The sequence below is a fragment of the Ruegeria sp. BE3 genome, from assembly GCF_056538865.1.
Genome location: NZ_JBQFTW010000002.1, coordinates 335,429 through 392,132, shown reverse-complemented (window position 1 = coordinate 392,132; position 56,704 = coordinate 335,429). Strand labels below are relative to the sequence as shown.

General features: G+C 58.9%; 55 protein-coding genes (1 of these 55 only partly in view). 34 read left to right on the top strand and 21 right to left on the bottom strand.

Features of this window, described 5'->3' with window-relative positions; all coding sequences use genetic code 11:
* Positions 1–406: the 3' end of an MORN repeat-containing protein gene (locus ACR0AZ_RS09360; protein WP_480667287.1), read on the top strand. 1,085 nt of this gene lie to the left of the window's left edge; 406 of the gene's 1,491 nt are visible here — the last part of the coding sequence; the start codon falls outside the window, past its left edge; its stop codon occupies positions 404–406.
* A gap of 6 nt (positions 407–412) precedes the next feature.
* On the opposite strand, the gene ACR0AZ_RS09355 is transcribed toward ACR0AZ_RS09360, so the two are convergent.
* Positions 413–1,078, bottom strand: coding sequence for an SDR family NAD(P)-dependent oxidoreductase (locus tag ACR0AZ_RS09355; protein WP_480667286.1), 666 nt, complete (start codon positions 1,076–1,078; stop codon positions 413–415).
* A gap of 275 nt (positions 1,079–1,353) precedes the next feature.
* On the opposite strand from ACR0AZ_RS09355, the gene ACR0AZ_RS09350 reads away from it, so the two are divergent.
* Positions 1,354–2,928, top strand: coding sequence for a 2-isopropylmalate synthase (locus ACR0AZ_RS09350; RefSeq protein WP_480470844.1), 1,575 nt, complete (start codon positions 1,354–1,356; stop codon positions 2,926–2,928).
* Between the two features lie 170 nt (positions 2,929–3,098).
* Here the strand turns inward: ACR0AZ_RS09350 and ACR0AZ_RS09345 are convergent, their stop codons facing one another.
* Positions 3,099–3,884 (bottom strand): 23S rRNA (adenine(2030)-N(6))-methyltransferase RlmJ, encoded by a 786-nt coding sequence (locus ACR0AZ_RS09345; RefSeq protein ID WP_480470845.1) that lies wholly within the window; start codon positions 3,882–3,884, stop codon positions 3,099–3,101.
* 155 nt (positions 3,885–4,039) lie between these two features.
* Between ACR0AZ_RS09345 and ACR0AZ_RS09340 the strand changes: the two genes are divergently transcribed.
* The 6 genes from ACR0AZ_RS09340 to ACR0AZ_RS09315 are packed head-to-tail and all read left to right on the top strand — an operon-like array spanning position 4,040 to position 10,598.
* A complete protein-coding gene (locus tag ACR0AZ_RS09340) occupies positions 4,040–5,086 on the top strand; it encodes a rod shape-determining protein (protein WP_480471919.1) in 1,047 nt (348 codons plus the stop codon).
* A gap of 56 nt (positions 5,087–5,142) precedes the next feature.
* Positions 5,143–6,045, top strand: coding sequence for a rod shape-determining protein MreC (gene mreC, locus ACR0AZ_RS09335; RefSeq protein ID WP_480470846.1), 903 nt, complete (start codon positions 5,143–5,145; stop codon positions 6,043–6,045).
* Positions 6,038–6,574, top strand: a complete 537-nt coding sequence (locus ACR0AZ_RS09330) for a rod shape-determining protein MreD (protein ID WP_480667285.1) — start codon at positions 6,038–6,040, stop codon at positions 6,572–6,574. The genes mreC and ACR0AZ_RS09330 overlap by 8 nt, the downstream gene beginning before the upstream one ends.
* Positions 6,571–8,520, top strand: a complete 1,950-nt coding sequence (gene mrdA / locus ACR0AZ_RS09325; RefSeq protein ID WP_480667284.1) for a penicillin-binding protein 2 — start codon at positions 6,571–6,573, stop codon at positions 8,518–8,520. Before ACR0AZ_RS09330 ends, mrdA begins: the two co-directional genes overlap by 4 nt.
* Positions 8,517–9,656 (top strand): rod shape-determining protein RodA, encoded by a 1,140-nt coding sequence (gene rodA, locus ACR0AZ_RS09320; protein ID WP_480667283.1) that lies wholly within the window; start codon positions 8,517–8,519, stop codon positions 9,654–9,656. The genes mrdA and rodA overlap by 4 nt, the downstream gene beginning before the upstream one ends.
* Positions 9,657–9,665: 9 nt before the next feature.
* The gene (locus ACR0AZ_RS09315) at positions 9,666–10,598 is read left to right on the top strand and encodes a 2-hydroxyacid dehydrogenase (RefSeq protein ID WP_480667282.1); all 933 of its coding nucleotides are present in this window, start codon (positions 9,666–9,668) and stop codon (positions 10,596–10,598) included.
* Here the strand turns inward: ACR0AZ_RS09315 and ACR0AZ_RS09310 are convergent.
* On the bottom strand, positions 10,595–12,610 hold the full coding sequence (locus tag ACR0AZ_RS09310) for a M3 family metallopeptidase (protein ID WP_480667281.1): 2,016 nt from the start codon (positions 12,608–12,610) through the stop codon (positions 10,595–10,597). The genes ACR0AZ_RS09315 and ACR0AZ_RS09310 overlap by 4 nt on opposite strands.
* Positions 12,611–12,751: 141 nt before the next feature.
* Here ACR0AZ_RS09310 and ACR0AZ_RS09305 point away from each other — a divergent pair, with 141 nt between their 5' ends.
* The gene (locus ACR0AZ_RS09305; RefSeq protein ID WP_480667280.1) at positions 12,752–13,963 is read left to right on the top strand and encodes a trans-sulfuration enzyme family protein; all 1,212 of its coding nucleotides are present in this window, start codon (positions 12,752–12,754) and stop codon (positions 13,961–13,963) included.
* 83 nt (positions 13,964–14,046) lie between these two features.
* Here the strand turns inward: ACR0AZ_RS09305 and ACR0AZ_RS09300 are convergent, their stop codons facing one another.
* The 5 genes from ACR0AZ_RS09300 to ACR0AZ_RS09280 all read right to left on the bottom strand — a co-directional run bounded on the left by ACR0AZ_RS09300 (position 14,047) and on the right by ACR0AZ_RS09280 (position 18,534).
* Positions 14,047–15,096 (bottom strand): HesA/MoeB/ThiF family protein, encoded by a 1,050-nt coding sequence (locus ACR0AZ_RS09300; RefSeq protein WP_480667279.1) that lies wholly within the window; start codon positions 15,094–15,096, stop codon positions 14,047–14,049.
* The gene (dut, locus tag ACR0AZ_RS09295; RefSeq protein WP_480471920.1) at positions 15,096–15,551 is read right to left on the bottom strand and encodes a dUTP diphosphatase; all 456 of its coding nucleotides are present in this window, start codon (positions 15,549–15,551) and stop codon (positions 15,096–15,098) included. The genes ACR0AZ_RS09300 and dut overlap by 1 nt, the downstream gene beginning before the upstream one ends.
* A 27-nt stretch (positions 15,552–15,578) precedes the next feature.
* Positions 15,579–16,775, bottom strand: coding sequence for a bifunctional phosphopantothenoylcysteine decarboxylase/phosphopantothenate--cysteine ligase CoaBC (coaBC, locus tag ACR0AZ_RS09290; protein WP_480470854.1), 1,197 nt, complete (start codon positions 16,773–16,775; stop codon positions 15,579–15,581).
* 62 nt (positions 16,776–16,837) lie between these two features.
* Complete coding sequence (locus tag ACR0AZ_RS09285; protein WP_480470855.1) at positions 16,838–17,659, bottom strand: ChaN family lipoprotein; 822 nt, start codon at positions 17,657–17,659, stop codon at positions 16,838–16,840.
* Positions 17,656–18,534: an RNA polymerase factor sigma-32 gene (locus ACR0AZ_RS09280; RefSeq protein WP_480470856.1), complete on the bottom strand. Its 879-nt coding sequence runs from the start codon at positions 18,532–18,534 to the stop codon at positions 17,656–17,658. Before ACR0AZ_RS09280 ends, ACR0AZ_RS09285 begins: the two co-directional genes overlap by 4 nt.
* 101 nt (positions 18,535–18,635) lie before the next feature.
* On the opposite strand from ACR0AZ_RS09280, the gene cobU reads away from it, so the two are divergent.
* The 4 genes from cobU to ACR0AZ_RS09260 are packed head-to-tail and all read left to right on the top strand — an operon-like array spanning position 18,636 to position 22,237.
* Positions 18,636–19,157 (top strand): bifunctional adenosylcobinamide kinase/adenosylcobinamide-phosphate guanylyltransferase, encoded by a 522-nt coding sequence (gene cobU, locus ACR0AZ_RS09275; protein ID WP_480470857.1) that lies wholly within the window; start codon positions 18,636–18,638, stop codon positions 19,155–19,157.
* Positions 19,154–19,732 carry a histidine phosphatase family protein gene (locus ACR0AZ_RS09270; protein ID WP_480470858.1) on the top strand — a complete coding sequence of 193 codons (579 nt, stop codon included), beginning with the start codon at positions 19,154–19,156 and terminating at the stop codon, positions 19,730–19,732. Before cobU ends, ACR0AZ_RS09270 begins: the two co-directional genes overlap by 4 nt.
* 58 nt (positions 19,733–19,790) lie before the next feature.
* Positions 19,791–20,675: a glutathione S-transferase N-terminal domain-containing protein gene (locus tag ACR0AZ_RS09265; RefSeq protein ID WP_480470859.1), complete on the top strand. Its 885-nt coding sequence runs from the start codon at positions 19,791–19,793 to the stop codon at positions 20,673–20,675.
* A gap of 47 nt (positions 20,676–20,722) precedes the next feature.
* Positions 20,723–22,237, top strand: coding sequence for a YifB family Mg chelatase-like AAA ATPase (locus ACR0AZ_RS09260; protein WP_480667278.1), 1,515 nt, complete (start codon positions 20,723–20,725; stop codon positions 22,235–22,237).
* On the opposite strand, the gene gshB is transcribed toward ACR0AZ_RS09260, so the two are convergent.
* From gshB to rsmI, 3 genes are all read right to left on the bottom strand, one after another.
* Positions 22,234–23,166: a glutathione synthase gene (gene gshB, locus ACR0AZ_RS09255; RefSeq protein WP_480667277.1), complete on the bottom strand. Its 933-nt coding sequence runs from the start codon at positions 23,164–23,166 to the stop codon at positions 22,234–22,236. The two genes, ACR0AZ_RS09260 and gshB, sit on opposite strands and share 4 nt — an antisense overlap.
* A gap of 62 nt (positions 23,167–23,228) precedes the next feature.
* On the bottom strand, positions 23,229–23,597 hold the full coding sequence (locus ACR0AZ_RS09250) for a YraN family protein (protein WP_480470862.1): 369 nt from the start codon (positions 23,595–23,597) through the stop codon (positions 23,229–23,231).
* 3 nt (positions 23,598–23,600) lie between these two features.
* Entirely contained in the window at positions 23,601–24,458 is an 858-nt protein-coding gene (rsmI, locus tag ACR0AZ_RS09245; protein ID WP_480470863.1) for a 16S rRNA (cytidine(1402)-2'-O)-methyltransferase, read from the bottom strand.
* 87 nt (positions 24,459–24,545) lie between these two features.
* Between rsmI and ACR0AZ_RS09240 the strand changes: the two genes are divergently transcribed.
* From ACR0AZ_RS09240 to murJ, 3 genes are read left to right on the top strand one after another with little or no spacing between them, the layout of a single operon-like run.
* Positions 24,546–25,718, top strand: coding sequence for a penicillin-binding protein activator (locus ACR0AZ_RS09240; protein WP_480470864.1), 1,173 nt, complete (start codon positions 24,546–24,548; stop codon positions 25,716–25,718).
* A gap of 19 nt (positions 25,719–25,737) precedes the next feature.
* A complete protein-coding gene (locus ACR0AZ_RS09235) occupies positions 25,738–28,497 on the top strand; it encodes a [protein-PII] uridylyltransferase (RefSeq protein ID WP_480667276.1) in 2,760 nt (919 codons plus the stop codon).
* The gene (murJ, locus tag ACR0AZ_RS09230) at positions 28,494–30,035 is read left to right on the top strand and encodes a murein biosynthesis integral membrane protein MurJ (protein ID WP_480470866.1); all 1,542 of its coding nucleotides are present in this window, start codon (positions 28,494–28,496) and stop codon (positions 30,033–30,035) included. Before ACR0AZ_RS09235 ends, murJ begins: the two co-directional genes overlap by 4 nt.
* Positions 30,036–30,039: 4 nt before the next feature.
* Here murJ and ACR0AZ_RS09225 read toward each other — a convergent pair whose 3' ends face one another.
* Positions 30,040–30,726, bottom strand: a complete 687-nt coding sequence (locus ACR0AZ_RS09225; RefSeq protein WP_480470867.1) for a rhomboid family intramembrane serine protease — start codon at positions 30,724–30,726, stop codon at positions 30,040–30,042.
* 86 nt (positions 30,727–30,812) lie between these two features.
* Between ACR0AZ_RS09225 and trpS the strand changes: the two genes are divergently transcribed.
* Complete coding sequence (gene trpS, locus ACR0AZ_RS09220) at positions 30,813–31,841, top strand: tryptophan--tRNA ligase (protein WP_480667275.1); 1,029 nt, start codon at positions 30,813–30,815, stop codon at positions 31,839–31,841.
* A 48-nt stretch (positions 31,842–31,889) separates the two neighbouring features.
* On the opposite strand, the gene ACR0AZ_RS09215 is transcribed toward trpS, so the two are convergent.
* Positions 31,890–32,939 (bottom strand): Leu/Phe/Val dehydrogenase, encoded by a 1,050-nt coding sequence (locus ACR0AZ_RS09215; RefSeq protein WP_480667274.1) that lies wholly within the window; start codon positions 32,937–32,939, stop codon positions 31,890–31,892.
* A gap of 129 nt (positions 32,940–33,068) precedes the next feature.
* On the opposite strand from ACR0AZ_RS09215, the gene ACR0AZ_RS09210 reads away from it, so the two are divergent.
* The 13 genes from ACR0AZ_RS09210 (at position 33,069) to ACR0AZ_RS09150 (ending at position 43,971) form a co-directional block, all read left to right on the top strand.
* A complete protein-coding gene (locus ACR0AZ_RS09210) occupies positions 33,069–33,530 on the top strand; it encodes an Lrp/AsnC family transcriptional regulator (RefSeq protein WP_480667273.1) in 462 nt (153 codons plus the stop codon).
* 58 nt (positions 33,531–33,588) lie between these two features.
* Positions 33,589–34,452, top strand: coding sequence for a branched-chain amino acid aminotransferase (locus ACR0AZ_RS09205; RefSeq protein WP_480667272.1), 864 nt, complete (start codon positions 33,589–33,591; stop codon positions 34,450–34,452).
* A gap of 53 nt (positions 34,453–34,505) precedes the next feature.
* Positions 34,506–34,961, top strand: a complete 456-nt coding sequence (locus tag ACR0AZ_RS09200) for a universal stress protein (RefSeq protein WP_480470872.1) — start codon at positions 34,506–34,508, stop codon at positions 34,959–34,961.
* 9 nt (positions 34,962–34,970) lie between these two features.
* Positions 34,971–35,564: a DsbA family protein gene (locus tag ACR0AZ_RS09195; protein WP_480659313.1), complete on the top strand. Its 594-nt coding sequence runs from the start codon at positions 34,971–34,973 to the stop codon at positions 35,562–35,564.
* Positions 35,565–35,633: 69 nt separating this feature from the next.
* The gene (locus tag ACR0AZ_RS09190; RefSeq protein ID WP_480470874.1) at positions 35,634–36,197 is read left to right on the top strand and encodes a NifU family protein; all 564 of its coding nucleotides are present in this window, start codon (positions 35,634–35,636) and stop codon (positions 36,195–36,197) included.
* On the top strand, positions 36,187–36,774 hold the full coding sequence (gene tsaB, locus ACR0AZ_RS09185) for a tRNA (adenosine(37)-N6)-threonylcarbamoyltransferase complex dimerization subunit type 1 TsaB (protein ID WP_480470875.1): 588 nt from the start codon (positions 36,187–36,189) through the stop codon (positions 36,772–36,774). Before ACR0AZ_RS09190 ends, tsaB begins: the two co-directional genes overlap by 11 nt.
* The gene (locus tag ACR0AZ_RS09180) at positions 36,771–37,190 is read left to right on the top strand and encodes a GNAT family N-acetyltransferase (RefSeq protein WP_480470876.1); all 420 of its coding nucleotides are present in this window, start codon (positions 36,771–36,773) and stop codon (positions 37,188–37,190) included. Before tsaB ends, ACR0AZ_RS09180 begins: the two co-directional genes overlap by 4 nt.
* A gap of 149 nt (positions 37,191–37,339) precedes the next feature.
* Positions 37,340–38,338: a BMP family lipoprotein gene (locus ACR0AZ_RS09175; RefSeq protein ID WP_480470877.1), complete on the top strand. Its 999-nt coding sequence runs from the start codon at positions 37,340–37,342 to the stop codon at positions 38,336–38,338.
* An 81-nt stretch (positions 38,339–38,419) separates the two neighbouring features.
* Positions 38,420–39,949: an ABC transporter ATP-binding protein gene (locus ACR0AZ_RS09170; RefSeq protein ID WP_480659309.1), complete on the top strand. Its 1,530-nt coding sequence runs from the start codon at positions 38,420–38,422 to the stop codon at positions 39,947–39,949.
* 3 nt (positions 39,950–39,952) lie between these two features.
* A complete protein-coding gene (locus ACR0AZ_RS09165; RefSeq protein ID WP_480470879.1) occupies positions 39,953–41,047 on the top strand; it encodes an ABC transporter permease in 1,095 nt (364 codons plus the stop codon).
* The gene (locus ACR0AZ_RS09160) at positions 41,047–42,057 is read left to right on the top strand and encodes an ABC transporter permease (protein ID WP_480667271.1); all 1,011 of its coding nucleotides are present in this window, start codon (positions 41,047–41,049) and stop codon (positions 42,055–42,057) included. Before ACR0AZ_RS09165 ends, ACR0AZ_RS09160 begins: the two co-directional genes overlap by 1 nt.
* A gap of 227 nt (positions 42,058–42,284) precedes the next feature.
* Positions 42,285–43,205 carry a sulfite exporter TauE/SafE family protein gene (locus ACR0AZ_RS09155; RefSeq protein WP_480667270.1) on the top strand — a complete coding sequence of 307 codons (921 nt, stop codon included), beginning with the start codon at positions 42,285–42,287 and terminating at the stop codon, positions 43,203–43,205.
* 1 nt (position 43,206) lies between these two features.
* Entirely contained in the window at positions 43,207–43,971 is a 765-nt protein-coding gene (locus ACR0AZ_RS09150; protein WP_480667269.1) for a TIGR02186 family protein, read from the top strand.
* 3 nt (positions 43,972–43,974) lie between these two features.
* Here the strand turns inward: ACR0AZ_RS09150 and ACR0AZ_RS09145 are convergent, their stop codons facing one another.
* The 6 genes from ACR0AZ_RS09145 to ACR0AZ_RS09120 all read right to left on the bottom strand — a co-directional run bounded on the left by ACR0AZ_RS09145 (position 43,975) and on the right by ACR0AZ_RS09120 (position 50,882).
* Positions 43,975–44,703, bottom strand: a complete 729-nt coding sequence (locus ACR0AZ_RS09145) for an SDR family oxidoreductase (RefSeq protein ID WP_480470883.1) — start codon at positions 44,701–44,703, stop codon at positions 43,975–43,977.
* Entirely contained in the window at positions 44,700–46,232 is a 1,533-nt protein-coding gene (locus ACR0AZ_RS09140; protein WP_480470884.1) for an ATP-dependent DNA helicase, read from the bottom strand. The genes ACR0AZ_RS09145 and ACR0AZ_RS09140 overlap by 4 nt, the downstream gene beginning before the upstream one ends.
* A 61-nt stretch (positions 46,233–46,293) precedes the next feature.
* Positions 46,294–46,932 carry an acyl-homoserine-lactone synthase gene (locus ACR0AZ_RS09135; protein WP_480667268.1) on the bottom strand — a complete coding sequence of 213 codons (639 nt, stop codon included), beginning with the start codon at positions 46,930–46,932 and terminating at the stop codon, positions 46,294–46,296.
* Between the two features lie 81 nt (positions 46,933–47,013).
* On the bottom strand, positions 47,014–47,733 hold the full coding sequence (locus tag ACR0AZ_RS09130) for a helix-turn-helix transcriptional regulator (RefSeq protein ID WP_480667267.1): 720 nt from the start codon (positions 47,731–47,733) through the stop codon (positions 47,014–47,016).
* A gap of 367 nt (positions 47,734–48,100) precedes the next feature.
* Entirely contained in the window at positions 48,101–49,387 is a 1,287-nt protein-coding gene (gene ccrA, locus ACR0AZ_RS09125) for a crotonyl-CoA carboxylase/reductase (RefSeq protein WP_480470887.1), read from the bottom strand.
* A gap of 112 nt (positions 49,388–49,499) precedes the next feature.
* Entirely contained in the window at positions 49,500–50,882 is a 1,383-nt protein-coding gene (locus ACR0AZ_RS09120) for a 1-acyl-sn-glycerol-3-phosphate acyltransferase (RefSeq protein ID WP_480659302.1), read from the bottom strand.
* Between the two features lie 145 nt (positions 50,883–51,027).
* Here ACR0AZ_RS09120 and ACR0AZ_RS09115 point away from each other — a divergent pair, with 145 nt between their 5' ends.
* The 3 genes from ACR0AZ_RS09115 (at position 51,028) to deoD (ending at position 54,159) form a co-directional block, all read left to right on the top strand.
* Positions 51,028–52,995, top strand: coding sequence for a methylmalonyl-CoA mutase family protein (locus ACR0AZ_RS09115; protein WP_480470889.1), 1,968 nt, complete (start codon positions 51,028–51,030; stop codon positions 52,993–52,995).
* A gap of 117 nt (positions 52,996–53,112) precedes the next feature.
* Positions 53,113–53,430 carry an H-NS histone family protein gene (locus tag ACR0AZ_RS09110; RefSeq protein ID WP_480470890.1) on the top strand — a complete coding sequence of 106 codons (318 nt, stop codon included), beginning with the start codon at positions 53,113–53,115 and terminating at the stop codon, positions 53,428–53,430.
* An 18-nt stretch (positions 53,431–53,448) separates the two neighbouring features.
* Positions 53,449–54,159, top strand: coding sequence for a purine-nucleoside phosphorylase (gene deoD / locus ACR0AZ_RS09105; RefSeq protein WP_480470891.1), 711 nt, complete (start codon positions 53,449–53,451; stop codon positions 54,157–54,159).
* A 14-nt stretch (positions 54,160–54,173) separates the two neighbouring features.
* Here deoD and ACR0AZ_RS09100 read toward each other — a convergent pair whose 3' ends face one another.
* Complete coding sequence (locus tag ACR0AZ_RS09100; protein WP_480470892.1) at positions 54,174–55,037, bottom strand: urea carboxylase-associated family protein; 864 nt, start codon at positions 55,035–55,037, stop codon at positions 54,174–54,176.
* A 289-nt stretch (positions 55,038–55,326) separates the two neighbouring features.
* On the opposite strand from ACR0AZ_RS09100, the gene ACR0AZ_RS09095 reads away from it, so the two are divergent.
* Positions 55,327–56,235: a DMT family transporter gene (locus ACR0AZ_RS09095; RefSeq protein ID WP_480667266.1), complete on the top strand. Its 909-nt coding sequence runs from the start codon at positions 55,327–55,329 to the stop codon at positions 56,233–56,235.
* Between the two features lie 300 nt (positions 56,236–56,535).
* On the opposite strand, the gene ACR0AZ_RS09090 is transcribed toward ACR0AZ_RS09095, so the two are convergent.
* Positions 56,536–56,676 carry a hypothetical protein gene (locus ACR0AZ_RS09090; RefSeq protein WP_480667265.1) on the bottom strand — a complete coding sequence of 47 codons (141 nt, stop codon included), beginning with the start codon at positions 56,674–56,676 and terminating at the stop codon, positions 56,536–56,538.
* Positions 56,677–56,704 lie beyond the last annotated feature (28 nt).

Sequence of the window (56,704 nt, the reverse complement as noted above, 5' to 3'; positions counted from 1 at the left end):
CGGTGAATGGATTGACGGCGTTCGGCATGGCAAGGGCAAAGCTACATTCCCGGATGGCACCGCCTACAACGGCGATTTCGAGGATGGGAAACGTCAGGGTCAGGGCACGCTCACCCGGCCCGGCGGGTTCAGCTATACCGGCGCTTGGCTCGATGGAAAAATCAGCGGCTTTGGCACGGCCACCTACGAGACCGGCGATATCTATGAGGGCAACTTCCTCGACAACAAACGCCATGGCGACGGCACCATGCGCTATGCCGGTGGTGAGGTTGAAACCGGTGTCTGGGACAATGACACTCTGGCAAGCGAAGCTGAAACGCCACTTGAGCCGGCGACCTCAGCGACCGACGCCGAAGCGTCAGAACCTGAAGCGGATCCGACCAACACGGACGCAAATGACGGCTGATACCGCCTACCAGGGCACGGGTTTCCCGGCCCAATCATAGAACCCGCCCGTTTCGGCCGGTGTAAGACCGTCGATAACGGAAATCAAATTGGCTGCGGCTTCACTGGGTTCAACGACGGGATGGCGGCCCAGGTACTTCTCGGTAAAAGCGGTCTTGACCGTCCCCGGATGCAGAGCGACGCACAAGGCCAGCTTATGCGTCCGTGCGAGTTCGATCGCTGCCGTATGAACGATTTGATTCACCGCCGCCTTGGACGCGCGATAGCTGACCCAGCCACCCAACCGATTGTCGCCGATGGACCCGACGCGCGCAGACAGTACGGCAATTGTCGCCCGGCGATCTCGCGGCAGCAGACGAGGCGCATGGCGCAGAACCAGCGCCGGACCCACCGCATTGAGGGAAAACTGATCCATCATCGCCTGCGCCGTGACTGCCCGAATAGACTTCTCAGGCGGCGTTTCATTGATCTCCAATGCGCCGGACGCAACCAGGATCACGTCGAATGGGCCGGTAAGGTCGGACAACATCTGGTCCGCCACTTCGGGTTGGGTCAGATCAAACCCATCCCCGGATCGCGACAGACGGACCACAGCCGTGCCCTGCGACTGCAGGCATGTACTCAGGGCGCGACCAATTCCGCCGGATGCGCCGATTATCAATGCGTTTTTCATGCTGCACGAGCTAGGTGGAAAGCCCGCCCCATCAACTGTGCATCCAAATTTCACCGCAACTGAATTTCCTTCTTTTCAATCGCGCCCCGCGCTGTATAAGCTCAACCCCATGATCAACCGCGCAGATATCCTTGTTGCCGACACCGCCCTTCGCGGTGCGTCGCTGCGTGGCCTACTGATCCTAATCCGCCTCTGAGCGTGCCATCCGGCGCGCCCGCTCAGAGGAGGACGCCCGCGCGCCATAGGCTTTAGGACAGAAGAAGAAAGAGATTCCCATGACTAACGTGACCGACCAAAACCGCGTCGTGATCTTCGATACCACTTTGCGCGATGGCGAGCAGAGCCCAGGCGCAACCATGACCCATGACGAAAAGCTTGAGATTGCCGAACTGCTGGACGAGATGGGTGTCGACATTATCGAGGCCGGTTTCCCCATCGCCTCCGAAGGTGACTTCAAGGCCGTGTCCGAGATCGCGCAGCGTTCGAGAAACAGCCGCATCTGCGGTCTGGCCCGCGCCAATTTCGCCGACATCGACCGGTGCTGGGAGGCGGTGAAACACGCTGAAAAAAACCGTATTCACACCTTCATCGGTACGTCCCCGCTGCACCGCGCCATTCCAAACCTGACTCAGGACGAGATGGCCGAGAAAATCCATGAGACAGTCAGCCACGCCCGTAATCTGTGTGAGAACGTGCAGTGGTCGCCGATGGACGCGACCCGGACCGAATGGGACTACCTCTGCCGCGTGATCGAAATCGCGATCAAGGCAGGCGCAACCACCATCAACATCCCGGACACCGTGGGCTACACCGCTCCGGTCGAAAGCGCGGACCTGATCAAGCGCCTGATCGAAACGGTACCCGGTGCGGATGAAGTGGTGTTCGCCACCCATTGCCACAACGACCTTGGCATGGCGACCGCGAACTCTCTGGCCGCTGTCGCGGGCGGCGCGCGCCAGATCGAATGCACCATAAACGGATTGGGCGAGCGCGCAGGCAACACGGCGCTGGAAGAGGTGGTGATGGCGCTGCGCACCCGCAACGACATCATGCCATGGCATACCGGTATCGACACCACCAAGATCATGCATATCTCGCGCCGGGTCGCGACCGTGGCGGGTTTCCCGGTACAGTTCAACAAGGCCATCGTCGGTAAGAACGCTTTTGCCCACGAGAGCGGTATCCATCAGGATGGGATGCTGAAGAACCGCGAGAATTTCGAGATCATGCGCCCCGAGGATATCGGCCTCTCCGGCACCTCATTGCCGTTGGGTAAGCACTCAGGTCGCGCAGCGCTGCGCGACAAGCTGGAAACGTTGGGCTATGAGGTTGGGGACAACCAGCTGAAGGATATCTTCGTGCGGTTCAAGGATCTGGCCGATCGCAAGAAAGAGGTCTTTGATGATGACCTCATAGCGCTGATGACGCTGGACGATGATGAGGCCAACGATCACCTGCAACTCGTCTCGATGAAGGTCACCTGCGGCACCGGTGGTCAGGCAGAATCGACCGTGGAGCTGGAGGTTGACGGCAAGGATATCATCGCGACGGAACACGGTGATGGTCCTGTGGACGCGACCTTCAAGGCGGTCCGTGCGATCTACCCGAACGAGGCCCATCTGCAGCTTTATCAAGTTCATGCAGTGACCGAAGGCACCGACGCGCAGGCCACTGTGTCCGTGCGTCTGGAAGAGGACGGCATGATCGCCACCGGTCAATCTGCGAATACGGATACCGTTGTGGCCTCGGCCAAAGCCTATATCCATGCCCTGAACCGTCTGATCATGCGTCGCGAAAAGGCTGGCCCGGGTGCCGATACGCGCGAGATCAGCTACAAAGACCTGACCTGATCAAAGGGGAGGGCTCCCGCACCCGCGGGTGCCCGGCTACGCCGACCCCCCTTGCGGCTTTGGGCCCGGCAGCGCGCCTGCGGCGCGCTGCCGGGCCCAACTCGTTTGACGGCATCTTTGATGCTGGCAAACGAGGCGGGAGCAATTCCGTACTCTTATCATCCAGCTTCTCAGAGTTTTGCGAACAGGTCCGAGAGGCGATCGATCTCATCTTCGATGCCAAAAGGCGCATTCAGCATGAACATACCCGACCCAACCATTCGATGCCCTTCGCGCACCGGCGGGAAATTCACCTCGTGGCAAATCGACTTGGGATAGCCCGCGGCACCCAATGCCGAAACCATGGGTTTGTGGCGTGCATCCGTCAGGATCGGGTACCAAAGCGCGATCACTCCGACATTCCATTTGCGGTGCAGCTTGGCGATCAACCCCGGCAACCGCTCGTAATCCGCCTTCACTTCATAGCTGGGGTCGATCAGCATCATTCCACGTCTTGGCACCGGAGGCAGCAAGGACTGGGCCAATTCGAAACCGTCCTGCCGATAAACCTTTGCCCCGTAGGGCGACAGCGCCAGTGACAGCGCCGCGTACTCCTCCGGATGTAGCTCGGCGAAATGCAGACTATCCTGTTCCCGCAAAAGATTGGCCGCAATCAATGGTGATCCCGGGTAGGCCGCAGCGCCATGACGGGACTGCACCGCCTTCAGCACGCGGGTCATCGGATGTTCTGCACTAAACCACCCCTCCTGTTGCGCGCGCGCGATCCCGGCGACAGCTTCGCCTGTTCGGACAGCTTCGGCCGCATCAAGATGATAAAGACCGCGACCGGAATGCGTCTCGACATAGCTGATCGGCTTGTCCTTTTGCGTCAGATAACGCAGCGTCCATGCCAATAATGCGTGCTTTTGCACATCAGCCAGATTTCCAGCGTGGTAAATGTGTTGATATGAGAGCATTTTGCCTTCTAAAGTCCCTATCAATAAGGCGGAAAGGTGCTGATTGTCGCGGAATCAGCCCTTTAACCGGGCGAGTTGGCACCCTATAAGGCATCCGTCCCGGAACCGTCGAGTCGCGGGCAGTGGAAATTCTGACAAATGGGATCAGTGAAAATATGGGCATCTTTGGCAATCTGGGCGGCCTGTTCTCAGCAGACATGGCAATTGACCTCGGGACGGCGAATACGCTGGTTTATGTCAAAGGGCGTGGCGTGATCCTGTCTGAACCATCCGTCGTGGCCTATCACGTCAAGGATGGAGTGAAAAAGGTTCTGGCCGTCGGTGAAGATGCCAAGCTGATGCTGGGCCGGACCCCCGGCTCTATTGAGGCCATCCGCCCCATGCGCGAAGGTGTCATTGCCGACTTCGACACCGCCGAGGAGATGATCAAGCATTTCATCCGCAAGGTGCACAAGCGCTCGACATTCTCGAAGCCCAAAATCATCGTCTGTGTCCCGCATGGCGCGACACCGGTCGAAAAGCGTGCAATCCGCCAGTCGGTTCTCTCTGCTGGCGCGCGGCGCGCGGGCCTGATTGCCGAGCCGATTGCGGCCGCGATTGGTGCCGGGATGCCGATCACCGACCCAACCGGCAACATGGTTGTCGATATCGGCGGCGGCACCACCGAGGTGGCCGTTCTGTCGCTGGGCGACATCGTGTACGCGCGCTCGGTTCGCGTCGGTGGAGACCGTATGGACGAGGCCATCATCTCGTACCTGCGTCGTCAGCAAAACTTGTTGGTCGGTGAATCCACTGCCGAACGCATCAAGACCACCATCGGCACCGCCCGCATGCCCGACGACGGCCGCGGCCAGTCGATGCATATCCGCGGTCGCGACCTGCTGAACGGTGTACCCAAGGAAATCGAGATCAGCCAGGCACAGGTGGCCGAGGCGCTGTCGGAACCCGTCCAGCAGATCTGCGAGGCCGTGATGACCGCACTGGAAACCACTCCGCCCGATCTGGCAGCCGACATTGTCGACCGGGGTGTGATGCTGACTGGTGGTGGTGCTCTGCTGGGCGATCTGGACCTTGCATTGCGCGAACAGACAGGTCTGGCCGTGTCGATCGCCGATGAAAGCCTGAATTGTGTGGCTTTGGGCACCGGCAAGGCTTTGGAATACGAAAAACAACTGCGCCACGCGATTGACTACGACAGCTAAGGCGCGCACCCTGATAGGGTAAGACCTCGGGCACGAGCAGCACGGGAAGGTAACCTGTGGCAAAGGACCGATCACAGCGCGATGAATACACAACCCCCTTGCGCCGCCTGCTGCTGGGGATCGTGGTTCTGTGCTTGCTGGCGATCTTTCTGGTCTGGCGCATCGATAGCCCGCGTGTCGAGCGGTTCAGGGCGCAGGTGGTGGATACGGTTGTCCCTTCGATGGAATGGGCGATGGTGCCGGTCACTGGTGCCGTCAATCTTGTGCGGGACTTCCAAAGCTATCAGCGCCTGAGCGAACAAAATCAGGAGCTGCGTAGCGAGCTGCGCCTGATGCGCGCCTGGAAAGAGGCCGCGCTGCAGCTGGAGCAGGAGAACGCGCGCCTGTTGGACCTGAACAATGTGCGGCTTGATCCCCGGCTTACATATGTGACCGGCGTGGTGATGGCCGATAGTGGCTCACCTTTCCGGCAATCCGTGCTGCTGAATGTGGGCGAGCGTGATGGGATCGTCGATGGCTGGGCCACGATGGACGGGATCGGCGTGGTCGGACGTATCTCGGGGGTTGGGCCGGATACGGCGCGGGTGATCCTGCTGACGGATGCATCCAGCGCGATACCGGCAACCATTCAGCCCTCGGGTCAAACCGCGCTGATCGCAGGTGACAACAGCGCATCGCCGCTGGTTGAGTTCCTCGAGAATCGCGAGTTCGTCCGCCCCGGAGATCGCGTTGTGACATCCGGAGATGGCGGCGTGTTTCCAGGTGGATTGCTGATCGGTCAGATTGCCGTCGATCCGGGCGGCAGGTTGCGCGTGCGGCTTTCAGCCGATTTTGAACGGCTCGAGTTCCTGCGCGTCCTGCGCTTCCAATCCGCCCAACCCATTCAAGACCCCGGCGGCATCGTCGGACCCCGGCAACCTGCGGCTGCACTCACTCCGCAAGAGGTTACCGATGGATAGGCCAACCTCACATCTCTGGCTGAAACGCGGGCTTTATATCGCGCTTGCGGTGCTGGTGATGTTCCTGCACCTGCTGCCGCTCGACAGCAAGCCGGATCGATGGCCCTTTCCGGATATCCTGATTGCACTGACTTTTGCATGGGTGCTGCGCCGCCCGGAGTATGTGCCGATCCTTGCGATTGCGTTCGTGATGCTGATGGCTGATCTACTGCTACAACGTCCTCCGGGGCTGATGGCTGCGCTGGTCGTTTTGGGTGCAGCCTATCTGCGCAATGCTGCGCCGGGGATGCGGGATGGCGGGTTCGTCAGCGAATGGACCAACGTAGGCGCGGTGATCACGGCAGTTTTTGTGCTCAACCGCGTCATTCTTGCTATTCTGTCTGTGCAACAGGCAACGCTGGGACCGGTGGTGATACAAGTTGTTCTGACAATTGCGGCTTATCCTGTGATCGCCCTGCTCAGTCAGAGCGCGTTTGGCGTGCGTCGCAAGTCTGTCACTGACAGCACAGCCCCGGGGGCACGGGCATGAAGCAGCGCAAACCGAAATCACAAGGCCTCGCCTATAAGCGGCTGCCCCGCCGGGCGCTGGTTTTAGGCGGGTTGCAGGCCGCGTTCATTGGCGGGCTGGCGGCCCGCATGCGGTTTATGCAGGTAGATCAGGCCGATGAATACCGTCTGCTGGCCGAGGAAAACCGCATCAACATCCGTCTGATCCCCCCGACACGCGGGCGGATCTATGATCGCAACGGGCAGATCATCGGTCAGAATTCGCCATCTTATCGCATCGTGATGGTGCGCGAAGATGCAGGCGATATCGACAAGGTCATTACCAAGCTATCTGAACTGATCCCCCTCACCCAAGACGAGATTGAGCGCGCGAAAGCCGAGATGCGCCGCTCTGCTCCATTCCTGCCGGTCACGCTCGCCGATCAGGTCACATGGGAAGATATTTCGAAAGTCGCCGTCAACGCCCCTGCCCTGCCCGGTGTCACGCCCGAGGTGGGATCGACGCGTCAGTACCCTCGGTACGAGGATTTTGCCCATGTGGTGGGCTATGTTGGCCCGGTCAGCGATTATGATCTCAGCCAGATCGACGACCCCGAACCGGTGCTGCGCATCCCTCGGTTCCAGATCGGAAAAGTCGGTCTTGAATCCAAACAGGAAATCGCGTTGCGCGGCAAAGCCGGTGCCAAGCGGGTCGAGGTTAACGCGACGGGCCGCGTGATGCGTGAACTCGACCGGCAGGAAGGCACTGCCGGGGCGGATCTGCAACTCTCGGTCGACGCCGATCTTCAGCAATACGCGCAAGCCCGCCTGGCCGGAGAAAGTGCTGCCGCCGTTGTGATCGACTGCGAAACCGGCGATATCCGCGCCATCAGTTCGGCCCCAAGCTTCGATCCAAACCTGTTTGTTCGCGGTATTTCAGTTGCTGATTACCGCACGCTAACCAATGACAAGTACCGCCCGCTGGCCAACAAGACGGTGCAGGGCACCTATCCGCCCGGTTCGACCTTCAAAATGATCACCGCGCTGGCTGCGCTTGAAGCCGGAGTGATCGGCCCGTCGAACACAGTATACTGCCCCGGTCATCTGAAGGTCGGTAGCCGCCGATTCCACTGCTGGAAACGCGGCGGGCATGGAACTGTTGATCTGGAACTGTCGCTGAAGCGCAGCTGCGATGTCTACTACTATGATGTCGCCCTGCGGGTTGGCATCGACAAGATATCCGAGATGGCGCGCACCTTTGGACTGGGGGTCAAGCACGATATTCCGATGTCCGCCGTGGCGGCTGGCCTAACCCCCAACCAGGATTGGAAAGAGCGGGTGCACGGGCAGGAATGGCTGATTGGTGACACGGCGAACGCCTCGATCGGTCAGGGCTTCATGCTGGCTTCACCGCTGCAGTTGGCGGTGATGACGGCACGGCTGGCGACCGGACGAGCGGTGACACCGCGCCTTGTTCGCTCGATCAACGGGGTAGAACAGCCCTCGGGAGCGGGCGAACCTCTGGCGGTGAACCGAAACAATCTGGAACAGGTGCGCAAAGCCATGTTCTCGGTCTCGAATGACCGGCGCGGCACGGCCTATCGCAGCCGTATCATCGCGGACGAGTTCCGTATGGCAGGCAAGACGGGTACCAGTCAGGTGCGCAACATCACAAAGGCCGAACGCGCCGCCGGCGTGATCCGCAACGAGGATCTTCCATGGGAGCGCCGCGACCACGCACTGTTTGTTAGCTTCGCACCCTACGACAATCCTAAATACGCAGTCGCTGTTGTGGTTGAACATGGCGGCGGCGGCTCAAAGGCCGCGGCCCCAGTGGCGCGCGACATCATGCTGCAAGCGCTTTACGATGGAACGCCCCCGCTTGAGGCGTATCCGACCGGTGATCGTGAGCGCATCAAGGAACAACAAAAACAGCTTGAGGGGGATCGCCGCCCCAAAGCGCGTCCTGACGTGAAGGACCGCGCATGAGCTATCTCGAATACGCCGTCAAATCCACGCCCTCCGGGTTCCGCAAGTTCTTCTATATGAACTGGCCGCTGACCCTGCTGCTGATCAGCGTGGCGAGCGCAGGTTTCCTGATGCTCTATTCGGTAGCCGGTGGGTCATGGACACCATGGGCTGAACCGCAGATAGAACGGTTCGGTCTGGGCCTAACGGTCATGTTCATCATTGCGCTTGTGCCGATCTGGTTTTGGCGAAATATGTCGGTCGTGGCCTATCTGGGCTCAATCGGCTTGCTCATCGTGGTGGAGCTGTTTGGAACGATCGGCATGGGTGCGCAGCGTTGGATTGACCTCGGCTTCATGCGACTCCAACCCTCTGAGGTGATGAAAGTGGCGCTGGTGATGGTGCTGGCTGCCTATTACGACTGGTTGCCTGCCCATAAAACATCGCGACCACTCTGGGTGATCATCCCAGTCATTCTGATCCTGATCCCGACCTTTATGGTCCTACGTCAGCCAGACCTCGGCACTTCGATCCTGCTGCTGGCGGCAGGCGGAGGTTTGATGTTCCTCGCCGGTGTCCACTGGGCCTATTTCGCCGCCGTAATTGCGGCAGGGGTCGGCCTGATCGCCACCGTTTTCAATAGTCGCGGAACAGAATGGCAATTGCTCAAAGATTACCAGTTCCGCCGGATTGATACCTTTCTGGACCCTTCAACCGATCCGTTGGGGGCTGGATATCACATCACCCAATCCAAGATCGCTTTAGGCTCGGGCGGCTGGAACGGGCGCGGGTTCATGCAGGGCACGCAATCACGGCTGAACTTCCTGCCCGAGAAACACACCGATTTCATCTTCACCACATTGGCCGAAGAGTTTGGCTTCGTCGGCGGTATCACCCTGCTGATCCTCTATGCCATGATCCTGATCTTCTGCATGGTCACGGCTCTGGCAACCAAAGATCGGTTCTCGTCCCTGGTGACGCTGGGCATTGCGCTGAACTTCTTCCTGTTCTTTGCCGTTAACATGTCGATGGTCATGGGGCTTGCCCCGGTTGTCGGTGTGCCATTGCCGATGGTCAGCTATGGCGGCTCGGCCATGCTGGTGCTGATGGCCGCCTTCGGCATCGTGCAAAGCGCCCATATCCATCGTCCCCGCTAAGAGGTACCAATGCCCGTTAACGTCCTGTTTTCCGCCCGCCCCGGGTTGTGGCCGGAATATGAACCGCTGCTGCGCAAGGGTCTAACCGAGGCTGGGTTGGATTTTCATCTGGCCACAGACATCCCCGCAGATCAGGTCGATTATGTGGTCTATGCCCCGAACGGGGGGCTGCGGGATTTCACCCCGTTCACCCGCCTCAAGGCGGTGTTCAGTCTTTGGGCCGGGGTAGAAAGCATATCGGGCAATGAGACCCTGACCGTACCGCTGACGCGCATGGTGGACAGCGGGCTGAAACAGGGCATGACGGAATGGGTGGTGGGCCATGTGCTGCGCTATCACCTCGGCATGGACCGCCACATCACCCAACAGGATGCAACATGGGAACCGGATGCACCGCCTTTGTCATCCCAACGCACCGTGGTCGTTTTGGGTTTGGGTGAGCTGGGCGCGGCTGCGGCGCGGGCGCTGGCGGATTTGGGCTTTCACGTCATCGGCTGGAGCCGGACCGCAAAGGACATTCTCGGAGTGACCTGCCTGCACGAGGCGGACGGCCTGCGTGATGCCCTGTCTCAGGCCGAGATCGTGGTTCTGCTACTGCCAGACACGCCGGCGACCGAAAACACGCTGAACGCAGAATCGCTTGCCCTATTGCCAAAAGGGGCCAAGATCATCAACCCGGGCCGCGGACCTCTGATCGATGATGACGCCCTGCTGACCGCACTGAATTCAGAGCAGGTCGGACATGCCACGCTAGACGTCTTCCGCATCGAACCGCTGCCGACCGAGCATCCCTATTGGGCGCATCCGAATGTGACGGTGACGCCCCATATTGCATCTGAGACCCGACCGGTGACCGCCGCTCAGGTGATCTGCGAGAACATTCGCCGAGGTGAAGCGGGCGAGCCCTTTCTCCACCTCGTTGACCGCGAACTGGGGTATTAGGCCGCGATCAGCCCGCGACCCTTCAGCAAGGCCTCGACCCCCGGCAGACGCCCGCGGAATGCCAGGTACAACTCCTCCGCCTCACGCGAACCACCGGTTGAGAGGATATTGTCCTCCAGCGCCTTGGCGCGTTCTGGGTCAAATGCGCCGCCTGCTTCTTCGAACGCCGCAAAAGCATCGGCATCCATAACCTCGGACCACATATAGCTGTAGTAGCCCGAGCTGTATCCGTCGCCTGCAAATACATGGGCGAAATGCGGGGTGGCGTGGCGCATTCCTATGGCGGATGGCATGCCAATATCGGCCAGAACCTCGGCCTGTTTCGCCATCGGATCAGCGGGTGCAGCGCCGTCATGGAATGCCAGATCGACCAGAGCCGAGGCCACATACTCGACCGTCTGGAATCCTTGATCGAAATTGGCCGCCTTCAGCACCTTTTCCAGCATCTCTTGCGGCATCGGTGCGCCCGTCTCGGCATGGGTGGCGAATTCGGCCAGAACCTCGGGCACTTCCAGCCAATGTTCATAAAGCTGGCTGGGCAGTTCAACAAAATCACGCGCAACGGAGGTGCCCGAGATGCTTTCGTAAGTCACATTGGACAGCATCTGATGCAGCGCGTGACCGAATTCATGAAACAGCGTGCGCGCATCGTCATAGGACAACAGCGCCGGGTCACCTTTGGCGAAGTTGCAGACATTGATCACGACCGGGGCCTGCACTTTCGGGAATTTCGCCTGCCCTCGCATCGCGCTGCACCATGCACCCGAGCGTTTTGATCCGCGCGCGAAATAATCCCCGATGAACACCGCGATGTGCTGCCCGTCGCGGGTCACCTCCCATGCACGGCAATCAGGGTGGTAGAGCGGCACATCCAGCGGTGTAAATTCCAGTCCGAACAGGCGATTGGCGCAGGCAAAAGACGCCTCGATCATCCGGTCCAGCTGCAGGTAGGGCTTCAGCGCTGCCTCATCCAGATCATGTTCGGCCTTGCGGCGTTTCTCAGCGTAGTAGCGCCAGTCCCAAGCCGCCAGCGGGCCATTGACGCCATCCTCTTGCATCATTGCAGTCAACACTTCAGCATCCGCGTCTGCGCGGGTTTTGGCGGGCTCCCATACGTCCATCAACAGCTCACGCACACGGTCCGGCGTGCGGGCCATCTCGGTCTCCAGCTTGTACTCGGCGAAGCTGTCATAGCCTAGGAGCTTGGCGCGTTCTTCACGCAAGCGCAGAATTTCCGCCGCAATTTCCCGGTTGTCAGTGTCGCCACCATTCGCGCCGCGCGCAGTCCAAGCGCGGTAGGCTTTTTCGCGCAAGTCCCGGCGCGGCGAGAATTGCAGGAACGGCACAATGATCGACCGCGAGAGCGTAACTACAGGGCCGTCCACGCCCTTCTCCTGCCCTGCAGCGCGTGCGGCATTGACCGCAAATTCAGGCAGGCCCTGCAGATCATCCTCGGTCAGCTCCATGAACCAATCGCGCTCGTCCGCCAATAAGTTCTGGGTAAAGGACGTGCCCAGCGAGGCAAGCCGTGCCTTTATCTCTTGCATGCGCGCATCGGCATCACCTTCCAGCGCAGCACCTGCGCGCACGAAACCACGATGCGACAGCATCAGAACGCGCGCCTGTTCGTCACTCAGACGCAGCTCATCGCGGCGTGCCCACAGATCAGCCACGCGCCGAAACAAAGTCTTGTTGGATGAAATCCCCGAAAAATGCGCCGCCAGTTTCGGTGAGAAATCGCGCTGCAGCTCTTCGCGCTTGGGATTGCTGTCCGCGCCCGCAACCGTGAAGAACACCGACAGGACCTTATCCAATTGCTCGCCTGCGGCCTCTAAGGCTTCGATGGTATTGGCGAATGTTGGGACTTCAGGGTCGGCCGCAATCGCCTCGATCTGCGCGTTATGGGCCTTCAGTGCCTCTTCCAGAGCAGGGGAAAAATCGTCATCCGAGATCTTGGCAAAGGGGGCGAGTTCAAACGGAGTTGTCCAGTCGGACAGGATCGGGTTCGTCATTCTGATCTCCTTTGCTGGTCAAGCTAGGTAGGCCGGGGGCAATGGTCCAGAGGCAGCGGATCGGAAAGATCGGATTCTGTCGCAAACCCGCTTGCGCGAGCGATCTCGCCTGCGCAGTGTCCCTGTCAAAGGAGACAGGACATGACCAGATCGAACCGTTCCGCCGGGATCATGACAACCGCAATCCATGCGGGCGATCCACCCGACACCGCGACCAATGCATCGGCCCCCCCGATCCATATGAGCTCGACCTACCTTGTTGAGGATCTGGCTGGATTCTCTGCGCATGATCTGACGCCGGACAGCCCTTATCTCTATTCCCGCTGGGCGAACCCGACAGTCGCGGGGTTGGAGGCCAAGATTGCGGCCCTGCAGGGAACCGAGGCCTGTTTGGCGACGGCCTCAGGCATGGCGGCAGCATCGGCCATTTTCCTTACTTTCCTGTCGACTGGCGATCATCTGATCGTCTCGGATGTCTCTTACGCTGGCGTCGCTGAACTTGCGCGTGAGACCTTGCCGCGGATGGGTATCGAGATTTCGGCGATCAATATGTCTGATCTGGAAGCGGTCGCAGCCGCGATACGGCCCAACACGCGGCTGATCCATACGGAGACCCCGGTGAACCCGATCAACCGCCTGACCGATCTGGCGGCCGTCTCACAATTGGCGCGCGAGGCTGGTGCGCTGCACAGTTGCGACGCAACCTTTGCCTCGCCCCTGGGCATGGACACTGTCGCATTGGGTGTCGATCTGACGATGCATTCGATCACGAAATATATCGGCGGGCATGGCGATGCCGTCGGTGGGGCCGTCGCCGGATCGGCCGAGCTGATATCCAAGATGCGTGCCGAGGCGAGCATCCATCACGGCGGAATCCTGTCTCCGTTCAATGCCTGGCTGATTGCCCGAGGCGCGTCGACCCTGCCATTGCGTATGAAGGCGCACCAGTCCGGTGCCATGGAGGTCGCAAAGTGGCTTGAAGCGGATCCACGGGTTTCACAAGTGATTTATCCGGGCCTGTCTTCGCACCCGCAGGCAGAGCTGGCTGCACGGCAAATGTCGAACACATCAGGCATGATTTCGTTCCAGGTCGGTATTACTGCTGACGGAGAGCGCATTGCGCAGCAAATGATCGAACGCCTGGAGGTCATCCATTACGCAGTGTCATTGGGACACCATCGCAGTTTGATTTTCTGGATGGAAACCGAAGGCCTGATGGAGACTTCTTTCAAACTGCAGGGAGATCAACTGGAAGATTACCGCAGATATACGGGCGACGGGATTTTCCGCCTGTCTGTTGGTCTGGAAGATGCCGAAGATCTGATTGCCGATCTGGATCGCGCTTTGGGTTAAGGAACGCTCCCGCCCCCGCAGCGTGCATCAAAGATGCACCTTGGCGGGGTTGGACCGCGTGCCTGTGGCACGCGGCGGTTGCTTTAAGCACCTACACCTGCGCAGATCGGACAATCGGCAGCTTTGGAAAGTTTGATTTTGCGGCTTTCGCCATAGAGGGCGTCATAGATCAACATCTCGCCGCGCAGCGCTTGCCCGGCCCCGGTAATGACCTTGATCGCCTCCACTGCCATCATTGACCCGACGGCGCCGGGAAGCGGTCCGATCACGCCCGCCTCGGCGCAAGATGGGGCAAGGCCGGGGGCCGGGGCTTCGGGGAAGATACATTGGTAACAGGGACCGGTCCTGGCGGGGTCGAAGACGCTCAGCTGACCTTCCCATTGCGACAGAGCGCCCGAGATCAGTGGCTTGCCCAGCGCGACTGCGGTTCGGTTGGCCAGATAGCGTGTGTCGAAATTGTCGGTGCCGTCGAGGATCAGATCGAAGTCGGTGAACAGATCTGCAGCGATCTCTTCCGTGAGCCGACGGTGATAGGGCAGAACAGTCACGTTCGGGTTCTGCGCCTGCATCGCGGCCTGAGCCGAGAATACCTTGGGCATCCCGATATCCGCATCGCGATGGATCACTTGCCGCTGAAGATTGGCGTTTTCAACCTCGTCATCATCAATCACACCAATTGTGCCAACGCCCGCCGCAGCCAGATATTGCAAGGCAGGCGCACCCAGACCACCAGCCCCGATCACCAGAACCCGCGACTGTTTCATCTTTTTCTGCCCCGGGCCGCCCAGCTCTCGCAGGACGATGTGGCGTGCATAGCGTTCCAGCTCGGTCTCGGTGAACTGATCTGAGGGCATTTTAGGTTCCTTGGGCTCGGCAGCTTCCGCTCGGTTTCGCAACGCTTTCACGCCTCGCCCATAAAGCAGAACCAGCACCGCAGAGCCAGCAAGGATCAGCCACATCGCAGCAGAGCCGCCGGTTGCCTGACGCAACGGATGTGCCTCGGGCAACACCAGCTGAGCGATGATGACACCGATCAGCAGCGTGCCGACAGATGCCATCCGCGCGGTACGGGACACACCCGCGATATAGCCGATCCCCCATAGGCCTGCCGCAAGGATCAGGACCAGCAGCATCAGCCGCGCCCGGTCGAACCGAAACCGCCCGCGCCCCGGTCGGTTTCAGACAGCGTGTCGGTGGCTTCGAATGTGGCTTGCACCACTGGAGCGACGACAAGCTGGGCGATGCGTTCTCCGTGGGTGATTTCGAACGGGTCCTGACCTGCGTTCAGCACGATCACACCGAGAGGACCACGATAGTCACTATCGATGGTTCCGGGCGTGTTCGGCAATGTGATGCCGTGTTTCAGGGCCAAACCCGAGCGCGGGCGGACCTGCACCTCAAACCCTTGCGGAATCTCGATCCGCAGGCCGGTAGGCACCAAGGCGCGTTGACCGGGGTCCAGTGTAATTGTTGCCTTTCCCGGTAGATTGGCCCGAACATCCGCCCCTGCGGCCCCCGTAGTTTCGTACGAAGGCAACGGGATCGAGGGATCGGCCCCGTCCTCGCGGATCACACGAATTGCAACCATCCCCAAACCTCTCATTTTCTACGGAGTTTACCCTGCCAAAACCGCGGCAATCTTCTGCGCCAATCGTTCGGCCACCGCGTCCTTGCCCATGCGCGGCCATTCCTCAGCCCCTTCGTCCGAGATCAGAATCACCGCATTCTCAGAGCCACCCATGATACCCGTCGCCGGGCTCACATCATTCGCAACGATCCAATCGCAGCCTTTGCGCGCACGTTTCGCGATTGCGTGCTCAATCACGTTATCCGTCTCGGCGGCAAAACCTACAACGAGCGCAGGGCGTCCCGCCTTCATCCGCGCTACACGTTTCAAGATGTCCGGATTCTCGGCGAATTCCAAAGTAGGCAAACCGTCTCGGCTTTTCTTCAGCTTCTTGTCCGTGGCCGTCGCAACGCGCCAATCCGCTACCGCAGCCGCAAAGACCCCTGCATCCACGGGCAAAGCGGCCTCGACCGCATCGGACATCTCTTGCGCCGTCTCGACCGGCACGACCTGAACCCCTTCGGGTGGCGCAACCTCGGCAGGTCCGGTGACAAAAACCACCTCTGCCCCGAGCGCCGCCAGCGCCCGTGCCACTGCCGTCCCCTGAGCGCCCGAGGACCGGTTCGCAATATACCGCACCGGGTCAATCGGTTCATGTGTCGGGCCAGAAGTTACCAGCACGCGTTTGCCCCTGAGCGGCCCATCACCGAGCTGCGCCTCGATCGCAACCACGATCTCCAGCGGTTCCGACATGCGGCCCGGGCCGTACTCGCCGCAAGCCATATCGCCCTCATTCGGACCCACGAAACGGACACCGTCCGCCTGCAGTTGCGCCAGATTGCGTTGCGTCGCTGGGTGATCCCACATCCGCACGTTCATAGCAGGCGCACACAGAACCGGCGTGTCGGTTGCCATCAGCAGCGTCGAGGCCAGATCATTGGCCAGCCCCCCGGCCATCTTGCCCATCAGGTCAGCAGTCGCAGGCGCCACCACGATCAGATCAGCAGAACGTGATAGCTGGATGTGCCCCATCTCGGCTTCATCGGTCAGGTCAAACAGATCGCGATAGGCTTTCTCTCCGGCCAGTGCCGAAACGGACAAGGGGGTCACGAATTCCTCTGCCGCACGAGTCAGCACCGGTGTCACCGCTGCACCGCGTTCGCGCAGCCGTCGGATCAGATCCAGCGACTTATAGGCCGCGATCCCGCCGCCGATGATCAGCAGAATGCGTTTGGTTGCCAACATGTCTTGCCCTTCCGTCCCGGTCGGCCCCGACATTAGGCAAGGCAGCCGGGCAGTTCCAGCAGTTAATTCTGTGTCTCAAAGGCTTTGCAGGGGTCTTCACGCTCGACAATGGGGCTGTCAATCACCGCATCAAACTCACCAGAGATGAGACCGTCCTCGGACTGTCCCAAAACGAAGACCTTCAACCCCGGACGCAAGCGCGACAGGAATGTGGGGATACCGCGATCCTTGCGAGCATGGCCATTGCCGGTGATCACGGCAACCGGGCCACCGGTTTCATCGGTGGCACGCAGGATGGCACGTGTCAGAACGGCATCGCGCAAACGCTGGATCGCCACCATCTGCGGTAAAGCCTCGGCAGGCAACGCGTCGCAATGAGCCGCAAGCTGATCTGCCTCGCGCGCCGCCTGATCTTCGGGTGAGAGCGGAATGGTCAGCCCATATCGCGCCGCATCCGCACCCAGCGCAGTGGCTGCGCCCCGTTCCATCGCGGCCCGCGCAGCAGTTCGTGGGACCATCGCACCGTAAACCGGAGCATTCGACGCCTGGAATACCGGATAATACATGCTGAGCGGGGGCCATCCGGATTCGGCCCAGCGTAGAATCCGTGACAATTCCTCGGGGTTGGCCGCCGCCTTCTGCGCCAAACGCTGAGCGCCCTCTTCCGTCACCATTTCCCAGACCACGCCCGAGGGCCCAATAGCTTCGATCGCCTCGGTCTGGACGAGGTGATGCCGCGGATTGTCGTGAATTTCGCCCAAGATAACGACATCTGCCGATTGCATGGCTTCCAATACATCGTCAGGTATCAATTCTGCAGCGCGGACCGTTTGGCCAGCACTTGCAAACAGCACAAACGCTACAAGAATCGCAAAGAGTTTCATGCGAAGAAGTGTTGCACCTCGCGCGATTGCGCTTCAAGGTTCTTGCGCATCTTAACAAAAGCTGCAGCCTCAAGCTGACGTACACGTTCCTTTGACAGTCCGAGTTCCTTGCCCAGGCTCTCCAGCGTCCGCGACGGTTCACGCAGCTTGCGTTCGCGCACGATGAAACGTTCACGATCATTCAGCGCCTGCATCGCGGTGACCAACCATTCGCGCAGCTGTTGCCTGTCGTGACTGTTTTCTACGGTTTCAGCCGCTTGCTCCCGATCATCTTCCAGCGCATCAATCCACTCGCGCCCGTCTTCGTCCGTCGACTGAACCGCATTCAGGGAAAAATCGGACCCGGCAAGCCGCCCCTCCATCATTTCAACATCGCGCAGGGGAACGCCGATTTCAGAAGCGATCATCTGATGCAACTGGTGTCGGTCCAGATCAAGACCCTCGGTCGCGGCCTCGCGCTCTAACCGTGCCTGCACCCGGCGCATGTTGAAAAACAACGACTTCTGAGATGAGGTCGAGCCAGTGCGCACCATGGACCAGTTGCGCATGACGTAGTCCTGAATGCTGGCCTTGATCCACCAGACCGCATAGGTCGAAAAGCGCACACCCCGATCCGGATCGAACTTGTCTGCAGCCTTCATGAGGCCCAGCCCGGCCTCTTGGATCAGGTCGTTCATCGGCGCGCCATAGCGTTTGAACTTGGCCGCCATCGAAATCGCCAGGCGCATATAAGCGGTGATCAGACGATGCAGGGCCTGCTCGTCCCGGTCATCACGCCAGGCATAAGCCAGCTTCAATTCGGTCTCGGCATCCAGCAACTCAGCCTTCATTGCCTGTCGGGACATCGAAAAATCGTTTGCGTTGTCCAGTGCCATGCAACTCTCCCTTTACCACAGGCTATAGACCGGGCTTGTCTTGCCGACCTGAGGTCGATACGCAGAACAAAACCGGGTGGATCACCAGAAAGGTAATAAAAGTGCACCCCAATTTAACCTTTGTGTTGGGCGGCGCGGCTTCGGGAAAGTCGCTTTTTGCCGAACAACTTGCTGTTTCCACAGGGAAAAGCCGGGTTTATCTGGCCACATCACAAATGTTTGATGATGAGATGCGCCAGAAAGTTAGGCAACATATTGCACAAAGAGGCAGCAAATGGGTGACAATAGAGGCACCTTTTGAGCTGCCTCCCGAGCTGGCGAAGCTGACGGAAGATCAGGTCTGCCTGATCGATTGTGCCACCATGTGGCTAACAAATCATTTGCTGGCTGAAGCCGATCTTGATCAGGTTCAGGCAAAATTGCTTGGCGCCTTGAAAGACTGCGCAGCGCAGATCGTCATCGTATCGAACGAAGTCGGCCATGGGATCGTCCCCGACAACGCCCTGTCCCGCCGCTTTCGCGAAGCGCAGGGACGGCTGAACATCGCGCTGGCTGCCCAGGCGGATCGGGTCGTGCAAGTAACCGCCGGGTTGCCTCTGGTCCTGAAAGGTGCGCCCCTGTGACCCGGCTGCATCTGGTCCGGCACGGGCCCACTCATGCAAAAACCATGGTCGGTTGGTCCGATCTGCCCGCTGACCTGAGTGATACGGCAGCGATTGATCGCCTCTCTGCCCATCTTCCGACTGAGGCAATCGTGATCTCATCCGACCTGTCGCGCGCGGCCGACACCGCCAGTGCCATTCAGGGCGCACGGAAACGATTGCCGCATCACCGCGATCTGCGCGAGATCAACTTTGGCAGTTGGGAGCTGCGCAGTTTTAAGGAGATCGAAGCCGAAGACCCCGAACTTTGCTTTGCTTATTGGGACAATCCGGGCGAGGTGCGTCCACCGAGTGGTGAAAGCTGGAACGAGGTGCGCACACGGGTTGATGCAGCCATCGATACGCTGATTTCGGCCCATACCGGGCGTGATCTAATCGTAGTGGCCCATTTCGGTGTGATCCTGACCCAGGTCCAGCGCGCGCTGGAAGTCGACGCGCAAGAGGCCTTTGGCCATAGGATCGACAACCTCTCGGTCACCGAGATTACCCATCACGGCGACCGCTGGTCCGTGGGCCGCATCAATCATCAACCGTGATGGACTTACGCACAAATCAACGATTTACCTGCGCCACCTGATCCGACATCGTTCAAACATGACCTATGACCTTTTCATCGGCGACCGCCTGTTTTCCAGCTGGTCCCTGCGCGGGTGGCTTATGCTCGAGAAATTCGGCCTGCTTTACCGCTCTCACATGATTGGCCTTTATGCCGGAACAATGGCTGCGGATATGGAGTCTCTGGCCCCCGCCCGCCTCGTCCCGGCCCTGAGATTGCCGGACGGAACCGTGGTCGGCGAAAGCCTCACCATGGCAGAAACACTGGCCGAGCGACATCCTGAGGCTGGGCTTTGGCCCGCCGGTCCCGCGGCGCGCGCAACGGCCCGCTGGCTATGCGCTGAGATGGTCGCAGGCTTCTCGGCCCTAAGGGGCGAATGCCCGATGCAATTGCGGCACTGCTGGGAGGGATTCAAGCCGTCACCGGACACGCTGTCCGACCTAAGCCGGATCGAGACACTGTGGGCACATGCCCGCAACGTCTCGGGTGCAGAAACCGGCCCGCTATTCGGGGCCTATTCCCTAGCAGATGTGTTTTACGCTCCGGTTGCTGCGCGGATCATTGGCTATGGCCTGCCGGTGTCTGAGGCAAATCGTGCCTATTGCCTTGAGCTTCTGTCGGATTCGCCTGTCCGCCAGTGGCGCGCGATGGGCCTGACAATCTCTTATGATCCCTTTCCCTATCCGCAAAACCTGCCTGAACAGAACTGGCCGATTGGTGGATCCTTAAAGGCAAGAGCCGTTGAAACCGGCCCATCGGTCAACACGGGCTGCCCGTATTCCGGTAAACCTGTTACGGACTACCTTGAGCTCGACGGTCAAGTCTGGGGCTTCTGCAATCCGTCTTGTCGTGACAAAACCGTTGCCGATCCGGGCGCATGGCCGAAATTCACCGCAATGGTGGCTGGCGTTAACCATTCCTAAACCGCAACCATGGCAGCAACGTCCTGTTAACCAAGAACAGGATTGCCATGGTCGCCCGCGCCCATACCGTTGCCTTTCAGGGCGTTGACGCCCGCCCGGTCGAGGTTCAATGTGCCGTCTCGCCGGGTCTTCCGGCCTTTTCCATCGTCGGGCTTCCCGACAAAGCCGTATCCGAGGCGCGCGATCGGGTGCGCAGCGCGCTCAGTTCGATGGCGATCGCACTTCCGTCCAAGCGGATCACCATCAACCTGTCCCCTGCCGACCTGCCGAAAGAGGGCAGTCACTTCGATCTGCCCATCGCAGTAGCGCTGCTCTCGGCACTTGAGATCATACCAACCGATGCCGCCGAAGGGGCTGTGGCCTTGGGCGAGCTTTCGCTCGACGGGTCGCTGGTGCCCGTCGTTGGCGCTCTGCCCGCCGCCATGACCGCCGCAGCCGAAGATCGTTCGTTGCTCTGCCCGGCGGCATCCAGCGCCGAGGCGGCGTGGGTCGACGCCACTCAAGTCATCGGCGCGGGGTCTCTGGGCGATGTGGTCCGTCACTTCACCGGCCAATCCGCGCTGCCCGCCGCGACCCCGGGCGAGGTCAGCCTATCGCCCAGCGCGCGGGATTTGCGGGATGTCAAAGGTCAGGAACGCGCCAAACGCGCGCTGGAGATTGCTGCGGCAGGACGGCATCATTTGATCATGATCGGCACGCCCGGTTCCGGCAAATCCATGCTGGCGGCGCGGCTGCCCGGTATTTTGCCACCATTAACGCCCGTTGAAGCGCTGGAGACCTCGATGATCCAGTCGCTCTGCGGTTTGCTGGACGAAGGTGGTATCAGCCGGGCACGCCCGTTTCGCGAACCCCATCACACCGCATCGATGGCGGCCATTGTCGGTGGCGGCAAAGGTGCCAAACCCGGAGAGATTTCGCTTGCGCATAACGGCGTTCTGTTCATGGACGAATTCCCCGAATTCCCGCGCGCTGTTCTGGAAACCCTGCGTCAACCCATCGAGACCGGAGAGGTCATGGTCGCCCGTGCAAATGCGCACGTCAAATACCCCTGCCGGTTCATGCTGGTGGCGGCAGCCAACCCCTGCAAATGCGGCTACCTGACCGACCCATCGCGTGCCTGTTCCCGCGCCCCGGTCTGCGGCGAAGATTATCTGGGCCGTATCTCAGGGCCTTTGATGGACCGCTTTGATCTGCGGATCGAGGTTCCGCCAGTCGGGTTTACCGATCTTGATTTGCCACCCTCGGGCGATAGCTCTGCCACTGTAGCCGCGCGCGTCGAAGCGGCACGGGCAGCACAGGCTGAACGGTTCGCTGACCTACATGGCGCACGTCAGAACGCCGACCTCGAAGGCACGTTTCTGGAAGAATGCGCAACGCCGGACGCAGAAGGCAAGGAGCTGCTTCTGAACGCGGCAGAACGGTTTGGCTTATCCGCCCGCGCCTTTCATCGAATTCTGCGGGTTGCCCGCACCATCGCAGATCTGGACGGCGAGGCGGACATTCGTCGCCCGCATATCGCCGAGGCGCTGAGCTTTCGCATCAGCGCCAAGGTTGGGGCCTAAAGCTTTGCTTCAATCGCCTGCCAGATCTTCTCGGCAATATTCTCGCCGTTGAAACGCTCAAGCTCCTGAATACCGGTGGGCGAGGTCACGTTGATCTCGGTCAGATAATCACCGATGACATCGATCCCGACGAAGATCTGACCCTTTTCCTTCAGCAGCGGGCCGATTGCGGCGCAGATTTCCACGTCCCGTTCGGTCAGACCAACCTTCTCGGGCCGCCCGCCCACATGCATGTTCGAACGTGTCTCGCCCTCAGCCGGAACGCGATTGATAGCGCCCACAGCCTCACCATCGACCAGGATCACCCGCTTGTCGCCATTACGCACATCGGGCAAGAACTTCTGCACGATCAGCGGCTCACGTGAGAAGCCAGTGAACAACTCGTGCAAAGAGGTCAGGTTGCGGTCATTCGCATCCAGCCGGAACACCCCGGCGCCGCCATTGCCATAGAGCGGTTTGAGGATGATATCTTCATGCTTTTCTTTGAACGCCTTGATGGTCTGCAAATCCCGCGCGATCGTCGTTGGTGGGGTCAGATCGGGGAAATCCAGCACCAGGAGTTTTTCGGGATAATTCCGCACCCAGAAGGGGTCGTTCACCACCAGCGTTTGCCCTTTCAGGCGATCCAGCAGATGGGTCGAGGTGATGTAATGCATGTCAAACGGCGGGTCCTGCCGTAGCCAGATGACATCGAAATCGGCCAGATCGACCTCGCGCTCCGGACCCAGCACAGCCGGGTCACCCTGCATCCTCTGAACCGACATGTCATGACCACGCGCGGTTATGCGCCCTTCTTGATAGGCCAGTTGGTCCGGGCCGTAGAAAAATAGCTCATGCCCGCGGGCCTGTGCTTCTTCGGCCAAACGGAACGAGCTGTCGGCATTGATATCCACGGCCCCGATCGGGTCCATCTGAAAGGCGATTTTCATGGCTTGTCCCTTACGTTCTACGCCCGATACATGGCGCAGAGACCTATCGGGTTCAATGGCGATCAGCCATGGCCAAAGGCGTTTTCGATAATTTCAACCGCACCAGTGCCATCAACCAAGGCTGCGTCAAAGCGCACATTCGTCAATTGCCCATCTGGTTCATGCTCAAGAAATTGGGCGGCTGAGGCACAGATGCGTTTAATCTGCCGAGGGCTGATCCGGGCCGCAGCCGATGCGAAACTCGCGCTTTTCTTGACCTCAATGAACACGATGCCATCGGTGTTCCGGGCGATCAGATCAATCTCACCCCCTGCACCGCGCCATCTGCGATGCGCAATCGTATAGCCGCGCCGCTCATAATCGGTTGCAACAGAAAGCTCTGCAGCCTGCCCCGCGTGATAAGAAACCGAACCCCGAACGGATCGCCCCATATTTCATCCCTTACCCAGCTTCAGCGCTTTCTGATAAATCGGGCGGCGCGGCAGGTTGAACATTTCCGACACCAGATCCGCCGCATCGCGCACCGAATGGCTTTCCAAAGCCTGTCTCAAAGCCTCTTCTACGTCAGAATCCTTAACGGTTTGCGAATGCGCACGATCCACCAGCAGAACAATCTCTCCCTTGACCGAGGCTCCCTCATATCCTGCCGCCAACTCGGCGAGCGTTCCGCGGCGGACCTCTTCGAACTTCTTTGTCAGCTCGCGGCACACAGCAGCTTGCCGATCGCCGGCCAACACATCCGCCATATCGACAAGGCAGTTGGCCAGACGCTTGGGGGATTCGTAAAAGACAAGCGTTCCGGGAATATCGCGCAGCGCCTCGATTCGGGTCCGACGTGCACCCGAGGCGTTGGGTAGAAACCCGGCGAAAAAGAACGCATCGGTCGGCAAACCCGCCAATGTCAGCGCAGCCAGCGCCGCTGAAGGGCCGGGCGCACAGGTGACCGCGAAACCAGCCTCCGCCGCCTGCCGGCCCAGATCGTAGCCTGGATCGGCGATCAGCGGCATTCCGGCCTCAGAGGCGTAAGCGACCGACTGCCCAGCCCCAAGCGCTTCGAGTATCTTGCCGCGCGCACCAGCGCCACTGTGGTCGTGATAAGCAAGGATTCGGCGCCCCTCTAACGGAACACCATGAATTTCCATCAACCGCCGCAGGCTGCGGGTGTCCTCGGCGGCGATCATGTCGGCCGAGGCCAACACATCGAGCGCCCTCAGCGTAATGTCGCGCGCGGTTCCGATAGGAGTGGCAACAAAGTACAGGCCCGGGGCCAATCTTGTCTTTTGGAAATTCAAAGCTGGACCCTCACAGCGTGACGTTTATTATCGCGGATCAATAGACCAAGGTGCCCTCAGACGCCGGATCAGGGAGTTTTCATTTAGATGTTTACCGTTTGCAAGCCCACACGCAAACTGGCGAAATCCGCCATTGCTCTGGCCACCGCCGCCTTTCTGGCCGCCTGTGAAGTCGGCGGCATCGGCGGAGGCCCCTCGATCGATACCTCTGATCCCGTGCCGGTGGCGCTGCTGGTGCCTAGCGGCTCGTCACAATCGGGGGACGCTGCGCTGGCGCGGAGCCTCGAGAATGCGGCGCGTCTGGCGATGGCAGATTTGCAAAATGTGAAAATTGATCTCCGCGTCTACGATACCGCGGGCAATGCAGGAACGGCGTCAACGGTCGCTCAGCAAGCTGTTGCGGATGGGGCCAAGATCATTCTGGGTCCGGTTTATGCGCAAGCAGCGAATGCGGCGGGCCTTGCGGTTCTCAACAACAACGTCAATGTATTGTCCTTCTCGAACAACACCAGCATTGCGGGTGGCAATGTCTATGTCCTGGGGCCGACCTTCCAGAACACCGCCAATCGTCTGGTCAATTTCGCCGGACGACAGGGCAAAACCGGCACGGTGATCGTGCACAGCAATGACTCGGCAGGCCAACTCGGACAATCCGCAATCGCAACGGCACTTAGCAGCAGCCGGGTAAATAATGCTGGCACCGTAGCTTATGATCGATCTCAGCAGGGTGTGATCAATTCTGTCCCAACCATCAAGGCCACAGTGGATTCGACCGGTGCGGATTCGATCTTCCTGACTGCGACGACTGCAGGTGCGTTGCCGCTGTTCAGCCAGCTGCTGCCCGAGGCGGGTGTCTCTCCGGCCAATGTGCAATATATGGGCCTGACGCGCTGGGACATCCCGGCACAGACGCTAGAATTGCCAGGCGTTCAGGGCGGATGGTTCGCATTGCCGGATCCGGCCAAAGCGCAAGCCTATCGCCAACGCTACAACAATACCTATGGCGAGGCCCCGCATCCTATCAGCGGCTTGGCCTATGACGGAATCGCGGCCATTGGCGCGTTGGTCAGCCAGGGCAAATCCAATGCATTGACTGGGGCAGCCCTGACCCAGAATGCAGGGTTTCAGGGTGTCGGCGGTATCTTCCGCCTGCGTCCTAATGGTACCAACGAACGCGGTCTGGCGGTTGCCACGATCCAGAACAAACAGGTGGTTGTGATTGACCCTGCCCCACAAAGCTTCTCTGGCGCCGGATTCTGAGCAACCGGCGCAGGCAACCATGCCTGACAACAAACTGATCTGCCCCGCTGACCAGATTTTTGACTCGGTCGGTATTCAAGCCAACCTGTCCGCCGCCGTTGAAAGCGGTGCGGACAATGCGGGTCTGCGGGCTGAAACCGTCCGCATCCTGCGCGACGCTCAGAAGGCGGGGCGCGCGGCCATCGCCGACGCATTCGCCAAAGCCCCGTTTGATGCGCGTCCGCTGACGCGCTCTTACACCTATCTGACGGATCAACTGGTCTGTACTGCGATGCGCGTGGCCAGCGAGTACCTGCACCCGCTGGCCACACCGACGCAGGGCGAAAAGATCGCCGTGCTGGCTGTGGGCGGCTATGGCCGAGGCGAAATGGCGCCCTCGTCCGATGTCGATCTGCTGTTTCTGACCCCCTACAAAATCACAGCCTGGGCTGAGAGCGTGATTGAATCCATGCTCTACATTCTTTGGGATCTACGGCTGAAGGTCGGCCACTCATCCCGCACGATCAAGGATTGCCTGCGACTGGGGGGGGACGATTTCACCATTCGCACCGCCATGTTGGAGCAGCGCTATCTGGCCGGGAACAAAGAGCTGGCCGAAGAGCTTGAGGCGCGGCTGAAAGCGGATCTTTTCAAAGGCACTGAGCGTGATTTTATCGAAGCCAAACTGAAAGAGCGTGACGAGCGACATCTCAAACAGGGTGAACGCTATATGGTCGAGCCCAACGTCAAAGAGGGCAAGGGCGGCTTGCGCGATCTACAGTCGCTCTACTGGATCGCCAAGTATATCTACGGCGTTCAGGATGTGGCCGAGCTGGTCCCGCTGGGTCTGTTCACACCAGATGAATTCAAAGGGTTTGTTCAGGCCGAAGACTTTCTCTGGGCCGTGCGCTCTCACCTGCATCTGGTGACCGGCCGCGCCACTGAGCAGCTGACTTTCGACCTGCAGGTCGAGGTTGCTGCGCGGATGGGTTATGAAGACCGCGCAGGGCGGCGTGCTGTCGAAGTATTCATGCAGCGCTATTTCCGCGAAGCAACGCGCGTAGGTGAGTTGACCCGCATCTTCCTGACCAAGTTGGAAGCGGCCCATATGAAAGGCGCACCGCTGCTGGAACGCATCTTCCGCCGCCGGCCCCGGGTGAAGGCCGGATATAGGGTTGTGCATGGTCGGTTGGATATCGCAGACCCGGACACCTTCCTGTCAGATAAGCTGAATATGCTAAGGCTCTTCGAAGAAGGCTTGCGCACCGGGATGCTGATCCACCCGGACGCAATGCGTCTGGTCACCGCAAATCTGCGTCTGATCGACGAGGATATGCGCACCGACAAGGAAGCGCAGCGCATCTTCCTTGATCTGATGTTGAAACACGGCAACCCCGAGCGCGCCTTGCGACGGATGAACGAGTTGGGGGTTCTGTCGGCCTTCCTGCCCGAGTTCGAGCACATCGTGGCGATGATGCAGTTCAATATGTATCACAGCTATACGGTCGATGAGCACACGATCCAATGCATCGTAAACCTCGCCCAGATCGAACGCGGTGAATTGGTCGAGTCGCTGCCACTGGCCTCGTCTATCCTCAAAGAAGGGGTCAACCGCAAGGTGCTGTATGTGGCGCTGCTGCTGCATGACATCGCGAAGGGGCGGCCCGAGGATCACTCGATCCTTGGTGCGCAGATCGCGCGCAAGGTGGCCCCGCGGCTGGGGTTGAACAAATCGGATTCCGAAACGGTGGAATGGCTGGTGCGCTATCACCTGCTGATGTCGGATATGGCGCAGAAACGCGATATCTCGGACCCGCGCACCATTCGCGATTTCGCCAAGGCGGTCGAGACGGTCAAACGGCTGGACCTGCTGACAGTTCTGACCGTTTGCGATATTCGCGGCGTTGGCCCGAATACGTGGAACAACTGGAAAGCCACCTTGCTGCGCGCGCTGCACGCTGAAACCAAGCGTGCGTTGGAAACGGGGATGGAAGACCTCAACCGCGCCAATCGCGGTGCCGGGGCGAAAAAACTGCTACGGGCCGAGTTGGCCGATTGGTCCAAAGCCGATCTCAAAACCGAGACCGGGCGGCACTACGATCCCTATTGGCAAGGTCTCAATCTTTCGACCCATGTCGAGTTTGCCGAGATGCTGAAAGCGTTGGAAGACAGCGGCGATCCCGCAGAAATGGGAATTCGCCTGCACCCCGACGAAGATCGCGACGCGACGCGGGCCTGTTTCGCCATGGGGGACCATCCGGGGATCTTTGCGCGGATCGCCGGGGCCTTGGCACTGGTCGGGGCCAACGTCGTCGATGCGCGCAGCTATACGACCAAGGATGGCTATGTGACGGATGCCTTCTGGATTCAGGATGCCGAAGGCCATCCCTATGAGACGTCGCGCATACCGCGCCTGACCCAGATGATCCACAAGACACTGAAGGGTGAGGTGGTGGCGCGCGACGCCCTGAAATCGCGCGACAAGATCAAGAAACGCGAACGCGCCTTCAATGTGCCGACTCATATCACCTTCGACAATGACGGGTCCGAGATTTACACAATCATCGAGGTCGACACTCGCGATCGCCCCGGTCTGCTCTATGACCTAGCGCGCACACTGGCCGCAGCCAATGTCTATGTCGCCAACGCCGTTATCGCGACTTATGGTGAACAAGTTGTCGATACCTTCTATGTGAAGGATATGTTCGGGCTGAAATACCACTCGGAAAGCAAGCAGCGCGCACTTGAATCAAAGCTGCGCAAGGCCATCACCGAGGGCGCCGAGCGCGCCGCCTCATGAAGCAGATCCGCCTGTTTTCGGGTTTCTTTACGGTGGGCTTCTGGACGCTCGCCAGCCGTATCCTTGGCTTCCTGCGGGAAATCCTGCTGACCGCCTATATCGGGCCGGGTCCGGTGATGGACGCCTTCGTCGCTGCCTTCCGGTTGCCCAATATGTTCCGCCGTTTCTTCGCTGAGGGTGCGTTCAACGCAGCCTTCGTGCCGATGTTCTCCAAACGGTTGGAAGGGGGCGAGAACGCGGAAGGTTTCGCACAGGATGCCTTCAATCTTCTGGCCATAGCCGTATTGGCGTTGGTCGGTTTGGCGATGGTTTTCATGCCCGCGCTGGTCTGGATCACGGCCGAGGGGTTCTATGGCGACGAACGCTTCGATCTGGCGGTGGACTATGGCTATGTCGTCTTCCCTTACATCCTGTTCATGTCGCTGGCCGCGCTGTTTTCCGGGGTGCTGAACGCCACTGGCCGGTTCGCTGCTGCCGCCGCTGCGCCGGTTCTGTTGAACATCTTCGCCTGTTCCGCACTGATCTTCGGAACTCTCTCGGGCGGCGAAGTGATCCGCTGGTTGATCGCCGTTATCCCTGTCGCAGGCGTTGCTCAGCTTGCGCTGGTCTGGGTCGCAACCGAACGCGCCGGCATCCGTATCCGTCCCGGCCTGCCGAAACTCAGCCCCGAAATGCGACGAATGGTGCGTATCGCGGTACCTGCCGCGCTGGCCATGGGGGTGACACAGGTCAATCTGGTAGTCGGGCAGTTGGTGGCCTCGAAAACTGAGAAAGCTGTTAGCTGGTTGTTCGCGGCAGATCGCCTGTACCAACTACCCTTGGGCGTGGTCGGGATCGCCGTAGGCATCGTCCTGCTGCCCGATCTATCCCGACGTCTGCGGGCCGACGACAGGGACGGCGCACGCAATGCCTTTTCCCGAGCCGGAGAGTTCACGCTACTACTGACCATCCCATCAACCGTAGCTTTTGTGATCATACCCGTGCAACTGGTCTCGGTTCTGTTTCAACGCGGCCAGTTCACCGCCGAGGATACCGCGGCCACAGCTCTGGCCGTCGCCATCTATGGAATCGGCCTGCCTGCTTTCGTGCTGCAAAAGCTGTTGCAGCCATTGTTCTTTGCCCGGGAAGACACGAAATCTCCGTTCCGCTATGCCGTTGTTGCGATGGTGATGAACGCCGTTCTGGCCTTTGGTCTTTATCCCGTGGTCGGCTGGATCGCGCCCGCCATCGCCGCCTCAACCGCCGGATGGGTGATGGTCCTGTTGCTGGCGCTGGGTGCGCGGCAATTCGGGGACGAAGCGCGCTTTGATGACCGGTTCAAGCGCCGGGCGGGACGGATCGTTGCGGCCTCAATCGGGATGGGGGTCGTGCTCTATGCAGCCATTCATCTCTTTGGTTGGGCCTTCGAGCTTTCTGGTCTGCGTTATCTCGCGCTGCTGCTGCTGATCGCAACGGCGGGGGTCGTCTATTTCGCACTCGGCCACCTGTTCGGGGCCTTCAAACTGTCGGAGTTCCGCACCGCGCTGCGACGCGGATAATCGCTCAATCGCGGCGTATCCTGCCTACGATACGCGCCCATCCACCCGGAGCCAGAAAGAACGACAGGCCGAACCCGGTGGCAAATCCGCCCAGATCCGCAACCCAGTCCGACGTACCGCCAAAGAGCAGACCGAACAGCAACTGGATACCCATCAGCATCGCAATCAGGCTGAAGGCGCGGGACTGGTTCGCCCCGACCAAAGACAGCTTGCGCCAGAGCAGCCATGTAAACGCGCCGATCAGCCCGTAGACGGGCGGGAATCCTCCAACCAGCGGATACGCAGGATCGAGCAGCACCGCATATGCGAGCGCACCACCGACACCGGACAGCACAAAGATGATCAGCATCGCGACGCTGCCAAACACCTCTGCCACCATCTTGCCCATCGCCAAAACAAAGACACAGACAAAGATCGCCTGCGTAAAATTGGCCGAGACAAAGGGATAAGTGACAAAGCGGATCACATGTTCGAATGGCCAGCGCCCGTTCTGCATCATCCAGTCGAAGATGTCGGGGGAGAACGTATACTGCTGCAACGCATCCAGCCGCCAGCCCACTGCCGACGGCCCACCGACAATCCCACGTGCGCCCAGTTGCAGGACCACTTCAATCCCCATGATGAACAACGTCAGCGCCACAACCACGGGCGGCAGAGGATTCACAGGCGGGGTATAATGCTCACTGCTCATTGGGCTTTACCTTTGCGGCTGTTGACGTCCCTTGACCTCATGGGTAAGCGACGGGGACTGATTTTTCCAGACGGGAGTTCCCTTCGATGACCGAGACCAATTTCACGCCGCGCGTGTTCTCCGGCATCAAGCCTTCAGGAAACCTGCACCTTGGCAACTATCTGGGTGCACTCAAGCGCTTTGTGGACATGCAGGGCCCTGAGTTCGAAACCATCTATTGCATGGTTGACCTGCACGCGATCACAGTCTGGCAAGACCCAGAAAAACTGCGCGAAAAGACGCGTGAGGTTTGCGCCGGTTTTATCGCCGCCGGGCTGGATGCAGAAAAATCTATCCTGTTCAATCAGAGCCAGGTTGCCGAGCATTCACAACTGGCCTGGATTTTCAACTGCGTGGCCCGCATGGGCTGGATGCAGCGGATGACGCAGTGGAAGGACAAGGCCGGCAAAAATGCGCAGAACGCTTCGCTGGGCCTGTTTGCTTATCCCTCGCTCATGGCGGCGGACATCCTGATTTACCATGCCACGCATGTGCCCGTTGGCGAAGACCAGAAGCAGCATCTGGAACTAACCCGCGATATCGCAACAAAGTTCAATCATGACTACGGAGTCGATTTCTTTCCGCTGACAGAGCCTGTCATCGATGGACCAGCTCCGCGCGTGATGAACCTGCGAGACGGTACAAGCAAAATGTCATCTTCCGATGCCTCGGATATGACCCGGATCAACATGATTGATGACGCGGACACCATTGCCAAGAAAATCCGCAAGGCCAAGACCGACCCGGATGCTCTGCCTTCTGAGATCAATGGCCTGTCCGAACGTCCCGAAGCGCGCAATCTGGTGAACATTTATGCCGCGCTCAGCGACCAGACGGCCGAGCAGGTTCTGGCTGAAGTTGGTGGCAAGCAATTTGGTGAGTTCAAGCCGATGCTGGCCGAACTGGCAGTCTCAAAACTGGCGCCAATCTCGTCCGAGATGGCACGCCTGATGGGGGAAGAGGCCGAGATCGATCAGATTCTCGCACGCGGCGCCGAACGCGCGCGTGAGATTGCCGCTCCGATACTACAGCAGACCTATGAGATTGTCGGAATGGTGGGCGCAGGCAAAGCCTGATCTCTCAACCAATGGAACGCCGCCCCAATAAGGGCGGCGTTACTTGCTTCAAGCGGCTTCGGCACGCAGCGTTTCGTATACGATGGCCTCGGCAATCTCGTGCGGGCTGATCGCCTCAGCCTTCGCTCGCGTCAGAATACGATCCATGGTCTGCTCCAGCGCCTGCAACCTGTGCGCCACCCAATCTTCGCGATCAGCCACGCGCAGAATCTCGGTTGCGACATTGATGATCCCACCACCGTTTGCCACGAAATCCGGGGCATAGAGGATGCCCCTGTCGTGCAACAGTTGCGCGTCGCTGTCATTGGCCAACTGGTTGTTCGCGCCGCCCGCAACTGCCCCGACCCGCAGCAGCGGGACACTGGTTTCATTCAGGATACCACCGATGGCGCAGGGGGCGAAGATGTCGGCCTCGACACCGTAAATCGCGTCGGGGGCAACCGCCTGCGCGTTGAACCGTTCGGCAACGCGCGCCGATTGCTGTGCATCGATATCGGTAACGATCAAATGCGCGCCTACGTCGTGCAACAGGTGGCAGAGATGCTCACCCACATGGCCCAGCCCCTGGACCGAGACCCTCAAGCCATCAAGATCGGTCTTCCCGAACCGGTGCCATGCGGTTATACGGACCGCGTTGAAAATCCCACGCGCAGTAATGGGCGACGGATCACCGCTGGCGAAGGCTCCGTCGGCCAGCCCGGCCACGTAATCCGCCTGCGCCCCGATATGCGCCATGTCGGCGGGTGTCATGCCCATATCCTCGGCGGTCCAGTAAAGCCCGTTCAAGCTCTGCACGACGCGCCCGAAAGCCTTGAGCAGTTCAGGTGATTTGTCGATGCCGGGATCACCGATGATCACCGCCTTGCCACCTCCCAGCGGCAGATCGGCTGCGGCATTCTTGAACGTCATGCCACGCGACAGGCGCAGCGCGTCCTGCAGCGCCTCGGCCGCGTGACCATAGGGCCGCATCCGCACGCCCCCAGCCGCTGGTCCGCGCTGGGTTGAGTGGATTGCAACATAGCCCAACAGGCCCAGCGCGTTGTCTTTGAATTCAACCACGCGCTCGTGCCCGGGCGCATCAACTTCGGTGATTTCCATAAGCCTCCTCCGGAATGTCCCGAAGAGTTTGCCACTTTCAGGCGAGAGATTTTCGCCATTGTACAGCTGGATATCGCTTCAGATTGGAGTTATTCTCTATGAACTTATAAACTAATAGGCATTTCCTCTATGGACACCATAGATGCAAAGATCATTCGCGCCCTGCAAAAAGATGGCCGCATGACAGTCATCGATCTGGCTGAGCATGTCGGGCTGTCCCCAACCCCCTGCGCACGGCGGCTGGAGCGTTTGCAGCGCGATGGCATCATCACGGGCTATGCCGCGCAGGTCGATCCTGAACAGCTTGGATTTGGCGTCTCCATCTTTGTCTCGGTCGAATTGGAGAAGCAGGACCGCAATGCGATCGATGCGTTTGAGAAAGCGATCCGTCGGTGCGACGAGGTGATGGAATGCTATCTGATGACCGGATCTCGGGACATCCTTCTGCGCGTTGTTGCGAAAGATCTGAACGCCTTTGATGCGTTCTTGGAAAACCGGCTGATGCAAATACCGGGGATTCGAAACCTCAGATCGAACTTCGCGCTGCGCACCATGGTCAAACGCGAAGCACTGCCGTTGCATCATGGATAAACCACTGGACCTTGCGCCAGCCCCAACCTAGGTTTTCCCCGAACTGAGGGAGAACACGATGGCAGTCGGCACAAACATCCGCACCTATTTCGACGGTCAATGGCATGACGGGGACGCACTGATCATGCGCGCAGCCGACCACGGCGCATGGCTGGGGTCGTCGGTTTTTGACGGCGCACGGTTCTTCGACGGATTGACGCCTGACCTGGACGCTCATTGCGACCGCGTGAACCACTCTGCCGAGGCGTTGATGCTGACTCCGACCGTCACAACTGAACAGATGGTTGAGTTGGTTCACGAAGGGCTTGAGGCCTATGCGCCTGACACCGCCGTATACATCCGCCCAATGTATTGGGGCATCGACGGCGATGTTACGGCGATTATGCCGCAGGAAAACAGTACGGGATTTGCGATCTGCCTCGAAGCGATTCCGATGGCCCCCGAAACTACCTCGGTCACGCTGACAACCACACGGTTTCGTCGCCCAGTGCTGGAATCTGCCGTCGTAAATGCCAAGGCTGGCTGCCTCTATCCAAATAACGCCAGAATGCTGGCCGAGGCGCGGTCCAAAGGGTTCTCGAATGCTCTGGTGGCGGATGCGATGGGTCACGTGGCCGAAACGGCTACGGCCAATATCTTCATGGTTCGCGATCGAGAGGTTTTCACCCCCATCCCCAACGGCACGTTCCTTGCCGGGATCACCCGCGCCCGCCACATCAAGAACCTGCGCGCCGATGGCGTGACCGTGCACGAAACCGTTCTGAGTTTTGATGATTTCCACAACGCTGATGAGGTGTTCATGTCCGGCAACATGAGCAAGGTGACTCCGGTCACCGCGTTGGATGACACGCAATATCAGGTCGGCCCTGTTGCCCGCCGCGCCCGCGAGATGTACTGGGATTGGGCCGCGAGCAGCCGCTAGTTGCCAGTGCATGCCCGGTCGGGCATGATCGCGAAAACAGTCAGGGGACAAATATGCGTAAATTCCTGGTCGTTCTGGATGACAGCCGCGAATGCCTGAATGCAATGCGTTTTGCGGCCATGCGCGCGGCGCATACAGGCGGTGGTGTCACGATCCTGTCCGTCATTCCTCCGGACGAATTCAACCACTGGATCGGCGTGGCAGAAGTCATGCGCGAAGAGGCTCGTGAACGCATTCATGCCCATTACGAAGTTTTCGCCAAATGGATGCGCGACAAGCAAGAAGTTGAACCTGAACTGGCCATTCGCGAAGGCGACCCGGTGCCCGAGATTATCGCACATGTTCAATCCGACCCCGAGATCGGCGTTCTGGTGTTGGGTGCAGGCACCGACAAGAAAGGCCCCGGCCCATTGGTAACGCAACTGACCCGCAACTCAGGTAGCCTGCCGATCCCGATCACCATCGTGCCCGGCGATCTAAGCAAGGAAAAGCTTGAAGAGATTACCTGAGGCCGACCCGTGAGTGCAAAACTCCAGTTCTGGTTCGATTTCGCCTCGACCTATTCTTATCTCAGCGCAATGCGGGTCGAGGCCGTGGCCTCGGATCATGGCGTGGCTATCGAATGGCAGCCTTTTTTATTGGGTCCGATCTTTGCCGCACAGGGATGGGAAACCTCGCCGTTTAACCTTTATCCTGCAAAAGGTCGGTATATGTGGCGCGATATGGAACGTCTCTGCGCCGCGCGCGAACTACCGCTCAAGCGCCCGGACATCTTCCCTCAGAACAGTCTGAAAGCGGCACGCCTTGCGCTGGCCATCGACGATCCTGACCAACGTGCAGCCTTTTCCCGCGCCGTCTATTCGGGGCAGTTTGGCGCGGGTCGGGATATTTCCGACCTGCAGTTTCTGGCAGATTGTCTGACGGTTGCGGATGCATCACCTGACCTGATCGACAGTATCAATGACCCTGCAATCAAGGCCGCTTTGTTCGGTCAGGTCGACCGGGCCAAGGCGCTGGATATCTTCGGCGCACCCAGCTTTGTTGTCGGGGATGAGCTGTTCTGGGGTGACGACCGTTTGAATGACGTGATTTCTTACGCCACATCAATTTAGAACCATTCCAAATCTTGACTTCCCCGACCCGGGCGCGCATATCAATGAGACCGCAAACGGAGCCGCGCCATGTTCATCCAAACCGAATCCACACCCAACCCGGCCACCCTGAAATTCCTGCCCGGTCAGACGGTTCTGGAAGCAGGTACCGCAGATTTTCCAAGCGCCGAAGCGGCTGAGAAATCACCTCTGGCACAGCGCATTTTTGGGGTGAACGGTGTGACGGGCGTGTTCTTTGGCAACGATTTTGTCACTGTCACAAAATCTGATGACGTTCAGTGGGACCATATCAAACCCGCCATCCTTGGCGCGGTGATGGAGCATTATCAGTCCGGCCAACCGGTAATGGGAGAAGACGCGCAAACCGCCTCGGGCCATGCCGAGCATACCGGCGAAGATGCTGAAATCGTCAACCAGATCAAAGACCTGCTGGACAGCCGTGTGCGCCCCGCTGTTGCACAGGACGGCGGTGACATCACCTTCCACGGCTTTGACCGCGGCGTTGTCTATCTGCACATGCAAGGGGCTTGCGCGGGTTGCCCATCTTCGACTCTGACGCTGAAGATGGGAATTGAGAATCTGCTGCGCCACTACATCCCCGAGGTCACCGAGGTACGTCCCGTTGCGGTCTGACCCAACGATTCTGGCGTTTGACACATCGGCCGCGCATTGCGCGGCCGCTTTGCTGTGTGGCGATCAGATTATCGAAACAGTCGTCGAACCCATGACCCGCGGTCAGGCCGAACGGCTCATGCCGTTGCTCGAAGAGCTGCTGACGCGGAATGGGCGAAGCTGGCAAAGCCTTGATGCGATCGGCGTCGGCATTGGCCCAGGCAACTTTACCGGTATTCGGATCTCTGTCTCTGCCGCGCGCGGGCTCGCGCTGGGGCTCGGCGTTCCAGCGGTCGGAGTATCCGGGTTTGATGCATTGGCCGAACTGGCCGCTCCGGGTCAGATCCCCGCGATTCCAGCACCACGCGAACAGGTCTATATTCAGCCCGACACAACACCGCGCCTGGTCGCTCGCAACGAAGCGGAAACGCTTGCCCCCCTGTTCTTCTGCGATGAACCTGCCCGTCAGGTTGAGGCGATTGCGCAACTGGCGGCCCGCCGCTGGCAATCCATCCAAACGTCGCCAGCTCCGCTTTATGTCAGGCCTGCCGATGCCGCACCATCGCGCGATGTGCCGCCGGCCCTGCTGGACGAATGACTCCGGACACGCTCGCCAAGATCCATGCGGCGGCTTTTACGCAGTCCCGCCCCTGGAGCGCATCAGAATTTGCTGATCTGCTGAACGGACGATTCACCCATCTTGCTGGCGACGAGCGATCCTTTGCCTTGTTTCAGGTAATCGCGGATGAGGCAGAATTGCTGACCATCGCGACTCACCCAAAATACCAACGACGAGGCCTTGCCCGGCAGGTGATGGCAGATTGGCAGGCTCGCGCTCAGCAACTGGGGGCATCGCGGGCGTTTCTTGAGGTCGCAGCGGACAATATTACGGCCATCGCATTGTACGAAATGTCAGGATATACGCCCTGCGGACGGCGCACTGCCTATTATCGGCACAAAAACGGCCTGAAAGTGGATGCCATCATGATGGAACGCCACTTAGACAGCAAATAATCCAATTTTTTTGACCAGCCGATCAAAATTCAGTTGACCGGGGCTGTTGCAAACGGCCTTAATTCCCGCCATCACAACAAGTATGCTCGCTCTGAGTGGGTGGCGGGGTATATTGGCCCCAGACCGATAATAACCAACGGGAGTAACAAATGACCCTTATGAAATCCTTGATGGGCGCCGCAGCAGCGGTTGCACTGACAGCTGGCGCGGCACTGGCCGAACCCGCCTTGATCTTCGATCTGGGTGGCAAGTTCGACAAGTCGTTCAACGAGGCGGCGCATAACGGTGCTTCACGCTGGGCGGAAGAGACCGGCGGCACCTACCGCGAGATCGAGATGCAGTCCGAGGCCCAGCGCGAACAAGCCCTGCGCCGCTTTGCCGAAGCGGGCTCGAACCCGATCATCACCATGGGCTTCGGCATGGCCGACCCGCTCAGCGCTGTTGTGGCCGACTACCCGGACACGACCTTTGTTGTGGTCGACGTGACATGGCTGGACGCGCCTAACCTGCGTCAGGTCGGTTTCGCCGAACATGAAGGTTCGTATCTGGTCGGCATGATGGCGGCAATGGCGTCCAAATCCGGCACCGTGGGTTTCATCGGCGGTATGGATGTTCCGCTGATCCGTCACTTTGGCTGCGGTTATGCGCAAGGCGCCAAAGCCGTGAACCCCGATATCAACGTGGTTGCAAACATGACCGGAACCACTCCGGCGGCATGGAACGACCCGGTTAAAGGTTCAGAACTCACCAAAGCGCAGATCAGCCAGGGTGCTGACGTGGTTTACGCCGCTGCTGGCGGTACCGGTGTTGGCGTGCTGCAGACCGCTGCGGACGAGGGCATCCTGTCTATCGGTGTGGATAGCAACCAGAACCACCTGCATCCGGGCAAAGTTCTGACCTCGATGCTGAAACGTGTGGACGTCGCCGTTTATGAAGCGATGAAAGCGGGTGAGGGCGTTGAAACCGGCGTATTCGTCATGGGCCTGTCCGAAGATGGCGTTGGCTATGCGATGGACGAAAACAATGCTCCGCTGGTTTCCGATGACATGAAAGCCGCGGTCGACAAGGCCCGTCAGGATATCATCGACGGCAACGTGAGTGTTGTCAGCTATTACGAGAACGACAGCTGCCCGGCACTGCAGTTCTGATATCGCGCGGGGCGGTGGATATGTCCTCCGCCTCGCAACCATTCTGCCGCATGCGGCCCCTTCGGCAATTGAGGACAAGACATGACCGTCCCCGCCATTGAGCTCAAAGGGATTTCCAAAGCCTTTGGGCCGGTTCAGGCTAACAAAGACATCTCCATCAGCGTCGCCCCCGGCACGATCCACGGGATCATCGGTGAAAACGGTGCGGGCAAATCCACGCTGATGAGCATCCTCTACGGCTTCTACAAAGCCGACAAAGGTGAGATCTGGATCAACGGAACCAAGACCGACATTCCCGACAGTCAGGCCGCTATCGCCTCGGGCATCGGGATGGTGTTTCAGCATTTCAAACTGGTGGAAAACTTCACCGTTCTGGAAAACATCGTTCTAGGTGCTGAAGATGGTGGGCTGCTTGCACCGTCGCTGGCGAAAGCCCGCAAGGAACTGAAAGCGCTCGAAGAAGAATACGAGCTGTTCGTCGATCCGGACAAACGCATCGATGAGATCGGTGTGGGCATGCAGCAGCGGGTCGAAATCCTGAAAGCGCTCTACCGCAAAGCCGAGATACTGATTCTGGACGAACCCACCGGCGTTCTGACCCCTGCCGAGGCGGATCAATTGTTCCGTATCCTCGACCGGCTGCGGTCCGAGGGGAAGACAATCATCGTGATCACCCACAAGCTGCGGGAAATCATGGAAAACACCGATACGGTCTCGGTGATGCGGCGGGGCGAGATGACGGCGACTGTCAAAACCGCCGATACCAATCCGCAGGAACTGGCCGAGCTGATGGTGGGCCGCAAGGTGTTGCTGCAGGTCGACAAAGTACCTGCCCAACCGGGCAAGCCGGTTCTTGAGATTGAAAACCTCAGCGTCATCGACGGTGCCGGGGTCGAGCGTGTCAAAGGCATCAACCTGACGGTCCGCGCGGGTGAGATTGTGGGCATCGCCGGGGTTGCTGGAAACGGGCAATCCGAATTGCTTGAGGTTTTGGGCGGAATGCGGCCCGGTCAAGGATCAATCAAACTGAACGGAGAACCTCTTGCTCTCAGCGGTGCGGGTTCGGACGGTCAGGCGCGGCGCGCGCAGCACATCGCCCATGTCCCCGAAGACCGACAGCGCGAAGGCCTGATCATGGAGTTTCACGCGTGGGAGAATGTGGCCTTCGGCTATCACCGCGATCCTGCCTACAAGCGCGGCATCTTCATGGATAATGCCGCCCTGCGCGCCGACACGGAAGCCAAGATCGAAAAATTCGACGTCCGCCCGCCCAATGGCTGGCTGACCGCCAAGAGCTTCTCGGGCGGCAATCAGCAGAAGATCGTTGTAGCGCGTGAAATCGAACGCAATCCCGACCTGTTGCTGGTGGGACAGCCCACGCGCGGCGTAGATATCGGTGCCATCGAGTTCATTCACAAACAGATCGTCGCTCTGCGCGATCAGGGTAAGGCGATCTTGCTGGTCTCGGTCGAGTTGGAAGAGATATTCTCGCTCTCAGACCGGATCGCTGTAATGTTTGACGGACATATCATGGGCGAGCGTCTGCCCGCCGAGACGGATGAAAAAGAACTGGGCCTTCTAATGGCCGGTGTTGCAGGAGAGGCCGCCTGAACCATGGAAAAAATGCCCAAATGGGCCGATGTGGTACTGATCCCGCTGATCAGCCTGCTCTTGGCCACAATCCTTTCGGCACTTGTCATCCTCGCGATCGGAGAAGACCCGATTGAAGCGGTGAACCTGATGGTCACGGGCGCTTTGGGGTCGACTTATGGCTGGGGATACACGCTCTATTACGCGACGAACTTCATCTTTACTGGTCTGGCCGTTGCCGTGGCCTTTCACGCACGCCTGTTCAACATCGGTGGCGAAGGTCAGGCCATGCTGGGGGGCTTGGGCGTTGCTATCGTCTGCCTATCCGTGCCCTGGCCGCACTGGACCATTGCTTTGTTGGCCGCCTGCGCCGCATCGATGATCTTTGGCGCAGCCTGGGCGGCCATCCCGGCCTATCTGCAAGCCAAGCGCGGCAGCCATATCGTGATCACCACGATCATGTTCAACTTCATCGCTGCTGCTTTCCTGAACTACATGCTTGTCAACGTGATGCGCCCGCAAGGCTCGCAAGACCCTGCGACCGCACGCTTTCCAGAAGCGGTTCATCTGCCGACGTTCCAATCCATGTTCTCAACCGCTGAGAACGTGATGTTCCGAGGCGCGCCTGCGAATATCTCGTTCTTCGTGGCGCTTATCGCCTGCGTCGTTGTCTGGGCTCTGATCTGGCGCACGCGTCTGGGGTATGAAATCCGCGCCTACGGCCATTCGGAAACCGGGGCTGTTTACGCCGGTATCTCGCCGGTCAAAATCACCATCATTGCCATGCTGATCTCGGGCGCTCTGGCAGGCCTGATGGCGATCAACAACGTAATGGGCGAGGCTGAACGGCTGGTTTTGAACTCGACCGAAGGGGCCGGGTTCATCGGGATTGCGGTTGCGCTGATGGGCCGCTCGCACCCGTTCGGCGTGTTTTTGGCCGCAATCCTGTTTGGCTTCCTTTATCAGGGTGGCGCAGAACTAGCGCTGTGGACATCGATCCCACGCGAGCTGATCGTGGTCATTCAGGCGCTGGTCATCCTGTTTACCGGCGCACTCGACAACATGGTACGGATGCCGCTTGAAAAGCTGTTCCTGAGCTTCCGGAAGGGATCGACCTGATGGATATCTTCCTGACTCTCATCCAGGTTCTGGATTCGACCATTCGTCTGGCAACACCTCTGCTGCTTGCCTGTCTGGCAGGGCTTTATTCCGAGCGTGCGGGCATCTTCGACATCGGTCTCGAAGGTAAGATGCTGATGTCAGCCTTCTTCTCGGCTGCCGTGGCCGCGGTAACCGGGTCGGTCTGGCTCGGCCTGCTGGCGGGGATCGCGTCCTCTCTGCTCCTCTCGGCGCTGCACGGGTTTGCATCGATCACGTTCCGGGGCAACCAGCTGATCTCGGGCGTTGCGATCAATTTCCTCGCCTCTGGCATGACGGTTCTTGTAGCGCAGAGCTGGTTTCAGCAGGGCGGTCGCACGCCATCCCTGTTCGGCGGTGGGCGGTTTGAATCCGCTGAATTCCCCTATGCCATCGGCCCTACGGACGCCGAATTGACTGGGCAACCGGTTTCCGAACTGATGTCCGAAACCAACGTCCCGCATATGATCTATTCTGAGCTTCTGTCCGGCCATTCCGTTCTGGTCTATACGGCCTTCCTGATGGTGCCGCTGACCTGGTGGATTCTGTTCCGCACCCGGTTCGGGCTACGCCTGCGCGCGGTTGGCGAAAACCCGGCAGCTGTGGATACCGCCGGTGTCTCGGTCGTCGGTCTGCGCTATGCGGCTGTAGCGATCTGCGGTGTGCTGTGCGGGATCGCAGGGGCCTATCTGGCAACAGCGCTGCAAGCAGGGTTCGTGAAAGAAATGACCGCAGGGCGCGGGTTCATCGCTTTGGCCGCCCTGATCTTTGCGAAATGGCGGCCCTGGCATGCCATGTGGGCCTGCCTGTTGTTTGGGCTGCTGCAGGCCATCGCACTTCGATTCCAGAACATCGATCTGGGCGGAGTGGTGATACCAGTACAGGTCATGGACGCCCTGCCTTACATCCTGACCGTGGTAATCCTGGCCGGGTTCGTAGGCAAAGCTGTACCGCCACGCGCAGGCGGCGAACCCTATGTGAAAGAGCGCTGATAAGGCCAGTTCTGGGCTGCCCTGCAGTCCTGTTTGCTGCAAAGCGGCATACGGAGTTGATTTTGTATGCCGCAACCGTTCTAAAGAGGTATGGACTTGCCCCGCAACAACTCTGCAGCTCAGGCACCTACTGGCCAAGCTGTTGCGTGCGCTTCGTCTGTTGAGTTTTACGTTGTCCCGGGATCCGCTGCCGCGCGCGGCGTGACCCTTCCCGTTTAGAAGAAGCCATGCAAATCTATCTTCCGATTGCCGAAGTCTCCGTAAATGCCTTTTTGCTGTTTGGACTGGGCGGCATGGTGGGGATCTTATCTGGCATGTTCGGAGTAGGCGGCGGCTTTCTGATGACGCCGCTTTTGTTCTTCATCGGCATACCCCCTGCCGTTGCGGTCGCGACTGAGGCCAATCAGATCGTCGCATCGTCCTTTTCGGGCGTTCTGGCCCATTTCAGGCGCCGAACGGTTGATCTTAGAATGGGAACGGTGCTTCTGGTTGGCGGCTTGATTGGTGCCGCCCTGGGTGTGATCCTGTTCAACTATCTCAAAAGCCTTGGGCAAGTCGATCTGCTGGTCAAGCTTTGCTATGTCGTTTTCCTTGGCGTAATCGGCAGCCTGATGTTTATCGAAAGCCTGAATGCCCTGCGCAAGTCTCGCAAGGGCGGCGGTGCAGCCCCAAAGCGCCGTCAACGCGGATGGGTGCACGCAATGCCGTTCAAGATGCGGTTTCGGACTTCGGGGCTGTATATCTCGGTCATCCCGCCAGTGATGGTGGGGCTGTTTGTTGGTATTCTGTCTGCGATCATGGGTGTGGGTGGCGGATTCATCATGGTGCCTGCGATGATCTACCTACTTGGGATGCCCACCAAGGTGGTGGTCGGAACTTCGCTGTTCCAAATCATCTTTGTGACGGCGTTCACCACCATGCTGCATGCCACCACCAATTATACGGTTGATGTAGTCCTCGCGGTTTTGCTGCTGGTCGGCGGTGTGGTTGGTGCCCAGATCGGTACGGTGATCGGAGCGCGGATGCCAGCTGAACAGCTGCGTGTTCTGCTTGCTGCACTGGTATTGGTGGTCTGTGGCAAACTGGCGCTGGACTTGCTGCTGCAACCGACTGAGCTTTATTCACTGGGCGATGCGGGAGGTCATTGAGATGTTGCGTCTGATCGCCGCCCTGTGCTTGATCTGCCTGCCGGCTTACGCCGAGGAAGAACAGGTTGTTCTTGGCCTGTCTCAGGACCGCGTTTCGATCACCGCGAATTTCGACGGCTCGGAAATTCTTGTCTTTGGTGCGGTCAAGCGCGAAGCTCCGATCCCTGAAGGACCTCCGCTTGAAGTGATCGTGTCGGTCGTCGGCCCATCCGAACCCGTCACCGTGCGGCGTAAAGAAAAGAAGTTTGGCATCTGGGTGAACACTGACAGTCTTGTCGTCGATCTTGCCCCCAGCTTTTACGCGGTTGCCACCAGTGCACCGTTTGGCGAGGTACTGACCAACACCGAAGATCTGCGTAACAAGGTTTCGATCGAGCGCGCCATCCGGTCGGTTGGCGCAGATATGAACATTCAGGGCGCGCAAGACTTTGCGGCTGCGGTTATTCGCATCCGCGAAAGCGAAGGGCTGTATTCGATCCGGGAAAACACCGTTGCGGTGGATGAGCAAACCTTGTTCCGCACATCGATCGAAATGCCCTCGGACCTGACCGAAGGTGACTATACCGCCCGTATTTTCCTGACCCGCGGCGGCAATGTCGTATCAAGCTTTGAGACCTCGATCGACGTACGTAAGGTGGGGTTGGAACGGTTTCTATATAATATGTCCCGTCAGCAGCCGATTTGGTACGGCCTGATGTCGCTGGCTATCGCCATCGCTGCAGGTTGGGGGGCATCGACCGCCTTCCGGTTATTGCGCGAGAATTAAGCGCTATCCACGTCCGATATAGGGCATGGTTGTTGCCATGACGGTCATGAACTGCACGTTCGCCTCGGGCGGCAAACTGGCCATATGCAAAACCGAACGGGCTGCATCGTCGACATCCATGGTTGGGTCGGGCGTCTTCCCTGCAGCGATGGCCTTGTCGACCAGATCCTGAATCATCGGTGTGCGCGCATTTCCAATGTCGATCTGTCCGCAGGCGATACCAAACGCGCGCCCATCCAAAGACAGGCTGCGGGTCAGGCCGGTAATTGCGTGTTTTGTCGCCGAGTAATGTACCGAGTTCGGGCGCGGCACATGGGCCGCAATCGAACCGTTGTTGATGATCCGCCCACCCTGAGGCTGCTGTCCCCGCATGGCTGCAAACGCTGCACGGGCGCATAGAAACATGCCATTCAGGTTTACATTGACCGAGTTGTACCAGTCCTCAAGCGCGATCTCGTCGATGGTGCCGCCGGGCGCGAAAATGCCAGCGTTGTTGAACAGGACATCCAGTCGGTCGGCCTTCGCCATGAACTCAGAGAAGGCGGTTGTAACGGCATCAGGATTGGTCACGTCCGCGACCAGAGGAACTGCGTTGTCGCGCCGGTCGGCCATCTCGTGCAGCTTGTCCGCGCTGCGCGCCAACAATCCGACGACCCATCCCTCGGAGAGGAATAGCTCGGCCGTCGCTCGGCCTATGCCCGAACTAGCGCCGGTGACTATGATCGTTTTCATGTCTCTTCTGCCTCTAAAGTCAGTGCAGGCGCAGCCTCGGCCCGCAAATCGTCCACGCGCAGGGGGTGGGTCGGCTTGGACAACCGATTACGCACCACCCAGACCAGCCGCTCCTGCGCACGGGTGATGGCCACATAAGCAAGGCGCTTCCACAAGGGCTGCCCTGCCTCGGTCCGTCCCATGCGGGCAGCAGCGTAGATATCGGGCGCGAACACCTGAACCGTATCCCACTGGGACCCCTGCGCCTTGTGAATCGTCACGGCAGCACCGTGCAGAAATGTGGCCCCCATACGGGCAGCATAGGGAATGAACGGCTCTTCCTCATCCGGTTTTTCGATCTGTACAATCGATGCCGCGCTGACCTGGGGGTCTTCGGCCCCCATGACGTGCAGGCGCGAGAACCCAGGCTTTCGACCGGGACCCAGATAGATGACCTGCGCGCCCTTGATCAGGCCACGCGCCTCAAGGTCCAGCCGCTTCTTGCGGTGCTTCAAAGGCAGTTCAATGCCATCGCAAATCAGTGGCTCACCTTCCAGCAACTCTGTCTCTGGCGCACCATGAACATTGCGGAATGCCTGGATCAGACGAATTCGGGTGGCGTTGCGCCAGACCAGAACCGGGCTGCGCGCCATCAGATCAACCTCGACCCTTTGCCCCCAGATCACACGGTCGTCCTTACGGGCAGTCTCTTCGATCAGACGTTCGAAATCCTCAAATCCCATCGCCGGGTCGGACAGTGCATGTGCGAGGTCAAGGATCGGGTTGTCCGCTGTCTGCCGATGCACCCGGTGCAAAATCTGTTTGCGCGGCTCTGGCAAGCTGTCGAACACCATTGAGCCCGACTGATTCACAGGCGCCAGCTGCGCGGGATCACCGAACAGCAGCAATGTAGGGAAAATCTCCTTCAAATCCTCGAACTGGCGATCGTCCAGCATAGAGGCCTCATCAACGAAGCCGATGTCCAAAGGCTCTTCTCGGCGCTTCCAGCCGGTGATGAAGTCGGATCCACGCAATCCGGCCGCAGCCAAAGCACCCGGGATGGATTTGTTGTTGGCATAAAACGCGGCAGCACGATCCAGCGCCTCGTCCGTCAGCCCCTCAATCTCGGGCCGTTCGTCATTGCCGGCCAACCATTCCGCGATCCGCTCATATTCCGGGTCGTAGACCGGAGTGTATAGGATGCGATGAATGGTCGTCGCGGGCACACCACGCAAACGCAATACGCTGGCGGCTTTGTTCGTCGGGGCAAGGATCGCAAGGCTGCGCTTATCTCGGGCTTTGCGGCTTTCGAAATCGCCCGAGATCAGGTTGACTCCGGACTCGGCCAACGCCTTATAAAGCTCGGCCAGTAACAGGGTTTTACCCGATCCCGCCTTACCAATCACAGCCATGACACCCGATTGCCCGCCTCCCGGCAGTTTCAGCAGAGCATCGTCGTGAAGGTCGACACCGGCGGTGCGCAACATCTCGGCAATGTTGTCGAAGGCGGTGGCCTGATCTTCGGAAAAGGTGACTTGGGGCAAGGACATGGCGCGACCCTACAGGGACGCGCCGCCCGCCACCAGACACCGAATGCGATTTCCACCCGGGTCAGGCGGACAAAGCAAACCGATGCTGTGCGGTGTTGCCGAACGCCGTCTTGAACCACAGTCGGGACAGCTCACGCGGGATGCCCGCACGGGCCGCAACCCGGTTACAATCGTCTGCCGAATAAGGCCACAGACCGACCGATATCTGATCCCGACCAGCCCCTTCCGAACCCAGCACCACCGGTGAAGACCCGATCATGCGGTAGATCCGGATCATGCGCGCATCAAACACGCCCGCGATGTGAGTCAGGCCAAAGCCTTCCATCACCTCGCCCCCACTGAGCATGATGGCCCCCGCCGTATGCGCGCTTGCGGTGCGTGACAGGCAAAACCGCGTCACTTCCCAGATCAAGGGGCTACAGATCGGGCTGGCTCCGGTCAGGTGCCCGAATACTTCGTTTACCATCACCGGGCCAGTCGTCGGCAGGATCCGCATCGATCCGCCATGGCTGCCATCCGCCTCTTCCCAGATCACATAGAGCGGGTTCAGATCGTCATATTGATCCCGCTCTTCCCCGTGTTCGTTAACCTTCACATCCCATCCCAGCCGGGTTTTGAACTGATCGGCGCGGTCCCGAAACATCCCCTTGGCCAGAGCTGGAAATTTATGCAGCTCGTCCGCGTACAGATAACGCAACATGACGTATTCCCCTTGTCGTCCACTTGGAACAAAGGGGGTACGTACTTGTGGTTAATTTGCAGTTTGGGCAACGTACGGTCGTTAAACGACTATTAAACCTCGGCTGAGCGCGGTTGCGATGGCATGAGTCGTATTCTGTGCGCCCAGCTTGGCCCGCGCGCTTTCGATATAGGCGCGCAATGTATGCTCCGAGATCGAAAGCGAATGCGCAACCTGCGCCCTGCTATAGCCCAGCGCCAACAGCGTCATGGCATCTATTTCACGCGGCGAGAGGCTACGTGTGGCTTCCGGTTGCCGATCCTTGGCAAATTCCAGCGCCTTGCGGTTCAAAAAATGCGCCACCAGAATCAGATCACGACCATAAGTCGCAATGAAGCTCTGCCAGGTCTGATCGTCACAATTGTGGTTCACCGTAAACAGCGCAAATTGCCCGCTTGGACCGCGCAACGGGATTGAATAGCCCTGATTGCCAACGCCATGCGCCAGTGCGTCATCCAAAAAGGCGCGCACCGCCTTGCCGGACCAATTCAGTTGCTTCCAGTCCACCGCATGAAAGCGCTGAAAACAGCCTAATATGACGGGATCAATCCGATGGTAATTCTTGTCCCGATATCGTTCGTCCCAAGCGTCCGAGTAAGTGGTAAACCCATATTGGTCTCCGGCGCCGTCGACCCAATGATAGGTGATGTGATCGATCTGCAACCGGTCTCGCAATTGGACCGAAACGTTGGTCAGCTCTTCAAGCGTGCTGGTGCTTTCCAAATCCTCGAGGATTTGGCTCAAATCGAATTGTGTTACCATTCGTCGGCGCGCAAGCCTCATCCTTCAAGGACGCGATCTCGGCCGCAGCGATCAGCCTGGTATCGTCAAGCTGTTCGGCAAGCGCGATTAACCCGTTTGCCACCGCAAAGGCGTTGAGGTCCGACAATACGTCCAGTATCCACTCATTTTGCGCCATCAAGGTGTCCCCGAAATAGTTAACGAAGGGTTAACACAACCATAACATGTGCAGACTATTTCGGCCTACTCGCTGCTTTCTACTCCCCAAAAATAGCGGGATCTCTCCTGCTAAGCCTTTGATAAAAATCACCACTGCCTCAAACGAGAAACACCCGCGCGGCAAGGGCGTGCCGCGCGGGTGCTTCGATCTTGTGTTGTAGTCTGGACGTTAGTCGCCTGCAGCGAGAACTTCTTCCAAAGTCCGCATGCCTGTATGTGGCGCCTGAACCAGAACGGACATGTTGCCGGGCTTATGTTCGTTCCGCATCATTTTCATATGCGCCTCCGGCAGGTCCTGCCATGTGAACACTTCGGACATGCAAGGATCAAGACGGCGCTCAACCATCAGCTGGTTTGCAGCCGCGGCCTGTTTCAGATGAGCGAAGTGAGACCCCTGCAGACGCTTTTGGTGCATCCACATATAACGAACATCGAAGGTCAGGTTGTAACCGGTCGTACCGGCGCAGATAACAACCATTCCGCCCTTCTTCACTACGAAGGTCGAGACGGGGAAAGTGCTTTCGCCCGGGTGTTCGAAGACCATGTCGACATTCACACCCTTGCCGGTGATATCCCAGATCGCCTTGCCGAACTTACGAGCCTCTTTGAACCACTCGGCATATTCCGGCGTGTTCACGGTGGGCAGCTGACCCCAACAGTTGAAGTCCTTCCGGTTCAGAACGCCCTTGGCACCAAGACCCATAACAAAGTCGCGCTTGCTTTCGTCCGAGATCACGCCGATCGCGTTTGCACCTGCTGTATTGATCAGCTGGATCGCGTAAGACCCCAGGCCGCCCGACGCACCCCAAACCAGAACGTTCTGGCCCGGCTTCAGGTCATGCGGTTCATGCCCGAACAGCATCCGATAGGCCGTGGCCAGCGTCAGCGTATAGCAGGCGCTTTCTTCCCAGGTCAGGTGCTTGGGCCGTGGCATCAACTGCTGCGCCTGCACATTAGTGAACTGGGCAAAAGATCCATCGGGGGTTTCATATCCCCAGATCCGCTGGCTGTCCGAATACATCGGATCGCCACCGTTACAGTGCTCGTCATCGCCATCGTCCTGGTTGCAATGGATCACAACCTCATCACCGACCTTCCAGCGGCGCACCTTGTCGCCTACAGCCCAAACGATACCCGAAGCATCAGATCCCGCGATGTGGAACGGCTGACCATGACCGTCAAACGGGCTGATGGGCTTACCAAGCGAAGCCCAGACACCGTTGTAGTTGACCCCCGCAGCCATCACCAGCACCAGTACCTCGTGGCTGTCCAATTTCGGAACATCGACCACCTCAAGCTGCATCGCCGTGTCCGGTTCGCCATGGCGTTCCTTGCGAATTGCCCAGGCATACATCTGCTTGGGAACATATCCCATCGGAGGGATCTCTCCCATTTCATAGAGGTCTTTTTCGGGCGCATCGTACGACGCGATGCCACTGTCGACGTCCAAAGCCATGCTGGCCTCCTTTAACTCATCCATTGCCGCGCCGCAGAATCGCGGCTTTCACCAACTGGGATATTGGCGACAAAGAAATATTGCAATAGTTTTTGGTGCTAATTTTGTAATTTTATGACCCAGCAGTTGCAGAAACTGTTTCTGCAACTGCAAAATTACCGTCCCGAGGGGCAGGCTCTGATGCTGCGGCATAATAATCAAGTAGCTCTGCGCGCTCACCCGATGGGCGCAAGATGCCATTCTTGCGCGACAGAATCCGGCGTTCAGTCAGCTGATTGATGGCATCGTCGATGGCATCGCCCGCATCCGGTTCGAGTGCTCCACCCTCAGCGCCCAGCAAACGGGCCTTAAGGTCATCCTCAGTCATCTCACCCTCTTGCTGGATCAGGCGACACGCCGCTGGGAGAGGGGCGAAAGGAATAGCCGCGCCAATCCTTTGCATCAGTTCACGCGCAAGATCAGTGGTCAGATCCCGCTCGTGCGTGGCGCGGAATTGCTGTAGCGAGATTGGGGTGGCGTAGCGCACCGAAGCTACGCCGAACCGCTTGTAGCGCCCGACCACGCGCCGCCATAACTGTTTCAGGGTCCATCGCGTAATCACCCCGATCCGAGCACGGAAACGACGTTCCGTATCCTTCGCAGCGGCGGTCAGAACGGTATCTTCCAGAACCCGGTCATAGTTCAGCGCAACCGGTACGAAAACCACATCGCGCCCCTGCGGGTCTGATGCATCAACTATGTATTTAAGAAGACCAAGCTTGGGCCGACCCAGCTTACCGGCCAAACTCAAGCCTCCCTCAGGAAACATGGCCTGAGTGACGCCCGCCTCGGTCGCGTGGCGCACATAGCTGGCCAGCACCTGGCGATAGAGATCACTGCCCGATTTGCGGCGAATAAAGTAGGCCCCCATTGCACGGATCAGGCGGCTCAGCGGCCAGACGCGCGCCCATTCCCCCACTGCGTATGACAGGGTGGAATGATCTGCCGCCAGATAGGTGACCAGAACGTAATCCATATTGCTGCGATGGTTCATCACATAGATGACCGTCGCATCAGGATCGATGTTGTCCACGGCAGCCTTGTTCTCATAGCTCAGCCGAACGTTATAGAACGCATTGCTGAGCATGCGGGCCAGACGGATCGCAATGCTGAAATAAGCGACCGTCGAAAACGAAGGCGCGATCTCGCGCGCATAGCGTCGGGCCTGCTCGGACGCCACCGCATCCGGAACGCCCTCCTCTTTCGCATGCCGCTGTACTGCTTTGGTGACCTGAGGGTCATAGATCAAACGCTGAATCATATCGTGCCGGCCCGCCAGCTTGAACGGCTGGATCGGGCGCTGAAGGCGATCATTCAGACGCGCAACAGCGCGTTCAAGCCTGCGGCGGAAGAACCATCGCACCGACGGGAACAGGAAATGCGATGCAAAAGTGACCGCGGCAAACAGCACGATCAGCACAAACAGCCAAAGCGGAAGTTCCACGGTCTGAGTCATGGGGGCACAGTGCCATCAAACGCGACCGCTCACAATCTGAAGAAAGCAGGTTATGCCGCGACGCAGCGAATTGACATATGCTGAAAATTACGATTTATCACCATGTAACGTAATTTTATTGCTCATCGACTCGCGAGGCCCATCCATGACGCAGACGCAGAAAGACCGCCCCTGGCTGATCCGAACCTATGCTGGTCACTCTACGGCGAAGGCGTCCAACGCACTCTATCGTGCGAACCTTGCAAAAGGGCAAACCGGCTTGTCCGTCGCCTTCGATCTGCCGACGCAGACCGGGTACGACAGCGACCATGTTCTGGCGCGCGGTGAGGTCGGCAAGGTGGGCGTGCCGATCTGCCATCTGGGCGACATGCGCATGCTGTTCGATCAGATTCCGCTGGAGCAGATGAACACCTCGATGACAATCAACGCCACTGCACCATGGTTGCTGGCGCTTTACATCGCGGTGGCCGAGGAACAGGGCGCGGATGTCTCCAAGCTGCAGGGCACGGTTCAAAACGACCTGATCAAGGAATATCTGAGCCGCGGCACCTATGTCTGCCCGCCGAAACCATCACTGAAGATGATCGCGGACGTGGCCGAGTATTGCTACACCAACGTGCCCAAATGGAACCCGATGAATGTGTGTTCCTATCACCTGCAGGAGGCCGGCGCGACGCCCGAGCAAGAGCTGGCCTATGCGCTGGCCACAGCCATCGCGGTGTTGGACGAGTTGCGCCCCCGTGTTCCGGCTGAAGATTTCCCGGCACTTTGCGGTCGCATTTCATTCTTCGTGAATGCCGGCATCCGCTTTGTTACCGAAATGTGCAAAATGCGCGCCTTTGTCGATCTTTGGGATGAAATTCTGCAACAACGCTACGGCGTCGAAGATCCCAAGTTTCGCCGATTCCGCTATGGCGTTCAGGTCAATTCGCTGGGCCTGACCGAGCAGCAACCCGAAAACAACGTCTATCGCATCCTGATCGAGATGCTGGCGGTGACACTGTCCAAGAATGCCCGCGCGCGCGCAGTGCAGCTGCCCGCGTGGAACGAAGCACTTGGCCTGCCGCGCCCCTGGGATCAGCAGTGGTCAATGCGGATGCAGCAAATCCTGGCCTATGAAACCGACCTGCTGGAGTATGGCGACCTGTTTGACGGCAACCCGGTGGTTGATGCCAAGGTCGAAGAGCTCAAAGAAGGTGCGCGCGCTGAGTTGGCGAACCTCGAGTCGATGGGCGGAGCGGTTGCCTCAATCGAGTACATGAAATCCCGACTGGTGGATTCGAATGCTGAACGGCTGAACCGGATCGAGCGTAATGAAACCGTCGTGGTCGGCGTAAACAAATGGACCGAGGGTGAACCATCCCCCCTTCAGACCGAGGATGGCGGCATCATGGTCGTCGATCCTGCGGTCGAACAGGATCAAATCGGGCGCCTGAATGACTGGCGCGCAGATCGCAACGACGCGGCCGTTGCAGCCGCGTTGAACGACCTGCGTGAGGCAGCGCAATCGGGGGCCAATGTGATGGCACCTTCGATTGCAGCGGCAAAAGTGGGCGTCACCACCGGCGAATGGGCCGAAGAAATGCGCAAAGCCTACGGCACCTATCGTGGACCGACGGGCGTTTCCGGCTCGGTGTCCAATAAGACCGAAGGGCTGGATGATCTGCGGGCTGCCGTTGATGCGGTCAGTGACAAGCTCGGTCGCCGATTGAAGTTCCTTGTTGGCAAACCGGGTTTGGACGGACATTCAAACGGCGCCGAGCAAATCGCTTTCCGCGCCCGTGATTGTGGCATGGATATCAGCTATGAGGGCATTCGCCTGACACCCGAAGAGATTGTCTCCGCCGCGCGTGAGGACAATGCTCATGTCATTGGTCTGTCCATCTTGTCCGGCAGCCACCTGCCATTGGTGCAAGATGTGATGACCCGCCTGAAAGACGAAGGTTTGAGCCATATCCCCGTCGTTGTTGGCGGGATCATTCCCGACGAAGATGCCGAGAGCCTGCGCGCCATGGGGGTAGCTGAAATCTATACGCCCAAGAACTTTGAGCTGAACACGATCATGGGCGATATCATCACTTTGGCGGACCCAAAAAATATGGCGGCGGAATAAGAACGCCACCTCTATAAAATCTCCATTTCTATTTCCAATAAAAAAGGAATAGACAGGACCGGAAATTGCGATTTCCCAATTCCAGTGTTTTGGGAGCAAACGGTGTGGAGAAAGAAAATGGCGATCGATCTTGAAAAAATGTCGCACAAAGAATTGCTTGAATTGCGCAATAAAGTCGAAAAAGCGCTGAAAGGCGCCGAGGCGCGCGCACGTAAAGAAGCTTTGAAAGCGGCGGAAAAAGCGGCCGCGGAATTCGGGTTCTCCTTGTCCGAATTGTCGCCCGAAGGTGCAAAAGCCACGAAATCCACCAAGGCCGCACCCAAATATCGCAATCCGAGCAATGAGGCCCAAACCTGGACGGGCCGGGGTCGCAAGCCGCAATGGGTGCATGACGCCCTGAAAGCCGGGGCCGACATATCTGATCTGGAAATCTGAGCGGAGGCATTTACCGAGATGACAATTCATATCGGAGCCGAAACAGGTGATATTGCCGAAACCGTTCTTTTGCCCGGTGACCCCTATCGCGCGAAATGGGCGGCAGAGACATTTTTGAAAGACGTCAAACTGGTCAATGACGTTCGTGGCATGCTTGGATTTACCGGCACGTGGAACGGAAATCCGGTGACCATTCAGGGTAGCGGCATGGGGATGCCGTCGCTGTCGATCTACGTCAACGAACTGATCCGTGATTACGGGGCGAAAACCCTGATCCGCATCGGCTCCTGCGGGGGTATGCAGGACAGCGTCAATGTACGCGATGTCATTCTGGCAATGACGTCCACCACGCTCAGCACACCGTCGCGCGGGATCATGAAAGAGATGAACTTTGCGCCTTGCGCCGATTGGGACCTGCTGCAGGCCGCCGCGCAAGCGGCAAAGGCCAAAGGCACACCAACCCATGTGGGTGGCATCTATTCCTCGGATGTATTCTATGACGAACGCCCTGATCTGAATGAACAGATGGTGCGCCACGGCGTTCTGGGGGTCGAGATGGAAGCCGCCGAGCTTTACATCCTCGCGGCGCGCCACAAATGCCGTGCCCTGGCCGTCCTGACTGTCTCGGACCACCTGCTGACCGGCGAAGCGCTGCCCTCATCCGAGCGCGAGCGCAGCTTTGGCGACATGGTCGAGATCGCGCTTGAGGCGGCGTTCACAACGTCCTAACGCACCTCTAAACGCTAAAGCCCATGCGTGCGATCATATGCATTGCGCGCAGGGCTGCTCCACCCTTCCAACGCGCCGTCGGCAGGGGCAAAGACTTCGACCAGCAATGGATGGCACGACGCCGTGTCCGAGGAATGTTCGGATGAGCAGTCACCACCAGGACAGGCGCTGAGATTGCCCAACAGGTCGATCTCGGCAAAGAACTCCAGGTAATCACCGGGCCGCACGGGTGAGGCTTTCATGAAATACTGACCGGTATCGCGGGTGAACCCGGTGCACATGAACACGTTCAGAACATCGTGCACCGCAGGCTCAGCCTCAGCCAGGGGAATACTCAGGTGATCTGCCAATGCGCGGGTCAGGTTCGAATGACAACAATGATGGTACTGAGTCCCTGACAGCAGATTGCCCGTATAGGGATCACAGCGGGTGCCGATCACATCATGAACCGAACCGCCAAACGCGTCGATCCCATACCAGCCTAGCGTATCGGCAATGATGGTCGCCATTGGGCGCATATGCGGGAAGCTTGACCACATCTGCTCACCCGTCGTCAGGTGGGTGCCGTGCAGCGCGCGGGTTTTGCCGGAATAAAACCGTTCAGACAGGTCGTTCAGGTTCCAGATATTCAGGTCCCCGACCTGCGGACCTTCGACCGAGGTGATGCGAAAGAAATGCCCGGCGGGCACCTCAAAACAACGTGCGTCACGCGCGGGCACCAACACTTCATCGGTTTTTTGCGCGGTTTCGCGGGCTGCTTGGTACAGCGCCAAGTGCGGCTTCGGCAACCCGTCGGTGGGATAGCAAATAACGGGCGCGATGGCGCGGCGGTCTTCGGCGTCGCTCGGCGGTTGGGGGAAGTTCTGAGAATCTATCATGGCTCGAGATTGGCGCAGTTCGCGTCGACGTAAAAGCCCAAAGCTGCACGGTCACGGGCCAACAGGGGCGAATTTTAGGTGACTCAGTTTGGAGACGACCGAAGAGCGATACCGCTAAACACTTCTCAGCCTAAGCTTCGGGATTCGCGTGCTAATAGCGGCCATCCCAGCTTCAGCTTCGACTCTCGGCGTTACGAATAAGGCGTGTTTTTTTATTTTTGTCAATAGGTTACCCGTTGCAAATCGTGAGTCGCTCCGCGCGGCGACACATCCCATCGGAGCGTCAGACATGAACACCAACACACCGTCCGCCCCTTTCCTCAGGGCCGCCTTCGTAATCATCCTCGCAATCGTACTGTACGATGTCATGGGGGCGATTGTGAAACATCTCAGCGCTCAGTTCTCGACCCAAGAGCTTACGGTATTTCGCAACCTATTCGGGCTCATCCCTGCGTTGGCGATCCTGCTGTCATCGCGCGACTGGATCGACGCGGGTCGGCCATTTGCCGTAAGACAATGGCGGCTGGCCATCGCGCGCGGAGCCCTGGGTGTCATGGCGCAGATGAGCTTTTACCTGTCGCTCATCTATATGGATCTCGCGACTGCAACGACTTTGGTCTTTGCGGGCCCTTTATTCATCACCGCCTTATCAGTGCCGATCCTTCGGCACAAAATCGGCCTCTGGCGGTGGCTGGCGGTTGGGTTGGGCTTCGTCGGTGTGATGATGGTGCTAAAGCCGGACACAGCGCATTTGAGTTGGCACACGCTGCTGCCGATCTGCGCCGCGCTTGGCTATGCAAGCTCCAGCGTGACCGCAAAGCTCTTCGATCGCTCCGTACCGACCGCATTGATCAACCTCTACTACACCATAACCGCGCTCATAAGCTCGACCATCTTCGTACTGGCGACTACCGGATTCTCTCTGATCGAAGAACCGGTCATCTGGATATGGCTTGGCTCGATGGGTCTGGTCGGAGGACTGGCCGCCCTTTGCATGACAACAGCAAACCGAATGGCTGACCCCAGCAGCCTGTCACCCTTTCAATACTTCGGCATCCCGTCCTCATTCATTCTGGGTTGGGTCTTTTTTGCGGAGACTCCTTTTGATGATCTTATCCCCGGAGTATTCCTAATCGTTGGCGGCGGCCTTCTGATCATCGGGCGCGAAAGAACCATCGCCAGGCAATCTGGCCCCTGATTGCTGAGAAACCAGACCCTTCCCCGAAAACCCGATCAGCGCGAAAAACCGGAAGCTCGTCACCCCTGCCCCTTCAGGCAGCGGATTGGTTCTTCATCCGATTGAGAAACCGCACCGCAGAAACTGCAACGCCATTGCCCCTCGTCCCGATGCTGCCGCCATCTGCACTCGCGCGTCAGCGAAGAGGTTCGCGAACGCCAAAAGAGATAAGCGAAAACACCAGCGGCAAGCAAAAGCAGAAGGACAGGCATCCTTCTGCTTTGCTGATTGCTAAGAGATTTTCAAGGTCAGGCAGGCGCTTTACGCTGCATTAGCGTATTCGAACAGCTCCGGCGCTTCCTCAAAAGCTGGGACCTTGGGTTCGGGTGCGTAGTAGCTCCAAGCTTGTTCTAGAAGCTCAAGAGCCTTAGCTGCATCGGTTTTCTTTTTATCTGTGCTCATCGGAGTGATCCCGTAATCGTCTTATCAC

Coding starts and splice junctions, on each gene's coding strand:
- deoD (WP_480470891.1), top strand. CDS start 53,449: ATGACAATTCATATCGGAGCCGAAACAGGTGATATTGCCGAAACCGTT.
- rodA (WP_480667283.1), top strand. CDS start 8,517: ATGAGCTATCTCGAATACGCCGTCAAATCCACGCCCTCCGGGTTCCGC.
- ACR0AZ_RS09215 (WP_480667274.1), bottom strand. CDS start 32,939: ATGGAAATCACCGAAGTTGATGCGCCCGGGCACGAGCGCGTGGTTGAA.
- trpS (WP_480667275.1), top strand. CDS start 30,813: ATGACCGAGACCAATTTCACGCCGCGCGTGTTCTCCGGCATCAAGCCT.
- ACR0AZ_RS09300 (WP_480667279.1), bottom strand. CDS start 15,096: ATGCTGCTGGTCCTGATCCTTGCGGCAGGCCTATGGGGGATCGGCTAT.
- ACR0AZ_RS09350 (WP_480470844.1), top strand. CDS start 1,354: ATGACTAACGTGACCGACCAAAACCGCGTCGTGATCTTCGATACCACT.
- ACR0AZ_RS09190 (WP_480470874.1), top strand. CDS start 35,634: ATGTTCATCCAAACCGAATCCACACCCAACCCGGCCACCCTGAAATTC.
- ACR0AZ_RS09180 (WP_480470876.1), top strand. CDS start 36,771: ATGACTCCGGACACGCTCGCCAAGATCCATGCGGCGGCTTTTACGCAG.
- ACR0AZ_RS09165 (WP_480470879.1), top strand. CDS start 39,953: ATGGAAAAAATGCCCAAATGGGCCGATGTGGTACTGATCCCGCTGATC.
- ACR0AZ_RS09140 (WP_480470884.1), bottom strand. CDS start 46,232: ATGTCCTTGCCCCAAGTCACCTTTTCCGAAGATCAGGCCACCGCCTTC.
- ACR0AZ_RS09340 (WP_480471919.1), top strand. CDS start 4,040: ATGGGCATCTTTGGCAATCTGGGCGGCCTGTTCTCAGCAGACATGGCA.
- ACR0AZ_RS09345 (WP_480470845.1), bottom strand. CDS start 3,884: ATGCTCTCATATCAACACATTTACCACGCTGGAAATCTGGCTGATGTG.
- gshB (WP_480667277.1), bottom strand. CDS start 23,166: ATGAAAATCGCCTTTCAGATGGACCCGATCGGGGCCGTGGATATCAAT.
- ACR0AZ_RS09315 (WP_480667282.1), top strand. CDS start 9,666: ATGCCCGTTAACGTCCTGTTTTCCGCCCGCCCCGGGTTGTGGCCGGAA.
- ccrA (WP_480470887.1), bottom strand. CDS start 49,387: ATGGCTTTGGACGTCGACAGTGGCATCGCGTCGTACGATGCGCCCGAA.
- ACR0AZ_RS09130 (WP_480667267.1), bottom strand. CDS start 47,733: ATGGTAACACAATTCGATTTGAGCCAAATCCTCGAGGATTTGGAAAGC.
- murJ (WP_480470866.1), top strand. CDS start 28,494: ATGAAGCAGATCCGCCTGTTTTCGGGTTTCTTTACGGTGGGCTTCTGG.
- ACR0AZ_RS09110 (WP_480470890.1), top strand. CDS start 53,113: ATGGCGATCGATCTTGAAAAAATGTCGCACAAAGAATTGCTTGAATTG.
- ACR0AZ_RS09285 (WP_480470855.1), bottom strand. CDS start 17,659: ATGAAACTCTTTGCGATTCTTGTAGCGTTTGTGCTGTTTGCAAGTGCT.
- ACR0AZ_RS09095 (WP_480667266.1), top strand. CDS start 55,327: ATGAACACCAACACACCGTCCGCCCCTTTCCTCAGGGCCGCCTTCGTA.
- mrdA (WP_480667284.1), top strand. CDS start 6,571: ATGAAGCAGCGCAAACCGAAATCACAAGGCCTCGCCTATAAGCGGCTG.
- coaBC (WP_480470854.1), bottom strand. CDS start 16,775: ATGTTGGCAACCAAACGCATTCTGCTGATCATCGGCGGCGGGATCGCG.
- ACR0AZ_RS09160 (WP_480667271.1), top strand. CDS start 41,047: ATGGATATCTTCCTGACTCTCATCCAGGTTCTGGATTCGACCATTCGT.
- ACR0AZ_RS09210 (WP_480667273.1), top strand. CDS start 33,069: ATGGACACCATAGATGCAAAGATCATTCGCGCCCTGCAAAAAGATGGC.
- ACR0AZ_RS09170 (WP_480659309.1), top strand. CDS start 38,420: ATGACCGTCCCCGCCATTGAGCTCAAAGGGATTTCCAAAGCCTTTGGG.
- ACR0AZ_RS09310 (WP_480667281.1), bottom strand. CDS start 12,610: ATGACGAACCCGATCCTGTCCGACTGGACAACTCCGTTTGAACTCGCC.
- ACR0AZ_RS09115 (WP_480470889.1), top strand. CDS start 51,028: ATGACGCAGACGCAGAAAGACCGCCCCTGGCTGATCCGAACCTATGCT.
- ACR0AZ_RS09265 (WP_480470859.1), top strand. CDS start 19,791: ATGACCTATGACCTTTTCATCGGCGACCGCCTGTTTTCCAGCTGGTCC.
- ACR0AZ_RS09355 (WP_480667286.1), bottom strand. CDS start 1,078: ATGAAAAACGCATTGATAATCGGCGCATCCGGCGGAATTGGTCGCGCC.
- ACR0AZ_RS09150 (WP_480667269.1), top strand. CDS start 43,207: ATGTTGCGTCTGATCGCCGCCCTGTGCTTGATCTGCCTGCCGGCTTAC.
- ACR0AZ_RS09330 (WP_480667285.1), top strand. CDS start 6,038: ATGGATAGGCCAACCTCACATCTCTGGCTGAAACGCGGGCTTTATATC.
- ACR0AZ_RS09250 (WP_480470862.1), bottom strand. CDS start 23,597: ATGGGGCGATCCGTTCGGGGTTCGGTTTCTTATCACGCGGGGCAGGCT.
- ACR0AZ_RS09235 (WP_480667276.1), top strand. CDS start 25,738: ATGCCTGACAACAAACTGATCTGCCCCGCTGACCAGATTTTTGACTCG.
- ACR0AZ_RS09305 (WP_480667280.1), top strand. CDS start 12,752: ATGACCAGATCGAACCGTTCCGCCGGGATCATGACAACCGCAATCCAT.
- ACR0AZ_RS09280 (WP_480470856.1), bottom strand. CDS start 18,534: ATGGCACTGGACAACGCAAACGATTTTTCGATGTCCCGACAGGCAATG.
- ACR0AZ_RS09200 (WP_480470872.1), top strand. CDS start 34,506: ATGCGTAAATTCCTGGTCGTTCTGGATGACAGCCGCGAATGCCTGAAT.
- ACR0AZ_RS09260 (WP_480667278.1), top strand. CDS start 20,723: ATGGTCGCCCGCGCCCATACCGTTGCCTTTCAGGGCGTTGACGCCCGC.
- dut (WP_480471920.1), bottom strand. CDS start 15,551: ATGGTTGCAATTCGTGTGATCCGCGAGGACGGGGCCGATCCCTCGATC.
- ACR0AZ_RS09155 (WP_480667270.1), top strand. CDS start 42,285: ATGCAAATCTATCTTCCGATTGCCGAAGTCTCCGTAAATGCCTTTTTG.
- ACR0AZ_RS09120 (WP_480659302.1), bottom strand. CDS start 50,882: ATGACTCAGACCGTGGAACTTCCGCTTTGGCTGTTTGTGCTGATCGTG.
- ACR0AZ_RS09145 (WP_480470883.1), bottom strand. CDS start 44,703: ATGAAAACGATCATAGTCACCGGCGCTAGTTCGGGCATAGGCCGAGCG.
- ACR0AZ_RS09090 (WP_480667265.1), bottom strand. CDS start 56,676: ATGAGCACAGATAAAAAGAAAACCGATGCAGCTAAGGCTCTTGAGCTT.
- ACR0AZ_RS09225 (WP_480470867.1), bottom strand. CDS start 30,726: ATGAGCAGTGAGCATTATACCCCGCCTGTGAATCCTCTGCCGCCCGTG.
- ACR0AZ_RS09175 (WP_480470877.1), top strand. CDS start 37,340: ATGACCCTTATGAAATCCTTGATGGGCGCCGCAGCAGCGGTTGCACTG.
- ACR0AZ_RS09205 (WP_480667272.1), top strand. CDS start 33,589: ATGGCAGTCGGCACAAACATCCGCACCTATTTCGACGGTCAATGGCAT.
- ACR0AZ_RS09100 (WP_480470892.1), bottom strand. CDS start 55,037: ATGATAGATTCTCAGAACTTCCCCCAACCGCCGAGCGACGCCGAAGAC.
- ACR0AZ_RS09135 (WP_480667268.1), bottom strand. CDS start 46,932: ATGTTGCGTTATCTGTACGCGGACGAGCTGCATAAATTTCCAGCTCTG.
- ACR0AZ_RS09240 (WP_480470864.1), top strand. CDS start 24,546: ATGTTTACCGTTTGCAAGCCCACACGCAAACTGGCGAAATCCGCCATT.